The organism is Cellulomonas olei (assembly GCF_039548315.1).
Taxonomy (GTDB): domain Bacteria; phylum Actinomycetota; class Actinomycetes; order Actinomycetales; family Cellulomonadaceae; genus Cellulomonas.
The window spans coordinates 56,671-110,432 of record NZ_JBCLVN010000007.1; the positions used below are offsets into that span (position 1 = coordinate 56,671).

Annotated in this window: 45 protein-coding genes, 3 tRNA genes and 1 pseudogene (1 of these 49 running past the window's edge); 21 read left to right on the forward strand and 28 right to left on the reverse strand. The window is 74.3% G+C overall.

Translation table 11 applies throughout. The features are described 5' to 3' along the window. Nucleotides 1-905 carry the 3' end of a LuxR C-terminal-related transcriptional regulator gene (locus AAHH18_RS03915; protein ID WP_343300651.1) on the forward strand. It extends 1,681 nt beyond the left edge of the window, so only the last 905 of its 2,586 coding nucleotides appear in the window; its start codon lies beyond the left edge, outside the window; it ends in the stop codon at nt 903-905. Between the two features lie 220 nt (nt 906-1,125). Here the strand turns inward: AAHH18_RS03915 and AAHH18_RS03920 are convergent, their stop codons facing one another. Continuing rightward, nucleotides 1,126-4,314 carry an Ig-like domain-containing protein gene (locus AAHH18_RS03920; protein WP_343300652.1) on the reverse strand — a complete coding sequence of 1,063 codons (3,189 nt, stop codon included), beginning with the start codon at nt 4,312-4,314 and terminating at the stop codon, nt 1,126-1,128. Between the two features lie 288 nt (nt 4,315-4,602). Between AAHH18_RS03920 and nhaA the strand changes: the two genes are divergently transcribed. Beyond that, the gene (nhaA, locus tag AAHH18_RS03925) at nt 4,603-6,516 is read left to right on the forward strand and encodes a Na+/H+ antiporter NhaA (protein ID WP_343300653.1); all 1,914 of its coding nucleotides are present in this window, start codon (nt 4,603-4,605) and stop codon (nt 6,514-6,516) included. An 87-nt stretch (nt 6,517-6,603) separates the two neighbouring features. On the opposite strand, the gene AAHH18_RS03930 is transcribed toward nhaA, so the two are convergent. Continuing rightward, the gene (locus AAHH18_RS03930) at nt 6,604-7,218 is read right to left on the reverse strand and encodes a TetR/AcrR family transcriptional regulator (RefSeq protein WP_343300654.1); all 615 of its coding nucleotides are present in this window, start codon (nt 7,216-7,218) and stop codon (nt 6,604-6,606) included. Nucleotides 7,219-7,355: 137 nt separating this feature from the next. On the opposite strand from AAHH18_RS03930, the gene AAHH18_RS03935 reads away from it, so the two are divergent. Next, nucleotides 7,356-8,861, forward strand: a complete 1,506-nt coding sequence (locus AAHH18_RS03935) for an MFS transporter (protein WP_343300655.1) — start codon at nt 7,356-7,358, stop codon at nt 8,859-8,861. 244 nt (nt 8,862-9,105) lie between these two features. Here the strand turns inward: AAHH18_RS03935 and AAHH18_RS03940 are convergent, their stop codons facing one another. Further along, nucleotides 9,106-9,714, reverse strand: a complete 609-nt coding sequence (locus AAHH18_RS03940) for a dihydrofolate reductase family protein (protein WP_343300656.1) — start codon at nt 9,712-9,714, stop codon at nt 9,106-9,108. Between the two features lie 276 nt (nt 9,715-9,990). Here AAHH18_RS03940 and AAHH18_RS03945 point away from each other — a divergent pair, with 276 nt between their 5' ends. Continuing rightward, nucleotides 9,991-10,566, forward strand: coding sequence for a hypothetical protein (locus tag AAHH18_RS03945; RefSeq protein ID WP_343300657.1), 576 nt, complete (start codon nt 9,991-9,993; stop codon nt 10,564-10,566). Nucleotides 10,567-10,606: 40 nt separating this feature from the next. On the opposite strand, the gene AAHH18_RS03950 is transcribed toward AAHH18_RS03945, so the two are convergent. Together AAHH18_RS03950 and AAHH18_RS03955 are read right to left on the reverse strand one after the other, a co-directional pair. Beyond that, a complete protein-coding gene (locus AAHH18_RS03950) occupies nt 10,607-10,795 on the reverse strand; it encodes a hypothetical protein (RefSeq protein ID WP_343300658.1) in 189 nt (62 codons plus the stop codon). 251 nt (nt 10,796-11,046) lie between these two features. Beyond that, nucleotides 11,047-11,129: transfer RNA gene (locus AAHH18_RS03955), tRNA-Leu, on the reverse strand. Nucleotides 11,130-11,395: 266 nt separating this feature from the next. Between AAHH18_RS03955 and AAHH18_RS03960 the strand changes: the two genes are divergently transcribed. The 7 genes from AAHH18_RS03960 to pknB are packed head-to-tail and all read left to right on the forward strand — an operon-like array spanning nt 11,396 to nt 20,280. Then, nucleotides 11,396-12,109, forward strand: a complete 714-nt coding sequence (locus AAHH18_RS03960; protein ID WP_222170905.1) for an FhaA domain-containing protein — start codon at nt 11,396-11,398, stop codon at nt 12,107-12,109. Between the two features lie 21 nt (nt 12,110-12,130). After that, nucleotides 12,131-12,643: an FHA domain-containing protein FhaB/FipA gene (locus tag AAHH18_RS03965; RefSeq protein WP_283318716.1), complete on the forward strand. Its 513-nt coding sequence runs from the start codon at nt 12,131-12,133 to the stop codon at nt 12,641-12,643. Between the two features lie 6 nt (nt 12,644-12,649). Then, nucleotides 12,650-13,972, forward strand: coding sequence for a Stp1/IreP family PP2C-type Ser/Thr phosphatase (locus AAHH18_RS03970; RefSeq protein WP_283318717.1), 1,323 nt, complete (start codon nt 12,650-12,652; stop codon nt 13,970-13,972). Continuing rightward, nucleotides 13,972-15,459: an FtsW/RodA/SpoVE family cell cycle protein gene (locus AAHH18_RS03975; protein ID WP_343300659.1), complete on the forward strand. Its 1,488-nt coding sequence runs from the start codon at nt 13,972-13,974 to the stop codon at nt 15,457-15,459. Before AAHH18_RS03970 ends, AAHH18_RS03975 begins: the two co-directional genes overlap by 1 nt. After that, nucleotides 15,456-16,913 carry a peptidoglycan D,D-transpeptidase FtsI family protein gene (locus AAHH18_RS03980; protein WP_343300660.1) on the forward strand — a complete coding sequence of 486 codons (1,458 nt, stop codon included), beginning with the start codon at nt 15,456-15,458 and terminating at the stop codon, nt 16,911-16,913. Before AAHH18_RS03975 ends, AAHH18_RS03980 begins: the two co-directional genes overlap by 4 nt. Next, nucleotides 16,910-18,310, forward strand: a complete 1,401-nt coding sequence (locus AAHH18_RS03985; RefSeq protein WP_343300661.1) for a serine/threonine-protein kinase — start codon at nt 16,910-16,912, stop codon at nt 18,308-18,310. The genes AAHH18_RS03980 and AAHH18_RS03985 overlap by 4 nt, the downstream gene beginning before the upstream one ends. After that, nucleotides 18,310-20,280: a Stk1 family PASTA domain-containing Ser/Thr kinase gene (pknB, locus tag AAHH18_RS03990; RefSeq protein ID WP_283318721.1), complete on the forward strand. Its 1,971-nt coding sequence runs from the start codon at nt 18,310-18,312 to the stop codon at nt 20,278-20,280. Before AAHH18_RS03985 ends, pknB begins: the two co-directional genes overlap by 1 nt. A 67-nt stretch (nt 20,281-20,347) precedes the next feature. On the opposite strand, the gene AAHH18_RS03995 is transcribed toward pknB, so the two are convergent. Genes AAHH18_RS03995 through AAHH18_RS04010 form a run of 4 tightly spaced genes read right to left on the reverse strand, consistent with a single transcriptional unit; the run spans nt 20,348 to nt 22,949 of the window. Beyond that, nucleotides 20,348-20,971, reverse strand: a complete 624-nt coding sequence (locus AAHH18_RS03995) for an aminodeoxychorismate/anthranilate synthase component II (RefSeq protein WP_343300663.1) — start codon at nt 20,969-20,971, stop codon at nt 20,348-20,350. A 3-nt stretch (nt 20,972-20,974) separates the two neighbouring features. Continuing rightward, nucleotides 20,975-21,133: a hypothetical protein gene (locus AAHH18_RS04000; RefSeq protein WP_343300664.1), complete on the reverse strand. Its 159-nt coding sequence runs from the start codon at nt 21,131-21,133 to the stop codon at nt 20,975-20,977. After that, entirely contained in the window at nt 21,133-22,008 is an 876-nt protein-coding gene (locus AAHH18_RS04005; RefSeq protein WP_343300665.1) for a class E sortase, read from the reverse strand. Before AAHH18_RS04005 ends, AAHH18_RS04000 begins: the two co-directional genes overlap by 1 nt. Further along, nucleotides 22,005-22,949 carry a DUF881 domain-containing protein gene (locus AAHH18_RS04010; protein ID WP_283318725.1) on the reverse strand — a complete coding sequence of 315 codons (945 nt, stop codon included), beginning with the start codon at nt 22,947-22,949 and terminating at the stop codon, nt 22,005-22,007. Before AAHH18_RS04010 ends, AAHH18_RS04005 begins: the two co-directional genes overlap by 4 nt. A 120-nt stretch (nt 22,950-23,069) precedes the next feature. Here AAHH18_RS04010 and AAHH18_RS04015 point away from each other — a divergent pair, with 120 nt between their 5' ends. Continuing rightward, the gene (locus AAHH18_RS04015; RefSeq protein WP_222170895.1) at nt 23,070-23,318 is read left to right on the forward strand and encodes a cell division protein CrgA; all 249 of its coding nucleotides are present in this window, start codon (nt 23,070-23,072) and stop codon (nt 23,316-23,318) included. Nucleotides 23,319-23,532: 214 nt separating this feature from the next. Here the strand turns inward: AAHH18_RS04015 and AAHH18_RS04020 are convergent, their stop codons facing one another. Both AAHH18_RS04020 and AAHH18_RS04025 read right to left on the reverse strand, forming a co-directional pair. Next, the gene (locus AAHH18_RS04020) at nt 23,533-24,252 is read right to left on the reverse strand and encodes a rhomboid family intramembrane serine protease (protein WP_343300666.1); all 720 of its coding nucleotides are present in this window, start codon (nt 24,250-24,252) and stop codon (nt 23,533-23,535) included. Between the two features lie 139 nt (nt 24,253-24,391). Then, nucleotides 24,392-24,934: a peptidylprolyl isomerase gene (locus AAHH18_RS04025; protein WP_283318727.1), complete on the reverse strand. Its 543-nt coding sequence runs from the start codon at nt 24,932-24,934 to the stop codon at nt 24,392-24,394. A 148-nt stretch (nt 24,935-25,082) separates the two neighbouring features. Here AAHH18_RS04025 and AAHH18_RS04030 point away from each other — a divergent pair, with 148 nt between their 5' ends. Beyond that, a complete protein-coding gene (locus tag AAHH18_RS04030; RefSeq protein WP_343300667.1) occupies nt 25,083-25,994 on the forward strand; it encodes a hypothetical protein in 912 nt (303 codons plus the stop codon). A 133-nt stretch (nt 25,995-26,127) separates the two neighbouring features. On the opposite strand, the gene AAHH18_RS04035 is transcribed toward AAHH18_RS04030, so the two are convergent. The 12 genes from AAHH18_RS04035 to dnaA all read right to left on the reverse strand — a co-directional run bounded on the left by AAHH18_RS04035 (nt 26,128) and on the right by dnaA (nt 39,095). Next, nucleotides 26,128-26,667 (reverse strand): hypothetical protein, encoded by a 540-nt coding sequence (locus tag AAHH18_RS04035; protein ID WP_343300668.1) that lies wholly within the window; start codon nt 26,665-26,667, stop codon nt 26,128-26,130. A gap of 94 nt (nt 26,668-26,761) precedes the next feature. Next, nucleotides 26,762-26,837: transfer RNA gene (locus AAHH18_RS04040), tRNA-Ala, on the reverse strand. A gap of 50 nt (nt 26,838-26,887) precedes the next feature. Next, the gene (locus AAHH18_RS04045) at nt 26,888-27,007 is read right to left on the reverse strand and encodes a DLW-39 family protein (protein ID WP_222170890.1); all 120 of its coding nucleotides are present in this window, start codon (nt 27,005-27,007) and stop codon (nt 26,888-26,890) included. Between the two features lie 23 nt (nt 27,008-27,030). Next, nucleotides 27,031-27,104: transfer RNA gene (locus AAHH18_RS04050), tRNA-Ile, on the reverse strand. A gap of 62 nt (nt 27,105-27,166) precedes the next feature. Beyond that, on the reverse strand, nt 27,167-27,868 hold the full coding sequence (locus AAHH18_RS04055) for a DUF3566 domain-containing protein (protein WP_343300669.1): 702 nt from the start codon (nt 27,866-27,868) through the stop codon (nt 27,167-27,169). Continuing rightward, nucleotides 27,865-30,477: a DNA gyrase subunit A gene (gene gyrA, locus AAHH18_RS04060; protein ID WP_343300670.1), complete on the reverse strand. Its 2,613-nt coding sequence runs from the start codon at nt 30,475-30,477 to the stop codon at nt 27,865-27,867. The genes AAHH18_RS04055 and gyrA overlap by 4 nt, the downstream gene beginning before the upstream one ends. A 65-nt stretch (nt 30,478-30,542) precedes the next feature. Beyond that, nucleotides 30,543-32,600 (reverse strand): DNA topoisomerase (ATP-hydrolyzing) subunit B, encoded by a 2,058-nt coding sequence (gyrB, locus tag AAHH18_RS04065; RefSeq protein ID WP_459349077.1) that lies wholly within the window; start codon nt 32,598-32,600, stop codon nt 30,543-30,545. Nucleotides 32,601-32,808: 208 nt separating this feature from the next. Further along, nucleotides 32,809-33,441, reverse strand: a complete 633-nt coding sequence (locus AAHH18_RS04070) for a DciA family protein (protein WP_343300671.1) — start codon at nt 33,439-33,441, stop codon at nt 32,809-32,811. Continuing rightward, nucleotides 33,428-34,681, reverse strand: a complete 1,254-nt coding sequence (recF, locus tag AAHH18_RS04075) for a DNA replication/repair protein RecF (RefSeq protein ID WP_283318734.1) — start codon at nt 34,679-34,681, stop codon at nt 33,428-33,430. Before recF ends, AAHH18_RS04070 begins: the two co-directional genes overlap by 14 nt. A gap of 10 nt (nt 34,682-34,691) precedes the next feature. Further along, complete coding sequence (gene gnd / locus AAHH18_RS04080) at nt 34,692-35,624, reverse strand: phosphogluconate dehydrogenase (NAD(+)-dependent, decarboxylating) (protein WP_283318735.1); 933 nt, start codon at nt 35,622-35,624, stop codon at nt 34,692-34,694. Between the two features lie 159 nt (nt 35,625-35,783). Next, entirely contained in the window at nt 35,784-36,914 is a 1,131-nt protein-coding gene (gene dnaN, locus AAHH18_RS04085) for a DNA polymerase III subunit beta (protein WP_283318736.1), read from the reverse strand. 756 nt (nt 36,915-37,670) lie between these two features. Continuing rightward, a complete protein-coding gene (gene dnaA / locus AAHH18_RS04090) occupies nt 37,671-39,095 on the reverse strand; it encodes a chromosomal replication initiator protein DnaA (RefSeq protein WP_459349078.1) in 1,425 nt (474 codons plus the stop codon). A gap of 514 nt (nt 39,096-39,609) precedes the next feature. Here dnaA and rpmH point away from each other — a divergent pair. From rpmH to AAHH18_RS04130, 8 genes are all read left to right on the forward strand, one after another. Continuing rightward, on the forward strand, nt 39,610-39,747 hold the full coding sequence (gene rpmH, locus AAHH18_RS04095; RefSeq protein ID WP_010849920.1) for a 50S ribosomal protein L34: 138 nt from the start codon (nt 39,610-39,612) through the stop codon (nt 39,745-39,747). Between the two features lie 16 nt (nt 39,748-39,763). Beyond that, nucleotides 39,764-40,132 carry a ribonuclease P protein component gene (rnpA, locus tag AAHH18_RS04100; RefSeq protein WP_343300673.1) on the forward strand — a complete coding sequence of 123 codons (369 nt, stop codon included), beginning with the start codon at nt 39,764-39,766 and terminating at the stop codon, nt 40,130-40,132. Next, nucleotides 40,129-40,476, forward strand: coding sequence for a membrane protein insertion efficiency factor YidD (yidD, locus tag AAHH18_RS04105; protein WP_283318739.1), 348 nt, complete (start codon nt 40,129-40,131; stop codon nt 40,474-40,476). The genes rnpA and yidD overlap by 4 nt, the downstream gene beginning before the upstream one ends. Nucleotides 40,477-40,495: 19 nt before the next feature. Further along, nucleotides 40,496-41,737, forward strand: a complete 1,242-nt coding sequence (yidC, locus tag AAHH18_RS04110) for a membrane protein insertase YidC (protein ID WP_343300674.1) — start codon at nt 40,496-40,498, stop codon at nt 41,735-41,737. A 45-nt stretch (nt 41,738-41,782) separates the two neighbouring features. After that, nucleotides 41,783-42,295, forward strand: a complete 513-nt coding sequence (locus AAHH18_RS04115) for a Jag family protein (protein ID WP_343300675.1) — start codon at nt 41,783-41,785, stop codon at nt 42,293-42,295. Between the two features lie 2,999 nt (nt 42,296-45,294). Next, nucleotides 45,295-46,035, forward strand: coding sequence for a 16S rRNA (guanine(527)-N(7))-methyltransferase RsmG (gene rsmG / locus AAHH18_RS04120; protein ID WP_343300676.1), 741 nt, complete (start codon nt 45,295-45,297; stop codon nt 46,033-46,035). A 95-nt stretch (nt 46,036-46,130) separates the two neighbouring features. Further along, nucleotides 46,131-47,018, forward strand: coding sequence for a ParA family protein (locus AAHH18_RS04125; RefSeq protein ID WP_459349079.1), 888 nt, complete (start codon nt 46,131-46,133; stop codon nt 47,016-47,018). Then, nucleotides 47,015-48,181, forward strand: a complete 1,167-nt coding sequence (locus AAHH18_RS04130; RefSeq protein ID WP_343300678.1) for a ParB/RepB/Spo0J family partition protein — start codon at nt 47,015-47,017, stop codon at nt 48,179-48,181. Before AAHH18_RS04125 ends, AAHH18_RS04130 begins: the two co-directional genes overlap by 4 nt. Before the next feature lie 36 nt (nt 48,182-48,217). Here AAHH18_RS04130 and AAHH18_RS04135 read toward each other — a convergent pair whose 3' ends face one another. The 5 genes and pseudogenes from AAHH18_RS04135 to AAHH18_RS04155 form a co-directional block, all read right to left on the reverse strand. Further along, a complete protein-coding gene (locus AAHH18_RS04135) occupies nt 48,218-49,183 on the reverse strand; it encodes a D-alanine--D-alanine ligase family protein (RefSeq protein WP_343300679.1) in 966 nt (321 codons plus the stop codon). A gap of 157 nt (nt 49,184-49,340) precedes the next feature. Next, on the reverse strand, nt 49,341-50,681 hold the full coding sequence (locus AAHH18_RS04140) for an aminotransferase-like domain-containing protein (protein WP_343300680.1): 1,341 nt from the start codon (nt 50,679-50,681) through the stop codon (nt 49,341-49,343). A gap of 97 nt (nt 50,682-50,778) precedes the next feature. Continuing rightward, nucleotides 50,779-51,120: a thioredoxin gene (trxA, locus tag AAHH18_RS04145; RefSeq protein WP_283318746.1), complete on the reverse strand. Its 342-nt coding sequence runs from the start codon at nt 51,118-51,120 to the stop codon at nt 50,779-50,781. Between the two features lie 5 nt (nt 51,121-51,125). Then, nucleotides 51,126-52,187: a thioredoxin-disulfide reductase gene (gene trxB, locus AAHH18_RS04150; RefSeq protein WP_343300681.1), complete on the reverse strand. Its 1,062-nt coding sequence runs from the start codon at nt 52,185-52,187 to the stop codon at nt 51,126-51,128. 85 nt (nt 52,188-52,272) lie between these two features. Beyond that, a pseudogene (locus AAHH18_RS04155) lies at nt 52,273-53,762 on the reverse strand (hypothetical protein); the annotation flags it as partial.

The following is a 53,762-nucleotide window of genomic DNA, read 5'->3' on the forward strand; positions in this document are numbered from 1 at the left end:
TCGCGGAGGCCGTCGCCGCCCTGGAGGAGTCCGACGCGGCGCGCGCCCAGCAGCACCTCGACGTGCTGGCGCCGCACCTCGCGACCATCGAGCACTGGCCGCTCATCGCCCAGGTCCAGTCCATGGCGGACCTGCTGCGCGACGGCCCCGAGACGGCCCTGGCGCGCTTCGACGCCGCCGTGCGCACCCACGGCAGCCGGCAACCCGCCCACCGCGCGAGCGCCGCGGGGCTCGAGGCGACCCGCGCCGCCCTGCTCGTCGCGGCGGGGCGGCCGCTCGCCGCGCTGGAGGCCCTGCCGCGCACCCCGTCCGACCCGGCGCGGCTGGTGGCGCTCGCCCGCGCCCGGCTGCACGCGGGACGCCCGGAGGAGGCGCTGCAGGCCCTGTCGGCGAAGGAGACCGCCGGCCCGGGCGGCGTGCGGGTCGACCTCGACGCCTCGCTGCTCGCCGCGCTCGCCCTGGCCGCGTCGGGGCGGGCGGACGAGGCCGGCACCGACCTGGCACGCGCCGCCGCCCTCGTCGCCGTGCACCACGTCCGGCTGCCGTTCGCCCTGCTGTCCGCCCACGACCGCGGCACGCTCCGGCACCTGGCCGAGCGCCACGACCAGCAGGGCCTCGTCGACGTGCTGCGCGACGCCGCCGACACGACCGTGGCACCGCCCAGCCCCGCGCCGGCCCTCACCGCGCGCGAGGCCGTCGTCCTGCACGCGCTCACCCGCACCGGATCGGCCACCGAGATCGCCGAGGCGCTGGTGGTCAGCCCGAACACCGTGAAGTCCCAGCTCCGGTCGCTCTACCGCAAGCTCGGCGTCACCTCCCGCCCGGAGGCCCTCGACGCGGCCCGCCGCCTCGGCCTGCTGGCCGCCCAGGACGCCGTCGGCACCCAGGACGCCCCGACAGGCTGACGCACCCGTACGCAGTCCGGGCCGCGCACGCCCCCCACCCCCACCCGGGCGAATGGATCCGAACCGCCGGACACGCCCGGCGCGCCCGTGCGAACGGATCCGAACGGCCCCGCCGTCCTGAGCCGACGGCGCTCCCGGCGCGACGAGGCCCCGGCGCGCCCTCACAGCGCGCCGGGACCTCGTGCCCGGCCGGGTGCGGGGGAGCGCACCCGGACGAGGATCAGCGGGTGGTGTGCTCCGCCCGCCGGCGCCAGCCGACCAGCGCGGCACCACCGGCGAGGAGCAGCAGCGCCACCCCCGCACCGACGGCGGCCTCCGTGCCGGTGACGGCCAGCGGCTGCGACGCCGGCGGCGCCGGGTCACCGGCGGCCGCGGCGACGTAGGTGATGCGCACCTGCGCCTGCGTGACGTTCCCCTCGACGTCCGTGACCTCGTAGCCCACGGCCGTCGGGTCGCCGGTGAAGCCGGCCTCCGGCGTGAACGTGACGGCCCCGGTCTCGGGGTCGACCGTCCAGGTGCCCTCGCCGGGCACGACGAGCCGCGTCACGCGGGAGCCGTCGGCCGGGTCGAGCAGGCGCACCGTCGTCGGGTCGAGGCTGCCGCGGTCGTTGCCGAGCACGTCGACCGTCACGGCGGTGCCCGCCGGGTTGTCCTCGTCCGCGTCGTCCGCGGCCTGCGGCAGGAACGTCACGGCCACCCGGGCGGTCGCCACGTCGCCGGCCACGGTCGCGACCTCGTACGTGATCGGCGTCGGGTTGCCGTCGAACCCGGGCTCCGCCGTGAACGTGATGCGGCCCGTGGTGCGGTCGACCGTCCAGCGCCCCTCACCGGGGACGTCCAGGCGGGTCACGCGGCTGCCGTCCGGCCCGACGACCCGCACGCTGGCCGGGTCGAGGTCGCCGGTGTCGTTGCCGACCACGTCGACCGTCACGGGCTTGCCGAGCTCGTTGCCCGTGCGGGTGTCGTCCGCGGCGGCCGGACGGTAGGTGACGGTGACGCCCGCGGTGACGGTGTCGCCCGTCGGGTCGGTCACCCGGTACCGCACCGGCGTGGGGTCGCCGAGGAACCCGCGCTCCGGCGTGAACGTGACGGCGCCGGTGGTGCCGTCGACCGTCCACGTGCCCTGGCCGGGGACGACGAGCTCCGTCACCGGGTCGCCGTCCGCGCCGACCAGCCGGACGGACGCCGGGTCGAGGTCGCCCGCGTCGTTGCCGAGCACGTCGACGCGGACCGGCTCGCCCAGCGTGTTGCCGCGGGAGAGGTCGTCCGCCGCGTCCGGCACGTAGCCGACGGTGACCGTCGCCGCGACGGTGTCGCCGGTGGTGTCCGTGACCTCGTACGTGACGGGGGCCGGGTCCACGAGGAACCCGTCCTCGGGGGCGAACGTCACCGCACCGGTCGCGGCGTCGACGGTCCAGACGCCCTCGCCCGGCACCTCGAGGCGCTGGACGCGGTCACCGGACGGGCCGACGAGCCGCACGCTCGCGGGGTCCAGGTCGCCGGTGTCGTTGTCGAGCACGTCCACCGTGACGACGTCGCCGATGGCGTTCCCGAGGTCGGCGTCGTCCGCCGCGGCGGGCACGTACCCGACCACGACGGTCGCGGTGGCCGTGAGGCCGTCCTCGTCGGCGACGCGGTAGACCACCGGTGTCGGGTCGACGAGGAACCCGTCCTCGGGCTCGAACGCCACCGCGCCGGTGGCCGGGTCGACGGTCCAGACGCCCTCGCCCGGCACCTCGAGCGACGTGACCCACGAGCCCGACGGGCCGCGCAGGACGACGCTCGTCGGGTCGAGGTCGGACGTCACGCCGGAGTCGTTGCCGAGCACGTCCACGACGACGCGGTCGCCGATGGTGTTGCCGGTGTCGGAGTCGTCGGCGGCCGTCGGCGGCGCGACCAGGGCGACCGTCGACGTGGCGGAGTTGTCGGACTCGTCGCCGCGGTCCTCGACGGAGGCGACGTTGGTGAGGACCTCGCCCGGGTCGCCGGCGGCGGTCTGCGTGTAGACGACGGTCAGGGTCTCCCCGACGTCGAGGCCGCGGGCACCGTCGGCGGGCTCGCCGAGCAGGGCGAACGGCCGGGAGCACTCCAGGGCCGCCGGGACCGGGTCGCCGGCCGCCGCGTCGCACGTGACGGGCCCGCGCTCGAGCGAGCCGTTCGTGCCGCCGCTGGTGGACACGGACGCCAGGGTCGCCGCCCCGGTCCCCGGCAGGACGTCCCGCAGGGTGACGACGTCACCGCGGGTCATCGCCGCGGGTCCCTGGTTCGTCACCGTGACGGTCCACGTGAGGTCGTCGCCGGCCTGCGCGGACGCGGAGGTGACGGGGTCGCCGCCCTCGACCGCGACGGTCTTCGTGACCGCGAGGTCGTAGTCGCACGCGACCCAGTCGAGCGTGATCGAGCCGTTCGCGCCCGCGCCCGTCCCCGTCGCCCGGCCCACGGCCGTCGCGGAGACGTCGGTCGCGGTCGCGGCGACGAAGCTCGACCCGCCACCGCCGCCACCACCGGCGACGGTGTCGACCTGCGCGCCCGTGCCGTCGGCGTCCGAGTTCTGGATCGTCGTCGAGGCGCCGCCGCCACCGCCGGCGAGGCCGCCACCGCCACCGCCGCCGGCGTCGTAGTTCGGGTCGAACGCCCCGGCGCCACCGGTGCGACCCGCACCCGGCAGGCCGTCGAGCGTCGGGTCGGTGCTGTGCACGCCGCCCGCCCCGGGGGTCGCGCCGCCCCCGGCGCCGCCGCCGACGCCGATGCGGTCGCCGCCCGCCGCCAGGCCCTCGTAGCCGTCCGTCCCGGCGGACCCGGCCCCGACGTCGCCCGGCCCCGCGGGCAGGCCGGCGTCACCGCCGAAGCCGTCCGTCGACTGCGAGTGGCCGCCACCGGAGCCGCCGCCACCGCCGGCCAGCACCGCGAGCTCGCCGCCGAGCAGCAGCTCGCTGAAGCCGCCGCCCCCGGCACCGCCGTGCTGGCCGCCGACCGCACCGCCCGCGCCGCCGCCGTTCGCGCCGCCGGCGCCGCCCGCGTTGCCCGAGTTCTGGGCGCCGCCGCCGCCGACTCCCCCGGAGAACGCCGTGCCGGGCACCACGGCGAACGTCGCCGCGATCCGCGCGGCGCCACCGTTGGCCCCGACGCCGTTCGCGCCCGCGGCCGACCGACCGCCCGCACCGCCGACGACGGTGACGTCCACCGAGCAGACGCCGTCCGGGACGACGCCCGACACGGTGCCGACGCCGAACACGCTGGTGGTGGCCTCCGGGGCGGGGTCGGCCAGGGCGGCCGGTGCGAGCGCGACCGGCGCGACGCCACCCGCGAGCACCGCCAGCGACGTCAGGCCGGCCAGGGCGGCGCGGCGGCCCGGACCGGGCCGTCGTCGCGCCGTCGCCCGGTGACCGGGCAGGGTTCCGTGCTGCACTTCTCCTCCAGGCTGCTTCGAGGCGGCCACGGCGCTGCGGCAGCCTGTGACCGGGCGGAGAGCACGCTGAGCCCCCCGCTCCCGCGGAAGCCTGTGGGACGAAGGTCCCGGTCGGCGGGCGGGGCCGGGGACTTCACACCGCACTTCACCCCGGGCCGGCCGGGCCCGGGCACCGCGGCGGGGGTCTTGCCCGAGGGGGCCCCGGGCGACCATGCTCCGAGGCACATGTCCAGCGCCCCGCCCGGTCCGCCGCAGGACCCCGCGGGCGCACGGGAGACGGGGGTCCCCATGTCGCTGCCGCTCGTGATCGACCGCTCGCCGGACCCGGAGGCGCCGCCGAGCACGCCGGCCCCGCCGTCGATCGCCGCGTGGGTGCGGTCCGTGGGGTCCGGCCGGCTCGGAGCGGTGGTGCTGCTGCTCGGCACGGCGCTGGCGATCGTCTGGGCGAACGCGTCGCACGCGACGTACGAGGCGTTCTGGGACACCCACCTCACCGTGGGGGTCGCGGACCTCAACCTGGACTTCACGCTGCACGCGCTGGTGAACGACGCGCTGATGGCGCTGTTCTTCTTCACCGTCGGGCTGGAGGTGCGGCGGGAGTTCGCGATCGGGGAGCTGACGAGCTGGTCGCGGGCCGTCGTGCCGGTGGTCGCGGCGCTGTGCGGGCTGGCCCTGCCGGCTCTGCTCTTCGTCCTGGTCACCCGCGGCACGGGCTTCGAGCACGCGTGGGGGGTCGTGATCTCCACGGACACGGCGTTCCTGGTCGGCGGGCTCGCGCTGCTGGGGCCGCGGTCGGCCGCCCGGCTGCGGGTGTTCCTGCTGGCCCTCGCCGTGGTGGACGACATCGCGGCGCTGACGATCATCGCGCTCGTCTACACGGAGGACTTCCGCCCGATGCCGCTGCTGGTCGCGGCGGTGGGGCTGGTGGGCATCTGGTTCACGCGGTACGTGCCGAGCGGGCGGGGGCCGATCTACGCCACGCTCGCGATCGTCGTCTGGTTCGCGTTCCTCGCCTCCGGCGTGCACCCGACGCTCGCGGGCGTCGCCGTCGCGCTGCTCGTGCCGGTGTACCGCCCGAGCCGCCGGGACGTCGACCACGCGCTCGAGCTCGCCCGCACGTTCCGCCAGTCCCCCAGCACGCAGTACGCGCGCGCCGCCGCGAACAGCCTCCGCGAGTCGATCTCCGTCAACGAGCGGCTGCAGTCGGCGTACACGCCGTACGTCTCGTTCGTGATCCTGCCGCTGTTCGCGCTGGCGAACGCGGGCGTCGTCGTGAACGGGGACGTCCTGGCCGGCGCGGTCCGCTCGCCCGTGACCTGGGGCGTGGTGATCGCGCTCGTGCTGGGCAAGCCGCTGGGCGTCTGGGGCTCGACCGCCGCGATGCGTCGCCTGCACCTGGGCGAGCTGGGCCCGGGGCTGACCTCGGGGCGGCTCGCCGGCGGGGCGGCGCTCTGCGGCATCGGGTTCACGCTCTCGCTGTTCATCGTCGACCTCGCCATCGACGACCCCGCCGTCGCCAACGAGGCTCGCGTCGGCGTCCTGCTCGCGTCGGCCCTGGCCGCGGGCCTGGCCGCCGTGATCTTCCGGGCCGCGGAGCGCGGCGGGACGGGCGAGGACACCCGCAACGTCCTGCAGCGTCCGGTCGACCCGGAGCGCGACCACATCTACGGGCCCGTCGACGCGCCGATGACCCTGGTCGAGTACGGCGACTTCCAGTGCGGGTTCTGCCTCAAGACGGCGGGCACCATCCAGGAGGTCGTCGCCGAGCTCGGCGGACGGCTGCGGTACGTCTGGCGCCACGCCCCGCTGCTCAGCTACCACCCCAACGCCGTCGCGGCGGCCGAGGCCTCGGAGGCGGCCGCGCTGCAGGGCAAGTTCTTCGAGTTCGAGCGGGCGCTGTTCACCGACCAGGAGCACCAGCGCCCGGCGGACATCCTGCGCCGCGCCGCCGACCTGGGGCTGGACGTCCAGCGGTTCGAGCGCGACCTCACCTCCCCGGAGGTCGCCGCGCGCGTGCGCGACGACATGCTCGACGCGGAGGCGATGGACATCACGGCCGTGCCGACGCTGTTCGTCAACGGTCGCCGGCACACCGCGCCGCACGACGCCCGCTCGCTCATCGCGGCGCTGACCGCGGCGGAGGCCGACGCGGCGGCGACCCGGGCGCCGGCCGACGCCGGAGGGGCGCCGGAGCGCGCCTGACACCCGCGGCCCGGCGGTGCGCGCCACCGGCGCACCGGACCGTCGCGCGGCCCTCCCCCGCCACGGCGGGCCGCGCGGGCCGTCACCTCACGCCGGGTCGGCGCCCCACCCCGACACGAGGCGCGCGATGATCGCGTCGAGGGCCGCGCGCGGCTCGGTCGCGTCGGTGGCCAGGTCAGGGATCTGCAGGACGTAGCGGGCCAGCGCCCGCAGGGCCGGGTCGTCGGGGGCGGCACCGGCCTCGGCCGCGAGCGCCGCGGTCAGGGCCTCCTCGCACGCCTCCCACTGCCGGCGCGCGTAGGTGCGCAGCTGCGGGGTGCGGAGGATCAGCCCGAGGACCTGCTGCTCCTCGGGCGAGGGGTCGGGCTCGAACACCCCGCGGCCGCGGAAGAACCGCCCGAGCGCCTCGAGTGCCGCGCGGACGCTGCCGGTGCCCCGTACCGCGGCCGCGAGCGACGACGTGCGCTCGTCCTCGCCGGCGGTGTCGTCGAAGACGAGCGCCTCCTTGCCGTCCGGGAAGTGGTTGAACAGCGTCGTGACGGCGGTGTCGGCCTCCTCGGCGATCTGCGCGACCGTCACGTCGTCGTAGCCCCGCTCGACGAACAGGCGCCGGGCGGCGGCCACGAGCGCCTGCCGCGTCTCCGCCTTCTTGCGCTCGCGGCGTCCGGCGGCGGCGGGCAGGCCGGTGCGGGGGTCCGTCATGGCCCCATCGTACACGTGATGCTAGTCACTAGTTGTTGGTAGTGACTCCAAACGTGTAGTGACTACACTCAACCTCGGCCGCACGACGCGCCGACGCACTCCGCGCCGCGGTGCCGGCCCCGGGACAGGAGAACGTCATGGCGGAGAGCACACCGGCCACCCAGGTGGCCACCACCGAGGGCGGGAGCCCTGCCGGTGCCGACGGAACGGCGACGCCCCTGTCGCGCCCGCGGCTGTGGGCCGTCCTCGGGCTGGTCCTGCTGGCCGACGCGCTGGACATGATCGACTCGACGGTGACGAACATCGCCGCCCCGTCGATCGTGGCCGACATCGGCGGCGGCGACGGCCTCATCAAGTGGCTCGGCGCGTCCTACGCGCTGGCCCTCGGCGTGCTGCTGGTGATCGGCGGGCGCCTCGGGGACAAGTACGGCCAGCGCCGGCTGTTCCTCCTCGGCATGACGGGCTTCGTGCTCGCCTCCGGCGCCGCCGGCCTCGCCACCGGCCCCGGCGTCATGGTCGCGGCCCGCCTCCTGCAGGGGGCGTTCGGCGCGCTGCTCATCCCGCAGGGCATGGCGATCATGACGCGCGCCTTCCCGCGCGACATGATGCGCACCGCGTTCGGCCTGTTCGGCCCGCTGCTCGGCATCGCCGCGATCGGCGGCCCCGTCCTCGCCGGGTTCCTCATCGACGCCGACGTCGCCGGCACCGGGTGGCGCGCGGTCTTCCTCATCAACATCGTGCTCGGCGTGGTCGGGGTCCCGCTCGCGGTGCGGCTGCTGCCCCGCGACGGCGACACCTCCGCGGAGCGCGCGGCGGTCAGCATCGACGGCCAGGGCTCGGCGTACCTCGCGCTGTCGATGTTCGGCCTGCTCTACGGGCTGATCGAGGGCTCCCAGACCGACTGGGCGCCGGTGTCGCTGGTCGCCCTGGCGGTCGGCGTGATCGCGTTCGTGCTGTTCGTGCGGCGCCAGCGCACGGCCGCCGACCCGCTGCTGCGCCCCTCGCTGTTCGCCAACCGGGGCTTCACCACCGGCCTGATCATGGGCCTGGCGTTCTTCGCGGCGACCAGCGGCCTGATGTACGTGCTGTCGCTGTTCCTCCAGGGCGGGCTGCACCAGAGCCCGGGCCGGGCGGCGCTGTCCCTCATGCCGCTGACCGTCGGCATCATGGTCGCCGCCTTCGCGTGCATGGGCCTCATGGCGCGGCTCGGGCGCACGCTCGTGTTCGCCGGGCTGACCATCACGCTGGTCGGTCTCGGCTGGTTCCTGCTGCTCGTGCTGGCGCAGGGGCTGTCGATCGGCACCTGGGCCATGGTCGCGCCGGTGTTCGTCATGGGCGTCGGGCTGGGCACCTGCTTCGGCACCATCTACGACATCGCGCTCGGCGACGTCTCCGCCGAGGAGGCCGGCAGCGCCAGCGGGTCCCTGACCGCCGTGCAACAGCTCGCGAACGGCATCGGGTCCGCGCTCATCACCACCGTGTACCTGCACGCGCTCGGGGGCGGGTCCGGCGGGGACGCGTCCGGCGGCACCGTGCACGCCGTGACCGTCGCGCTGCTCATCGCGCTGGTGATCACCGCGGTCTGCCTGCCCGTCGCCCGGCTGCTGCCCCGGCGCGCGCAGGCGGAGCCCGACCACGGCTGACCGGCACCACCCCCGGAGGAGTCCGCGTGTCCACACGTCGCGCGACCGTCGGCCCGATCGCACGGCGGCGAGCACCCGGCGCGCGATCAGCACGCCCACACCGAACCACGCCGACGACACGACGAGCTCCCGGACCACGAGCAGCGGGACGCCGCTCGCGGCGCGGATCGCCTCGACGGCCGCGGTGAACGGCAGGAGTCCCCCGCACCATCCCCGCGGCCGGGGCACGACCGCGACGGCCGCGTCAGCGGGCGGCGCGCCGGTAGCGGATGTGCGTCGCGAGCGGCGAGGGCAGTACCTCGACGGGCTCGAACCCGAAGGACCCCACCCCGTCGAACAGCCGCTCGCCGTCCCCGAGCAGGACGGGGACCACGTCGAGGACCAGCTCGTCGACCACGTCCGCCGCGAGCGCCTGGCGGACCGTCGACGCCCCTCCGGCGATGTCGACACCGCGGCCGTCGGCGGCGGCCAGCGCCTGGGCGTACGCGGCGTCGAACCCCTCGGTCACGAAGTGGAACGTCGTGCCGCCCGCCATCGCGATCGACTCGCGAGGATGGTGCGTGAGGACGAAGACCGGCGCGTGGTACGGCGGCTCCTCGCCCCACCACCCGTCCCAGGGCTCGTCCCACTCCCCCCGGACCGGCCCGAACATGTTCCGACCCATCACGTAGGCGCCGCGGGGACGCATCAGCCACGCCTCGGCGGCACGGTCGGCGTCGGTCGCCCGCGGGTCCCCCAGGTGCCAGGTGTGCAGCTCCTGCCCACGCACGCCGAGCCCGTCGGTGAGGCTCTGGTGGGGGCCCGCGACGTAGCCGTCGAGCGAGATGGACAAGTGGCACGTGGTGTCGGTCATGGTCGTCTCCTCCGTCCGCTCTCCCCCGCTCACGATGGCACAGCGCCGCACCCCGCGGCGGGCGGCCGGCCCGTCGGACGCTCCCACGGCTCACCCGGCCCCATGGAGCTGCCACGGGGCGTGTCACCTGCCCGCGCGGCGAGCGGGGCGCCGTTGCTAGCGTCCGACGGACGGCGACATCGGCGCGACTCCGTCGGTCCTCGACGAATGCAGGCCGTGCGCAGGATCTGCCACATCCGTGGGCGACGTGGCCCTCGGAGGGACCAGGGGTGAGTGATGACGCACGGACTCGCAGCCGCAGCCGCCGAGCCGAGCACCCACGACACCTCGCGGACCTCCGCGGAGAGCCGGGTCCGGCGCAGTGTCGCCGCCGTCGCCGTGCTGGCGTGGGCCGTCGGTGGGTGTACGCCGGCCGCGCAGGAGCCTCGACTCGACGGCGGATCGGCCTCTCCCTCTCCGAGCGGGTCGCCGGTCGAGAGTCCGGAGCTCCTCGCGGCGCTCGGGTCGGGCGAGGTCGGGCACGACGCCTACCTGGCGGGCTTCCAGCGGTTCGCCGCGTGCCTCAGCGGGGAGGGCTACGAGGTCGTCGTGCACGACGACAGCGGGCCGGTCGTCGACTACTCCATCCCGGAGGCCGCCGTCGTCTCGGGTGTCGACGAGGAGTGCTACGCCCGGGAGTTCGGCCCTCTGGATGTGGCGTGGCAGATCGCGCAGAGCGACACGTCCGAGTGGGCACGCGTGGCGCGCGGATGCCTGGAGGACCGGGGCATCGAGGCGGCCGGCACGGTGTCCGAGATGGAGCAGCAGCTGACGGACGCCGGCGTCAGCGTCGACGAGTGCGTCGTCGGCTGACCGCGGTCGGACGTCCTCGACGTGTCGACGGTGCCGTCAGTCAGGCCGATGTCACGAGGAGCGCGAGGCCGCCGAGAAGCGCGATCACGAAGTAGCCGAGAGCGAAGAACCCCGCCCTGCGGGAGATCGACTTCCCGTCGCGCATCAGCGGCGGGAAGAATCGGGCGCCGAGCATCGCGAACAGCACAACGAATGCGCTGACGCAGAGGACGAGCGCAAGAGCACGCACGGATCCCCCTCCTGTCCACCGACGGCGCACGTGACGGCGGCCGACGCAGCGGCACCCGCACCGACAGAGACTGCGGCAGCTCCCAGCACGGCGCCAGCGGAGAGCCCGACCGCACGACGCACGCGTGCCCCGAGCACCCGGACTCGCGACTCCAGCACACCAGCGTGCTCACGAAACCGCAGGTCAGAAACCAGAAGCAGAGAACCCCCGGCCGGATCACTCCGACCAGGGGTCACCAGAACAGCTCTGCGTGCGCGAGGGGGGATTTGAACCCCCACGCCCTTTCGGACACTGGCACCTGAAGCCAGCGCGTCTGCCGTTCCGCCACTCGCGCGCCGCAGAAGATTAGCACGACTCGCGGGCCGCCCGGACAACCCCGAGGGCGCCCCGGGGTGCGCCCGACACCGCCCGCCCCGCGCCCCCGCCCGAGCCCCGCACACGGCACCCGCCGGCGCCCACCACGACCCTTTCACCAGGTCCGCGCCGCCCCGCCGTCCCCAGGCAGGGTCCGGGGATCGGTCCCACGGCTACCATTCAGGCAGAATGTCGGGCGCCGTCCGGTGACCGGCGGCACACGCGTGCGGTGAGGAGGTGGTGGGCGTGGGCATCCTCGACCGTTTCGAGCACGGGGTGGAGCGCGTCGTGAACACCGCGTTCGCCAAGGCCTTCCGCAGCGAGGTGAAGCCCGTCGAGCTGGCGAGCGCGCTGCGCCGCGAGGTCGACGACCGGGCCGCCGTGGTGGGCCGCGACCGGACGGTGGTGCCGAACGAGTTCACCATCGAGCTGTCGCCGGGCGACTACGACCAGGTCGAGGCGTGGGGCGCGGAGGCCCTGGCGGACGAGCTGGCGGCGAACGTCACGGAGCACGCGACGGGTCAGCGGTACGCGTTCGTCGGGCCGGTGACGGTGGCGTTCCACGAGTACGAGGACCTGGAGACGGGCCGGTTCCGCGTGAAGTCGGCGACGGTGCGCGGTGCGGCCGCCCCGGCGACGACCGCCGCGCCGAGCCCCCGGCACCCGCTCATCGACATCGACGGCCAGCGGTACCTGCTGACGGGGCCGGTGACGGTGATCGGCCGCGGCTCCGAGGCGGACATCGTGGTGGACGACCCGGGGGTCTCCCGCCGGCACCTCGAGATCCGGGTGTCGCCGCAGGGCGTCGTCGCCTCGGACCTCGGGTCGACCAACGGGCTGTTCGTCGAGGGCCACCAGGTCCCGGCCGCGACACTCCTGGACGGGAACACGCTGACGATCGGCCGGACCCGCATCATGTTCTGGACGGGCGACGGCGACGGACAGGACCTGGACGAGTGAGCGGCTCCACGATCGGCACGCATGAGTGAGCTGACGGTCACCCTGCTGCGGCTGGGCTACCTCGTCCTCCTGTGGGCGTTCGTGCTGTCCGCCATCGGGGTGCTGCGCCGCGACCTGTACGGCACGCGGATCGTCAACCGCCGACGCCCGGGCCGCCCGGCCGCCGCCACGCCGGGCGCCACCCCCGCGGCCCCGGCCCCCGCGGCGCCGCCCGCCCCGGACCGCGGCCGCGGTCGGCGTGCCGGTCCGACGCGGCTCGTCGTGACCGAGGGTCCGCTGCGCGGGACGACGCTGCCGCTCGGTGCGTCCGCGGTGCTGATCGGCCGCGCCCCGTCCTGCACGCTCGTGCTCGACGACGACTACTCCTCCTCCCGGCACGCCCGCGTCTTCCCCGAGGGCGACCAGTGGCTCGTGGAGGACATGGGGTCCACCAACGGCACGTTCCTCGACGACCAGCGGGTCTCGGGAGCCGTGCCGTTCCGCCCCGGCGCGCAGCTGCGCATCGGCCAGAGCGTCCTCGAGCTGCAGGGGTAGCGGGTCGTGACCATCGCGCTGCGCTACGCCGCCCGGTCCGACGTGGGGCTGGTCCGGTCGAACAACCAGGACTCCGCCTACGCGGGGCCGCACCTGCTGGTCGTCGCGGACGGCATGGGCGGGCACGCGGGCGGCGACGTGGCCTCGTCGGTGGCGATCGCGGCGCTGGCGCCCCTGGACGGGGAGTCCCACGGCCCCGACGACGCGCTGGACGAGCTGGAGCGCGCGCTGGAGGAGGCCCGCGAGGAGATCATCAGCCGCTCGGAGGCCAACCCGGAGCTCGCGGGGATGGGTACGACGGTCACGGCCATCCTGCGGGCCGGCAACAAGCTCGCGATGGTGCACCTCGGCGACTCGCGCGGCTACCTGCTGCGCGACGGGGTGCTGACGCAGGTCACGACCGACCACACGTTCGTCCAGCACCTGGTCAACACCGGCAAGATCACGCCGGAGGAGGCCGAGCACCACCCGCAGCGGTCGGTCGTCATGCGGGTGCTCGGGGACTTCGACGTCGACATCGCGCCGGACCTGTCCGTGCGGGAGGCGCGGGCGGGCGACCGCTGGCTGCTGTGCTCCGACGGGCTGTCGGGCTTCGTCAGCGGGGACACGATCGCCCAGACGCTGCACGACATCGCGGACGTCGACACCTGCGCCGAGCGGCTCGTGCAGCTCGCGCTGCGGGCCGGCGGCGGCGACAACGTCACCGTGGTGGTCGCGGACGTGCTGGAGCTCGACCAGGTCCGCGACGGCGCGGGCCCCCGGACGAACGCCGTGGTGGTCGGCTCGGCCGCGGTGACCCGCAACCGCCCGACGTCCGCGCAGGACGGGCCGGCCGCCCGCGCCGCGGAGCTGTCCCGGCAGGCGGCGGCGAGCACCCCCGGCGGCGGCGTCCCGGCGGTCGAGGACGACGAGGACGACCAGGACGAGCGCCGCGCCCGCCGCCGGCGCCGCATCCGCGGGACCGTCGTGACCCTGCTCGCGGTGCTGCTGCTCGCCGCCGGCGCCACCGGGTTCTACCGCTGGACGCAGACGCAGTACTACGTCGGCGTCGACGGCGAGGTCGTGGCGATCTACCGCGGCATCCCGCAGTCCATCGGGCCGCTGACGCTGTCCGACGTGGTGGAGCGGACCGAGCTGGCGGTCGACGACCTGCCCGGCTTCGTGCGCGACCGCGTGGAGCAGACCATCCACACCGCCTCGCTCGCGGACGCCCGCACCCGCGTGGACGCCCTCGCGGAGGACGCTGCCGCCGAGCAGCCGGACCCGGAGCCGACGCGCACCCCGCGCCCGACGTCGTCCGCCCGCCCGACCGGCACGGCGGCCCCCTGATGGCGACCGTGGAGGCGCACCGCGTGCGCGCCGGTCGCGGGACGGAGCTCGGGCTGATCGCGGTGGCCCTGGTCATCGCGGTCTCCGCGTACGCCCTGGTCGGCCTGGGCGCGACGGACGAGCTGCCCGCCGACGTGCTCGGGTACGGGGCGGGCATGGCCGGACTGGCGCTGCTCGTGCACGTGGTGCTGCGCTGGCGCGCCCCCTACGCGGACCCCGTGATCCTGCCGGTCGTCATCGCGCTGAACGGCATCGGCCTGGCGATGATCTACCGGATCGACCTCGCGCGGGAGGCGCGCGGCGGCACGGAGATGTTCGCCGGCAAGCAGCTCGCGTGGTCGGCGATCTCCGTGGTGCTGGCGTGCGCGCTGCTCGTCGTGCTGCGCGACCACCGGACGCTGCGCCGGTACACGTACACGGCGATGGTGGCGGCGCTCGTGCTGCTGGTGCTGCCGCTGGTCCCCGGGCTCGGGGTCGAGATCAACGGCGCGCGCATCTGGATCCGGGCGCTCGGGTTCTCGCTGCAGCCCGCCGAGCTCGCGAAGATCGCCCTGGCCGTGTTCTTCGCCGGCTACCTCGTCACCCACCGCGACACCCTGGCGCTCGCCGGGCCGAGGGTGCTCGGCCTGCAGCTGCCCCGGCTGCGGGACCTGGGCCCGATCGCCGTGGTGTGGGCCGCGTCGATCGCCCTGCTGGTGTTCCAGCGGGACCTCGGGACGTCGCTGCTGCTGTTCGGCCTGTTCGTGGCGATGCTCTACGTCGCCACCGAGCGGCTGTCCTGGATCATCATCGGCCTGCTCATGTTCGGCGGCGGTGTGGCGCTGGCCGCGTCGTCGTTCGGGCACGTGGCGGCGCGCTTCCACATCTGGCTGCACGCGCTCGACCAGGACGTCTTCGACCGCGCCCCCGGCGGCTCCGGGCAGCTCGTGCGCGGGCTGTTCGGCCTGGCCAGCGGCGGGCTGTTCGGCACCGGCTGGGGGCAGGGCCGCCCGGACCTCGTGCCGTTCGCCGAGTCGGACTTCATCGTCGCGTCGCTCGGCGAGGAGCTGGGCCTCACCGGGCTCATGGCGATCCTCGTGATGTACCTGGTGCTGAGCCAGCGCGGCCTGCGCACGGCCATCGGGGTCCGCGACGGGTTCGGCAAGCTGCTCGCCGCCGGCCTCGCGTTCGTCATCGCGTTCCAGTGCTTCGTGGTGGTCGGCGGCATCACGCGGATCATCCCGCTGACCGGCCTGACCACGCCGTTCCTCGCGTACGGAGGGTCGTCGCTGCTCGCGAACTGGCTGATCGCCGCGCTGCTGCTGCGCATCTCCGACGACGCGCGACGCCCCGCGCCCGAGGTGTCCGGCCCGCTGCTGTCGACCCCCGCCGGCGGCATCCCGCTGGACGACGAGGCCGTGGCCCCCGTGCGGGTGGCGGGCGCGAGCCCCACCGACGACCAGCCGACCGAGCGGCTGCGCCGCACGAGCGGGGGTGGTGACGCGTGAACGCCCCGCTGCGCCGCCTCGCCACGGTGGTCCTCGTGATGTTCCTCGCGCTGCTCGCCGGCACGTCCTGGGTGCAGTTCGGCCAGGCGTCGGCGCTGAACAACGACCCCCGCAACGTCCGCACGCTGTACCGGGAGTACGGCCGGCCCCGCGGGCCGATCATCGTGGCCGGGCAGACCATCGCGGAGTCGAAGCCCGTCGACGACCCGTTCGGCTACCAGCGCTCGTACCTGCAGCCCGAGCTGTACTCGACGGTGACCGGCTTCTACTCGGTGGTCAACGGCGGCACGCAGCTCGAGCGCGCCATGAACGACGTGCTGACCGGGCAGGCCGACTCCCTGTTCTGGACCCGCGTGCAGGACCTCGTGACCGGCCGCCAGCCGCAGGGCTCGTCCATCGAGCTGACGCTGGACCCCGCCGCGCAGCAGGCCGCGTTCGACGCGCTCGGCGGCCAGCAGGGCGCGGTCGTCGCGGTCGAGCCGTCGACCGGCCGGATCCTCGCGATGGTCTCGACCCCCGGGTTCGACCCGAACGCCCTGGCCACGCACGACACGACGGCCGCGAACGCCGCGTACCAGCAGCTCGCGGCCGCCGAGGGCGACCCGCTGCTCAACACGACGATCCGCGAGAACTACCCGCCCGGGTCGACGTTCAAGCTCATCACCGCCGCCGCCGCGCTGGAGTCGGGCGACTACTCCCCCGAGTCGGTGCTCGCCGCACCCGACGAGCTGACGCTGCCCGGGACGCGGACCCAGCTCCCGAACTTCGGCGGGTCGTCCTGCGGCGCGAACGAGCAGACGACGCTCGCGAACGCCCTGCGGATCTCGTGCAACACCGCGTTCGCGCAGCTCGGGGCCGACCTCGGCGACGACGCGCTGCGCGAGCAGGCGGACCGCTTCGGGTTCGACTCGGACGACCTCACGGTGCCGATGCCGGTGTCGGCGTCGACGTTCCCGGCGGACCCGGACGCGGCGCAGACCGCGCTGTCGGCGATCGGCCAGGAGTCGGTGCGCTCGACGCCGCTGCAGATGGCGATGGTCTCCGCGGCCATCGCGAACGGCGGCACCCTCATGACGCCGTACCTGGTGCAGACCGTCCGCACGGCCGACCTCGACGTCGTCAGCGAGACCGAGCCGTCCGAGCTGTCCGACGCCGTCTCCGGCGCCACCGCGAGCGCGCTCACCGACATGATGGTCGGCGTCGTGGACTCCGGCTCCGGCACCGCCGCGCAGATCCCCGGCGTGCGGGTGGCCGGCAAGACCGGCACGGCGCAGACCGGCCGCGAGGGCGAGGCGCCGCACGCCTGGTTCACCGGCTTCGCGCCCGCGGACGACCCGCAGGTCGCGGTCGCCGTCATCGTCGAGCACGGCGGCGACGCCGGCTCCGAGGCGACCGGCGGCCGCGTGGCCGCGCCGATCGCGCGCGCCGTCATGCAGGCGGTGATCGGGCAGTGAGGCCCGCACCCGGCGTCGTCCTGGGCGGCCGCTACCGGCTGACCCGGCAGATCGCCGTCGGCGGCATGGGCGAGGTGTGGGCCGCGCACGACGAGTCCCTGCAGCGCGACGTCGCCATCAAGGTGCTGCGCGAGGAGTTCGCGGGCGACACCGGGTTCCTCGAGCGGTTCCGCACCGAGGCGCGCAACGCCGGGAGCCTGTCGCACGAGGGCATCGCCGCGCTGTTCGACTACGGGGAGCAGGACGGCTCCGCGTTCCTCGCGATGGAGCTCATCATCGGCGAGCCGATGAGCGACCTGCTGGAGCGCGAGCCGGTGCTGCCGCCGCGCCGGCTGCTGCCGATCCTGGCGCAGACCGCCCGCGCCCTGCACGCCGCCCACGAGGCCGGGGTCGTGCACCGCGACGTCAAGCCCGGCAACATCCTGCTGACGCCCACCGGCAAGGTGAAGATCACCGACTTCGGCGTCTCGCTGTCGCACAACCAGGTGCCGATGACGGCGACCGGCATGGTCATGGGCACGGCGCAGTACCTGTCCCCCGAGCAGGCCGTCGGCGGCCCCGCGACCGCGGCCTCGGACATGTACGCGCTCGGCATCGTGGCCTACGAGGCGCTCGTCGGGCACCGGCCGTTCACCGGCCCGACCGCCGTCGACATCGCGGTCGCCCACGTCAACACGCCCGTCCCGCCGCTGCCCGCGACGGTGGACCGGCAGATCGCGGCGCTCGTCATGCGTCTGCTCTCGAAGGACCCGTCGCAGCGTCCCGCGAGCGCCGAGGAGCTCGCGCGGATGTTCGACGCGCTCGTCCCGCACACGCCGGCCGGCGGCAGCCCGCCCGTGTCGATCGTGCCCGGCCGGTCGCGGTCGACCGCGGCCGCGACGTCCGGCGGCTCCGGTCCGGCCCGCGACGCGGCCGCGCGACCCGCTGCCGCCGACACCCGGCGCGGGCGGGCCACCGGCTCCCGGCCGACCGCCGAGGGCGCGACCCGGGTCCGGGGCTCCGTGAACCCGACGGCCGCCGCGACCCCCGCGCCGCCGCCGGCGTTCGACCCCCGCACCGGTCGGCCGGTCGACCGCCCCACCTACCAGGTGGGCGGCGCGGCCCGGCCCGGCGGCGCGCACGCCCAGCCCACCACCCGCGCGCACGTGCGCGTCACCGAGCGGCCCGCGTGGCGGCGGCTGCAGGTGCGGTGGCCCCTGCTCGTGCTGGCCGTGCTGGTCGTGGCGCTGCTCGGCGCCGCGCTGGCCGACAGCCTGACGGGCGGAGACACCGGGTCGACCGGCCGCCAGGACGCCCCCGGGTACGCCCGGGCGGCAGCCGAGGGTGGGATGATCTCCGAGCACGTGCCCGGCGCAACCGCACCGGACGCGCGAACGACGACAGCGAAGGACGCCTAGTGGTGGACGACGGATCCCGGATCCTCGCCGGACGGTACGAGGTCGGCGAGCTCATCGGCCGCGGCGGCATGGCCGAGGTGCACATCGGGCACGACGCGCGGCTCGGCCGCACCGTCGCGATCAAGATCCTGCGCTCCGACCTCGCGCGCGACCCGTCCTTCCAGGCACGGTTCCGCCGGGAGGCGCAGGCCGCGGCCGGGCTCAACCACCCGTCCATCGTCGCGGTGTACGACACCGGCGAGGACGTCTACACCGAGCCCACCGGCGCCGTCGCGCACGTGCCGTTCATCGTCATGGAGTACGTCGAGGGCCACACCGTCCGCGACATCCTCCGCGACGGCCAGGCCGTGCCGATCGAGGAGGCCATCGAGATCACCGCCGGCGTGCTGTCGGCGCTCGAGTACTCCCACCACGCCGGCATCGTGCACCGGGACATCAAGCCCGCGAACGTCATGCTGACGCCCACGGGTGCGGTCAAGGTGATGGACTTCGGCATCGCCCGGGCCGTCGCCGACTCCGCGGCCACCATGACCCAGACGCAGGCCGTCATCGGCACGGCGCAGTACCTGTCCCCCGAGCAGGCCCGCGGCGAGACCGTCGACGCCCGCTCCGACCTGTACTCCGCCGGCTGCCTGCTGTTCGAGCTGCTGACCGGCCGCCCGCCGTTCGTCGGCGACTCCCCCGTCGCGGTCGCGTACCAGCACGTGCGGGAGATCGCCCCGGCGCCGTCGTCCGTCGCGTCCGACGTGCCCGAGGTGCTGGACCGGATCTGCGCGAAGGCCCTCGCCAAGGAGCGGGACGCCCGCTACTCCTCCGCGGCCGAGTTCCGCGCCGACCTCGAGGCCGCCGCCCGCGGGGGCGTCGTGACCGCTCCCCCGGTCGTCCCGGCCGCCCTCGGCGCCGGCGCCGCGACCCAGGTGCTCGGCGCCGACGCCGCCACGACCCAGCTCATGCCCGGCGACGCACCCGCGTGGGCGCCGACGAGCCCGGGGACGGCCGTGCTGCCGCCCGCGGACCCGGAGGACGAGGAGCCGGAGAAGAAGTCGAAGCGCTGGCTGTGGATCACGCTCAGCGTGATCGCCGCGCTCGCCGTCGCCGGCCTGGTGTACCTGCTCATGCAGGACCGCACGCCGCCGGTCGAGCCGGTCACGGTCCCGACCGTCGCCGGCATGTCCGAGGACGACGCGGTCGCTGCGATCCAGGACGCCGGGCTCAACCCGGTGCGGACCGCCGAGGCGAGCACCGAGGTCGAGGCGGGCACCGTCATCAGCAGCGACCCCGCGGGCGGCGAGGAGGTCGAGGAGGGCTCCGACGTCACGTACGTCGTCTCCACCGGCCCGAGCTCCGTCGAGGTCCCGGACGTCGCCGGCCTCACCCAGGAGCAGGCGCGGCAGCAGATCGAGGAGCGTGGCCTCGTCGTCGGCAGCGTGGAGGAGGAGAACAGCCCCGACCAGGCCGGCGACCGCGCCCTGCGCACCGACCCCGCCAAGGGCCAGTCGGTCGCGGAGGGCTCCACCGTCGCGCTGTTCATCGCCTCCGGAAACGTCGAGCTGCCCGACCTGCGCGGCCAGAAGCAGGAGGACGCCGTCGCGGCGCTGAACGGCCTGAAGCTCGGGTCGAACATCCAGCAGCAGGAGACGGCCGACGCCGAGCCGGGCACCGTCATCGCGCAGGACCGGTCCGGCATCATCCCGCAGCAGACCGTCATCACGCTGACCGTGGCGGCGGCGCCCACCACGGTCCAGATCCCGTCCGACGTCGTCGGCAAGTCCGAGGAGGACGCCACCGCGCAGCTCCGCGGGCTCGGGCTCGAGGTGCAGTCGCAGGAGGCCAGCGGGCAGTTCCAGAACGCGGAGCCCGGCGAGGTCGTCTCGACGTCCCCGTCGCCCGGGAGCACCGTGCAGATCGGGTCGACGGTGACGCTGAACGTCTACGCGGGGCCGTCCGGCGACAGCACCGACGCACCCTGAGACGCCGCTCGTCCCTGACGGAGGCCGGTACCCGCGCGGGTGCCGGCCTCCGTCGTCCCCGCCGGCGCTACGGCCGGACGAGCGGGTGCAGGTCCGCGGAGCGCTCGACGGCGTCGTCCGCCCCGGTCAGCGTCAGCCAGTTCGCCAGCAGCCGGTGGCCGCCCTCGGTCAGCACGGACTCCGGGTGGAACTGCACGCCGTGCAGCGGCAGCTCGCGGTGCTGCAGGCCCATGATGATGCCGTTCGCCCGGGCGGTGACCACGAGCTCGTCGGACGCGGTCCCGTCGACGACGGCCAGCGAGTGGTAGCGGGTCGCGGTGAACGGCGTCGGCAGGCCCTCGAACACGCCCTGCCCGTCGTGCGCGACCTGGCTGGTCTTGCCGTGCATCAGCTCGGGCGCGTGCGTGACCGTGCCGCCGAAGACCTCCCCGAGCGCCTGGTGGCCGAGGCAGACGCCCAGCATGGGGGTGCCCGACGCCGCGCAGTCGCGGATGACCTGCATCGAGGCGCCGGCCTCGGACGGCGTGCCGGGCCCGGGCGAGACGAGCACGCCGTCGAACCCGGTGCGCTCCTCGAGGGGCGGCACGGCGTCGTTCCGCACGACCACCGTCTCGGCCCCGAGCTGGTCGAGGTAGCCGACGATCGTGTAGACGAACGAGTCGTAGTTGTCGACGACGAGGATCCGGCTCATCGGTCACTCCCCCACGGTGGTGTCGTTGAACGGCATGTACGGGGCGAGCCACGGGAACACCCAGACGAAGCACGCCGCCAGCACGCCGGCCGCGAGGACCAGCAGCACCAGCACACGCACCACCGCCGGTCCGGGCAGGTGCCGCCACAGCCAGCCGTACATCAGGTGCCCTCCACGAGCTCGGCGGGCACGCCCTCGTCGAGGGGTGCCCAGTAGTCCATCACACCGTGCACGATGTAGCGCTCGCGCGCGGAGAACATGGGGTGGCAGGTCGTCAGGGTGATGGACCGCTCGGTCGGCGCGACGCCCGGCTGGTTCGGGACGGGCTCGATGACCTGCGTCTCGTGCGGCAGCACGATCTGCGAGTCGGTGACCCGGTAGACGTACCAGGCCTCCTCGGTCCACACGACGATCGGGTCGCCCGCCTGCAGCTCCTCGATCCGGTTGAACGGCTTGCCGTACGTGGTGCGGTGCGCGGCGAGCGCGAAGTTGCCGACGCCGCCCGGCATCGCGGTGCCGTCGTAGTGCCCGACGCCGAGCGGGTTCAGCACGTTCTCGCGGTCGGTGCCCTGCGTGATGGTGCGGGTCGGCTCGCCGTCCCACCGCGGCACGCGCATGGACGCGAACGTCGTGAGGTACGGCGGCTGCTCCATGACCGGAGGGTCGTCGTACCGCGGCGTGACGATCGCCGGGCCGTCGTCGAGGTCGGCGAGCGGCTCGTCCCAGCCCTGCTCGGCCACCACGGCCGCCTGCTCCCGGTCGGCGACCACGTCGGTCCACCACAGCTGCCACGCGAGGAACGCGAGCAGCAGCACGCCGGCGGTGATGAGCAGCTCGCCGAGCACGCCCACGGCGCCGAGCACGACGCCGGCGCCCCGGCGGGGCGGTCCCGCGGTCCCCGCCGACCCGCGGGACGCCCGGCGGCGCGTCCCCGGCCCGGGCGTCGTCCGCGTCGTGCCCGGGGCGCCGCCCTCACCGGGCCGGTCGGGTTCGCCGCGCTCGCCGAGGGGCGGCCACGTGGCCTCCGTCCCGCTCATCCCCCGGTGTCCTCCCGCCGGCTCTGCGCGCCGGTCGCGGTGCTGCTGCCCGCGACGAGCCCGGGCAGCACCTCCGTGCCCGGCGGCACGCTGGCGTACCTCATGTCGACGGACCCATCGTAGGCGGGCACCTGGACGCCGCCGTCCGGCTCGGTCACGGCCCAGCCGAGTCCCACGGCGTCCACCCACGTCCGGTACGCGCGCACGGCCGGGTCGGCGTCGAGCGCGGCGAGCAGCTCCTCCGGGTCGCCGACCGCGGTGACGACGTACGGCGGCGAGTACCGGCGGCCCTGGAGCGAGAGCACGTTGCCGATGCACTGGAACGCGCTGGTCGAGATCACGCGCTGGTCCATGAGCGCCATCGCCTCGGCGCCGCCCGCCCAGAGCGCGTTGATGACGGCCTGCAGGTCCTGCTGGTGGACCACCAGGTCGTCCGGCCCGGTGCCGGCGGGGCGCGGACCGTCCGCCGGCGCGTCGTCCAGGCTCACCGTGATGCCGGTCCCGGTGACCGCGACCTTGCCGGAGGCGACGTCGAACGCCGCGCCGGCCGACTGCCACTCGAGGCCCACGGTGTCGGTCTGCTCCTGCGTGAGCGCGTCGACCTGGGCGCGCAGCGCCGCGACCTCGTCGGCGAGCCGCTCCCGTCGGGCGTCCTCGTTGGCCTGCAGCCCCTGGAGGTCCTGCGGCTGGCGGGTGTCCGTCCCGGCCGAGAGCCGGGCGTTGGCCGTGAAGAGGGCGCCGGCGAGCGCCATGACCAGCGCGACGGACGCGGTGCCCCGCAGCGCCCGCCCGCGCCGCTGCCGGGTGAGGCGGTGCTGGGCGCGCTCGCGCGCGGCGTGCAGGCGCGCGGAGACCTCGTCGTCGCGGGCACCGGAGGGCGACGCCGCGGCGTCCGCGGCGTGGGCGCCGTGGGCCCGGCGCTCGGGGTGCTCGTCAGGCACGCTTCTCCCCCTCGGTGTCGCCACTACGCTAGGCCACGACGGCGCCCCGCAGGTGTGCGTCCACAGCGGGTCGTGCGCGGATCGGGCGCACGTCCGACGGTCGAGGTCAGGAGCATCCCCGTGCCCAAGTCGAGGACGCGGCAGAAGTCGCACTACACCGCGCCGCCCGAGAAGTCCGCCGGACCCGGCGTCAACCCGCCGTGGTTCGTGCCGGTGCTGGGCGGGCTGCTGCTGCTCGGCCTGCTCTGGATCGTCGTCACGTACCTCACGGGGTTCGACTACCCGGTCCCCGGCATCCGGTCGTGGAACCTGGCGATCGGCTTCGCGTTCGCGCTCGGTGGCCTCGGGATGGCCACCCGCTGGAAGTAGCGGCGGTCCAGCCCGGCGCAGGCCCGGACGACGACGTCCGGAGCCTCACCGGGGGTGTGCCCGCCGGTCGTGCGCGGCGTCGACCACAGCGCCGTCCCCAGCGGCGGACCCGTTGTCCCCAGGCGCGCGACCGCGATGTCCCCAGGGGTGCACAACCCTGTGGATAACTACACGGGTGTAGTTCCACAGCTGTGAGCAACGCTGGGGACGGGCATCAGACCGCCCCGTAGCTCACCACGACGGCCGCTGCCAGCAGCACCGCCACCCCCGCGCACGCACCGACCGCCACCGGCAGCCGGCGCTCGCGCGGCGCGTACGCGAACGCCGTCCCGAGCGCGGCACCCACCACGAGGCCGCCGAGGTGCGCCTGCCAGGCCACGCCCGGGAGCACGAAGCCGAGCACCGCGTTGATCACCAGGACGCCGACGATGCCGCCCGCGCTGCGTCCCGTGCGACGCAGCACCACGAGGACCGCGCCGAACAGGCCGAACACCGCCCCCGACGCCCCCACGAGCCAGGTGAACCAGCTCAGCGAGTCCGGCGACGCGAGCAGCAGGAACATGACCGACCCGCCGACGGCGCTCAGCAGGTACAGCGCGAGGAACCGCCACCGCCCGAGCATCGCCTCGAGGAACGGCCCGACGGACCACAGCGCCACCATGTTGAACACGATGTGCAGGATCTGGTTCTGGGAGTGCAGGAACGCCGCCGTGAGGAACCGCCACGGCTCCGTCTCCCCCAGCACCGGCGCGAACGCCAGGCGCTGCGTCCAGCCCGGCACGGTCAGCTGGAGGACGTACGACAGGACGCACAGCGCGATGAGCGTGTACGTCACCACGGGGGTGCGGCCGGTGACGGCTCCCCCGAAGGCGGTGCGTGCGGGACGGGTCTGACGCGCCGCGTCCCGCACGCAGTCGACGCACTGGATGCCCACCGCAGCCGGTCGCTGGCACTCCGGGCACGTCGGCCTGCCGCACCGCTGGCACCGCACGTAGGCGATGCGGTCGGGGTGCCGCGGGCAGACCGGCGGGGGAGCGGGAGCGGGGACCGGCTGCGGCTGGGTCATCAGGGCGTCAGGGCTCGATGGTCACCGACTGGATCACGACGTCCTCGACCGGCCGGTCGCCCGGGCGGGTGCGGGTGGTCGCGATCGCGTCGACGACGGCGCGGGACTCGTCGTCCGCCACCTTGCCGAAGATCGTGTGCTTGCCGTTGAGGTGCGGCGTCGCGGTCACGGTGATGAAGAACTGCGAGCCGTTCGTGCCGCCGACCTGGCCGGTGACCGGGTCGCGGCGCAGGCCCGCGTTCGCCATGGCCAGCAGGTACGGCTCGGAGAACCGCAGCTCGGGGTGGATCTCGTCGTCGAACGTGTACCCCGGGCCGCCGGTGCCGCGCCCGAGCGGGTCGCCGCCCTGGATCATGAAGCCGTCGATGACACGGTGGAAGACGACGCCGTCGTACAGCGGCGTGCCGGTGCGGGGCTCGCCGGTCGCGGGGTCGGTCCACTCCTTCTCACCGGTGGCGAGGCCGCGGAAGTTCTCCACGGTCCGCGGGGCGTGGTTCGGGAAGAGCTCCAGGCGGATGTCGCCACGGTTCGTGTGCAGGGTCGCGTGCATGCCCGTCATCCTGTCACGCCGGGCCGTGGGGCGACCCCGTGAGGGTCCCGTGTTCACGGGCGACGAACACAGCCCTGCCACCTGCGCGAAGAGCCCGACGGTGGCAGAGTGGGACGTCAACGGACCACCCCTGAGGGAGAGTGTGGACATGGCCTTCCTGACTCGACGGAGCAAGCTCGAGACCGTCACCGACCACCTGACCTCCGAGCGCCTCAAGGACCAGGCCGCCGACGTGGGCGCCGCCCTCGCGGACGCCGGGAGCAAGGCCGCCGACGGCGCCGGCAAGCTGGCCGCAACCGCGAAGGTGCAGGCAGCCGAGGCAGCGGTCGCCGCGAAGGGCGCCGCCGGGCACGCCGTCGAGTGGACCCAGCCGCGCGTCGAGGCCGCGATCGAGTGGCTGATCCCGCGGATCGACCACCTGTACAAGGAGAGCGTCAAGGCCGCGGCCCCGCGCGTCGAGAAGGCCGCGGTGAAGACCGGCCCGGTCATCGACACCGCGCACGACAAGCTCGTCGACGAGCTGCTGCCCAAGCTCGTCGCGGCCGTGAACGAGGCCGCCGAGCGCGCCGGTTCCGCGGTCGAGCACGTCGCCGACAAGGGCGCGGACGCCTCCAAGGCCCGTGCCGCCGCCGCGGCCGCGGCCGTCGCCGCCGCGGCGAAGCAGTCCCAGAAGAAGAAGCACACGGGCGCCAAGCGGTTCTTCCTGGTCGCGGCCCTGGCCGGTGCGGGCGCCGCGGCGTTCGCCTGGACCCGCTCGCGGACGACCACGGACCCGTGGGCCGAGCCGTGGGAGCCGGAGGCCCCGGCGGCCGACCAGCTCCGGGCCCGTGCCGGTGACGCCGCCGAGGCCGTCGGCGAGGCGGCCGGCGAGGCCGTCGCCCGGGGCCGCGAGGCGACCAAGAAGGCCGCCGAGAAGGTCGCCGAGGTCCGCGACGACGTCGAGGAGCGCGTCGCCGACGCGACCGAGAAGGTCAGCGAGGCGACCAAGAAGGCGACGCAGCGCCGTGCGGCGCCGAAGAAGCCCGACGCCGCGGCGGAGGCCGAGAAGCCGGAGGCCTGAGCCTCCCGGCGCGCGCCGCAGCACGACCCGGACGGCCCGGCACCGCGCAGGTGCCGGGCCGTCGCGCGTCCGGGACCGGGCTCCCCGGTGCGCGCGGACGCGCGGCGGCCCGGGTCCGGGTGCGGAGGGGACGTCAGGGCAGGTCGGTCGCCGGGGCCGGCGCCTGCGGGGCGACGGGCGGCGTGACGGGCTCGGCCGGCCGCTCCGCCGCCGCGTTCCGCGCCGCGCGCCGGCGGTCGATCGGGGCGTGCGCCCAGGCCCGCGCACCGCCCGCGACGACCCCGCCGAGCAGCGCGTAGACGACGGCGGTCGCCGGCGCGGTGGCAAGGGTGAGGAGGCCGCCGGTCACGGCCCCGGCGCCCGCGAACCAGGCAGCCGCCCGCGGTGCGGTCGTCCCCGCCGGCACCTGCCGCCCCACGACGACGCCGACCGGGAACCCGACGACGAGCGTCACCAGCGCGTGCACGAGCCACACGAACGCCATGAGACCGGCGGCGCCGTCGTCGTGCGACCCCACGGCCACTGCCACGGTGGCGAGGACCGCGAGCGCGGCGACGACCGCCTGGCACCGCAGCTGGACGTCCCACGCGTCCCGCGCCGCACGGCCTGTGCGCCCGGAGCCCGGCGGGCCGGGGTAGGTGGCGCCCGGGACGGTCGGGTGGGGATCGGTCATGGCGGCCACCGTAGCCCGCGCGCGTGCGGCGACGGGGCGCATCGACCTGCCAGGGGGAGCCGCGCGTGGGACGTCCCGCGGGACCGCGACCGGGTGGTGGAGCCAAGGGGACTCGAACCCCTAACCCCCTGCTTGCAAAGCAGGTGCGCTACCAATTGCGCCATGGCCCCGTGAGCGACCGGCGTGCGGCCGCGCCGGGAGGTGCTGCGTGGGCGAGCCCCTACTCGACCGGGTCGGTGACCTCGGCCCACAGGTCCCGGTCGTCGCGCTCGGCGGCGTACCGCGTCCAGGCGACGTATCCCGCGACGGCCACGGCCGTCAGGAGAAGGAGCTTCTTCACGGGTTCCCCCCAGGGCTCGGGAGTGGGCCTAAGAGGACTTGAACCTCTGACCTCTTCCTTATCAGGGAAGCGCTCTAACCGTCTGAGCTATAGGCCCGTGGCACGGCTGGCGTGCCGGACGAGACTACCCCAGCAGGGGCTGCCCGCCCAAACCGCGGGTCACTCGTCCGTCATCGTGACGTGCACGCCACCGACCAGCGCGGCGGTGATGTTGTACAGGAACGCCCCGATGGTGGACAGCGCGGTGATGAGGAAGACGTCGACGACCGCGACGAGCGTCGCCACCGAGATGACCCGGTCGAACTCGACGTACTGCATGAGGTCGAAGTCGGAGTCCGCGAGGATCTCGACGATCAGGCCGTTGAGCTTGGCGAACACCTCGAGCCCGTCGAGCGTCAGCCACACCACCGCGGCCGCGACGACGATCATGATGCCGATCGCGACGGACATGAGGAACGACAGCTTCATGACCGACCACGGGTCCACCCGGGAGATCGCGAGCCGGACGCGCCGCGGACCGGAGCCGCTCAGCGACGGGCGCGGGGCGGCCGCGGCGTCGGCGTCACGCGCGGGGCGCGCCGCCGGCTTCGTGGCGGTCGCGGTGCCGGAGGCCGTGCCGCCGGCGGGGGAGGCGGACGTCGCCGCCGGCCCGGAGGGCGCACCGGCGGGCTTGCCCGAGGTCGCGGGCTTGCCGCTCGCGGGCCTGGCCGGGGCGGACGCCGAGCCGCGGGGCGCGGTGGGCGTGGCCTGCGTGGACCCGGCGCCGCGCGGCGAGGTCTCGGTGGCCGTGCGGCCGCCCGACGGCTTCTCGGACGCGTCCCCGGCCTTGCGCGGCGGGATCGACGGAGGCGTGTCGCTCACGCATCCTCCTCGGAGGTCTCGTCAGCCACCGGGGCTTCCGGAGCTGTGGTGGCGCTGGTGTCCTCGAGGGCAGCGGATGCCACGTCCGGCTCGCCCGTCGACCCCACGGTACCCGCCTCGTCGCCGAGGTGACGCTCGATGTTGCGCGCGACGGCGATGATCCGGTCGCCGTTGTCGGGCTTCGCGAAGATGACGCCCTGCGTCGTGCGGCCGGTCGCGTTCACCTCGGAGGTGGCGGAGCGCACGATCTTGCCGCGCTCCATGATGACCAGCACCTCGTCGTCCGCGTCGGTGACGAGGGCGCCGACCAGGTCCCCGTTCGCCTCCGGCAGGTTCGCGACCTTGATGCCGAGGCCGCCGCGGCCCTGCACGCGGTAGTTCTCCACGGTCAGCGCGGTGCGCTTGGCGATGCCGCCCTGGGTCACCGTGAACAGGAACGCCTCCTCGCGGACGACGTCCATGGCCAGCAGCTCGTCGTCCGCGCGGAACTTCATGCCCGTGACGCCGGACGTCGCCCGTCCCATGGGCCGCAGCGCCTCGTCGGTGGCCGTGAACCGCAGCGACTGGCCCTTGCGGGAGACGAGGATCAGGTCGTTCACCGAGTCGACGATGCGGGCCGAGACCAGCTCGTCCGGCAGGCCGTTCTCGTCCTCGCGGAGGTTGATCGCGATGACGCCGCCGGACCGGTTGGAGTCGTACTCGGTCAGGCGGGTCTTCTTGACCAGGCCCCGCTTGGTGGCGAGCACCAGGTACTCCGCCTGGTCGTAGTCGCGCAGGTCCAGGACCTGGGCGATCTTCTCGCCCGGCTGGAACGCCAGCAGGTTCGCGACGTGCTGGCCCTTGGCGTCGCGGCCGCCCTCGGGCAGCTCGTACGCCTTCGCGCGGTACACCCGGCCGAGGTTGGTGAAGAACAGCAGCCAGTGGTGCGTCGTGGTGACGAAGAAGTGGTCGACGATGTCGTCCTCGCGCAGCTGCGCGCCGCGGACGCCCTTGCCGCCGCGCCGCTGCGCCCGGTAGCTGTCCGACCGGGTGCGCTTCGCGTAGCCGCCGCGGGTGATGGTGACGACCATCTCCTCCTCGGCGATGAGGTCCTCGACCGACACCTCGCCGTCGAACGGCAGGATCGTGGTGCGGCGCTCGTCGCCGTACTTGTCGACGATCTCGTCCATCTCGTCGCGGACGATCCCACGCTGCCGCTCCGGGGACTCGAGGATCGCGCGGTAGCCCAGGATCTCCTGCTCGAGCTTGGCGTAGTCGTCGAGGATCTTCTGCCGCTCGAGCGCGGCGAGCCGGCGCAGCTGGAGGGTGAGGATCGCGTTCGCCTGGACCTCGTCGATGTCCAGCAGGGCCATCAGGCCGGTGCGGGCCTCGTCGGCGTCGGGGGAGCGGCGGATGAGCGCGATGACCTCGTCCAGCGCGTCGAGCGCCTTGAGGTAGCCGCGGTAGATGTGGATCTGCTCCTCGGCCTTGCGCAGCCGGAAGCTGGTCCGCCGGACGATGACGTCGAGCTGGTGGGTGGTCCAGTGCCGGATGAACGCGTCGAGGCTGAGCGTGCGGGGCACGCCGTCGACCAGCGCGAGCATGTTCGCGCCGAACGTGTCCTGCAGCTGGGTGTGCTTGTACAGGTTGTTCAGCACGACCTTGGCGACCGCGTCGCGCTTGAGCACGATGACCAGGCGCTGGCCGGTGCGGCCCGAGGTCTCGTCGCGGATGTCGGCGATGCCCTGGACGCGGTTCTCGCGGACCAGGTCGGCGATCTTCTTCGCGAGGGTGTCCGGGTTGACCTGGTACGGCAGCTCGGTGACGACCAGGCAGATGCGGCCCTGGATCTCCTCGACCTCGACGACCGCGCGCATCGTGATGGAGCCGCGGCCCGTGCGGTACGCCTCCTCGATGCCCTTGTGGCCGAGGATCGTCGCGCCGGTCGGGAAGTCCGGCCCCTTGATGCGCGTGAGGAGGGCCGCGAGCAGCTCCTCCTTGGACGCCTCGGGGTTGTCGAGGTGCCAGCGCACGCCCTCCGCGACCTCGCGCAGGTTGTGCGGCGGGATGTTGGTCGCCATGCCGACCGCGATGCCCGCGGAGCCGTTGACCAGCAGGTTCGGGAACCGCGAGGGCAGGATCGACGGCTCCTGGGTGCGGCCGTCGTAGTTGTCCTGGAAGTCGACGGTGTCCTCGTCGATGTCCCGGACCATCTCCATGGCGAGCGGGGCCATCTTGCACTCGGTGTACCGCGGGGCGGCGGCCGGGTCGTCACCGGGGGAGCCGAAGTTGCCCTGGCCGGCGACCAGCGGGTACCGCAGCGACCAGTCCTGCACCAGGCGGACGAGGGCGTCGTAGATCGCCGTGTCGCCGTGCGGGTGGTACTTGCCCATGACGTCGCCGACGACGCGCGAGCACTTCGAGAACTGGCGGTCCGGGCGGTAGCCGCCGTCGTACATGGCGTACAGGACGCGGCGGTGCACCGGCTTGAGGCCGTCGCGGACGTCCGGGAGCGCGCGGCCCACGATGACGGCCATCGCGTAGTCCAGGTAGGACCGCTGCATCTCGAGCTGCAGGTCCACCTGGTCGATGCGGCCGTGCTCGATGTTGTCGCCGGTCAGCTCTGTCACAGGTCAGGGTCCTTCGGTGGGACGGGGCCCGGCACGCACGCAGCCGGCCGGGCGGGTCGGGCAGGTCAGATGTCGAGGAACCGCACGTCGCGCGCGTTGCGCTGGATGAACGAGCGGCGGGACTCGACGTCCTCGCCCATGAGCACGGAGAAGATCTCGTCCGCCGCGGCCGCCTCGTCGAGGGTGACCTGCAGCAGGGTGCGGTGCTCGGGGGACATGGTGGTCTCCCAGAGCTCCGAGTAGTCCATCTCGCCCAGACCCTTGTAGCGCTGGATCCCGTTGTCCTTGGGGATCCGCTTGCCGTTCGCCTGGCCGTCGGCGAGCACGGCGTCCCGCTCCCGGTCGGAGTACACGTAGTCGTGCGGGGCGTTCGACCACTTGATGCGGAACAGCGGGGGCTGCGCCATGTACACGTGGCCCTTGAGGATCAGCTCGGGCATGTACCGGTACAGCAGCGTCAGCAGCAGCGTGCGGATGTGCTGGCCGTCGACGTCGGCGTCGGCCATGAGCACGATCTTGTGGTACCGCAGCTTCGACAGGTCGAAGTCCTCGCCGATGCCGGTGCCGAACGCCGTGATGAGCGCCTGGACCTCGGCGTTGCCGAGCGCCCGGTCGAGGCGGGCCCGCTCGACGTTGAGGATCTTGCCGCGCAGCGGGAGGATCGCCTGGGTCTGCGGGTTGCGCCCGCGGACCGCCGAGCCGCCGGCGGAGTCGCCCTCGACGATGAAGATCTCGCACTCGGCCGGGTTGTTGGACTGGCAGTCCTTGAGCTTGCCGGGCATCGAGTTCGACTCGAGCAGGCCCTTGCGGCGGGTGGCCTCGCGCGCCTTGCGGGCGGCGATGCGTGCCTGGCTGGCCTGGATGGCCTTGCGGATGACGTCCCGCGCCTCGGTCGGGTGCGAGTCCAGCCAGTCGCCGAGCTGCTCGTTGACGACGCGCTGCACGAACGTCTTGGCCTCGGTGTTGCCGAGCTTGGTCTTGGTCTGGCCCTCGAACTGCGGCTCGCCGAGCTTGACCGAGATGACCGCCGTGAGGCCCTCGCGGATGTCGTCGCCCGTGAGGTTGTCGTCCTTGTCCTTGAGGATGCCCTTGTCGCGCGCGTAGCGGTTGACCAGCGAGGTCATCGCCGCGCGGAAGCCCTCCTCGTGCGTGCCGCCCTCGGTGGTCGAGATCGTGTTGGCGTACGTGTGCACCGACTCGGAGTACGCGCTCGTCCACTGCAGCGCGATCTCGACCGAGATCTTGCGCTCGGTGTCCTCGGCCTCGAAGTCGATGACCTCGGGGTGCACCAGGTCGACCTTCTTCGCGGAGTTCAGGTGCTTGACGTAGTCGACCAGGCCGCCGTCGTACTTGTAGACCACCGTGCGGGCGGCGGCCGGGGCCGCGTCGTCGCTCCCCGCGACCTCGTCCTCGGTGTCGGCGTGCTGCGGGCGCTCGTCCGTGAGCGTGATCCGCAGGCCCTTGTTGAGGAACGCCATCTGCTGGAACCGCGAGCGCAGCGTCTCGAAGTCGTAGTCGACGGTCTCGAAGATGCCGGGGTCGGCCCAGAACGTCTGCGACGTGCCGGTCTCCTGCGTGGGCTCGCCGCGGCGGAGCTCCCCGGCCGGCTTGCCGCCGTCCTCGAAGTCCTGCTCCCACGTGTAGCCGTCGCGCTTGACGACGGTCTCGACCCGCGTCGACAGGGCGTTGACGACGGAGATGCCGACGCCGTGCAGACCGCCGGAGACCGCGTAGCCGCCGCCGCCGAACTTGCCGCCCGCGTGCAGGATGGTCATGACGACCTCGACCGTCGGGCGGCCCTCGGTCGGGTGGATCGCGACGGGGATGCCACGGCCGTTGTCGACCACGCGCACCCCGCCGTCGGCGAGCAGCGTGACCTCGATGTGGTCGCAGTAGCCGGCGAGCGCCTCGTCGACCGAGTTGTCGACGACCTCGTAGACGAGGTGGTGCAGGCCGCGCTCACCGGTGGAGCCGATGTACATGCCGGGACGCTTGCGGACGGCCTCGAGGCCCTCGAGCACCGTGATCGCGGAGGCGTCGTAGGCGGGAGTCCCGTCCACCGCCCTCGCCGGTGCGTTCGGGTCGTCGACGGCAGGTCCGGTGGAGGGGCTCTGGTCAGCCACGGGCGGTGGTGCTCCTCAGTTCTCACACGCGGCGGAGGCGCCCCTCTGCCCGACGGGAGAGCGGATCACTCCACGACGACGGAGATCGTGCGTCCTGGACCGGCGCAGACGCGCCAGGATGTCACTCCACAGTGTACCCGGCCCCGCGCCGGAACCCCCGTCGAACCGCGGGCCTGTGGATGCGTTTCCGCGGGCCCGTCCCGCGGGCTCAGCCCCAGGTGTCCCGCGCGCCGCGCCCGCGCACCGAGCGCCTGCCGCGGCCGAAGCCCGGACCGGCCGGTCCCAGCACCCTGACCTCCTGGACCACGCCCTCGCCGACGTCCTCCGACAGCCGCCGGACCAGCTGCGGCGCGAGCAGCTTGAGCTGCTGGGCCCACGCCGAGGAGTCCGTCCGCACCACCAGCACCCCCTCGGTGAACGTCTCCGGCGTGCAGTGGTCGGCGATCTGGTCGCCCACGACGTCCCGCCAGCGGCCGATCACCCCGCCGACGGACACCTCCTGCACCCAGCCGCGGTCGCGGAACAGCGAGGCCATCGTGCTGGACACCATCTGCGGGTCGCGGGGGTGCAGGCCAGGGCCCCCGCGCTCGGCCGGCGACAGGGGCGAGCGGCCGCGCGCCTGCTCGCCGGGGCGGTACCCCTTCGAGCGGGCGACCGCACGGAACCGCGCGAGGGAGGTGCGGGCCATCTGGGCGGGCGGTGTGACGTCGAGCTGCTCGCACACGGGGACGGCGGGGTCGAGCGCGGGGGAGCCGGTCGACCCGTCGGGCGCGTCACCGGCGGCCGGCCCTCCGGCCGGGTCCTCGGGGTCGGTCCCGCCCGGGACGTCAGGCGACGACACGGGCGACCTCCGACGCCAGCACGTCGAACCGCGCGCCCGCCAGGCGGTCCGGGACGTCGCCCGGCACCGCCGCCGTGACGAACACCTGCCGCGCCCCGGCGACCATCTCCGCCAGGCGCGCCCGCCTCCGGGCGTCGAGCTCGGCGAACACGTCGTCGAGCATGAGCACCGGCTCGCCGTCCGGCCCGCTGTCCGCGACCCAGAGCGCCGCCGGGTCGTCGTCCGTCCCCGCGCGCGGGCCGTGCGTGAGCAGGTCGTACGACGCGAGCCGCAGCGCCAGGGCGAACGACCAGGACTCGCCGTGGCTGGCGTAGCCCTTCGCCGGGAGGTCGCCCAGCACGAGCGTCAGGTCGTCGCGGTGCGGGCCGACCAGGCAGACGCCGCGCTCCAGCTCCTTCGGGCGGACGCGCGCCAGGGCCTCGAGCATCTGCGCCTCGACCTCGGCGTGACCCGCGCCGGCGTGCGGCCCGGCGCCGGGTGCCCGGGGAGCGGGGTCGGCGTCCTCCCCGGCCCCGAGGGTCGACGCGAGCGACGACCGGTAGTCCACGCGGGCCGCCCCCTGGCCCTCGCTCACGCGCTCGTACGCGTCGCCCACGTACGGGTCGAGGGCCGTCACCACCGCCTGCCGGGCCACGACCACCCGGGCCCCGAGCTCCGCGAGCTTCGCGTCCCAGACGTCCAGCGTGCTCAGGTCGAGGTTCGCGCGGGAGCCGCGGTAGCCGGCCGCCGACTTCAGCAGCGCGGTGCGCTGCCGCACCACGCGGTCGTACTCGGAGAACACACCCGCGAGCCGCGGCGTGACCTGCACCGCCAGCTCGTCCACGAAGCGCCGGCGGCCGTCCGGGTCCCCCTTCACCAGCGCGAGGTCCTCCGGCGCGAACAGCACCGACCGCAGCGCGCCGACCACGTCGCGGGCCCGCGACGGCGCGCCGTTGAGCTTCACGCGGTTGGACCGGCCCGACCCGAGCTGGATGTCGATCACCAGCGCCCGCTCGGACCCGTCGTCCTGCGCGCGGACGATGCGCGAGCGCACCACGGCCGCCGGCGCGCCCGCCCGCACGAGCGGGGCGTCGGTCGGCACGCGGTGGCTCGAGAACGTCGAGACGTACCCGATCGCCTCGACGAGGTTCGTCTTGCCCTGCCCGTTCGGCCCGACGAGCGCGGTGATCCCCGGCTCGAAGGTCAGGTCGACCTGGTGGTACGACCGGAAGTCCGTCAGGGACAGGTGCGAGACGTACATCGACGCGGCGTCAGCCCTCCGAGCGCACGCCCGACGGGGCGTCGCCGGAGATCGGGGCGCCCGCGGCGCGGACGGCGTGCCCGCCGAACTGCTGGCGCAGCGCGGCGACGGCCTTCATGGCCGGCGACTCCTCCTGGCGGGACTGGAACCGGGCGAACAGCGCGGCCGTGATGACCGGGAGCGGGACCGCGGCCTCGATCGCCTCGTCGACCGTCCACCGGCCCTCGCCCGAGTCCGCGACCCAGTCGTCGATCGCCTCGAAGTCCTGGTCCTCCTCGAGCGCCTTGACCAGCAGCTCCAGCAGCCAGGACCGCACGACGGTGCCGCGCTGCCAGGCCTTCATGGTGCCGGCCACGTCCGTGACGATGTCCTTGGCCGCCAGCAGCTCGTAGCCCTCGGCGTACGCCTGCATGAGGCCGTACTCGATGCCGTTGTGCACCATCTTCGCGTAGTGCCCGGCACCGACCGCGCCCGCGTGCACGAAGCCCTCCTCGCGGGGGCCCTCGGGACGCAGCGCGTCGAACACCGGCATCACGCGCGCGACCTGCTCGGCGTCGCCGCCGACCATGAGGCCGTAGCCGTTGGCGAGCCCCCACACGCCGCCCGAGACGCCGACGTCCACGAAGTGGATCCCCCGCTCGCCGAGCTGCGCGGCGTGCCCCTTGTCGTCGCCGAAGTACGAGTTGCCGCCGTCGATGACGAGGTCGCCGGCGCCGAGCAGGCCCGCGAGCTCCTCGATCACGCCGTGCGTGACCTCACCGGCCGGGACCATGACCCAGACGACGCGGTCGCCCTCGGGCAGGGCGGCGACCAGGTCGGCCAGCGACGCGACGTCGGAGACCTCCGGGTTCCGGTCGTACCCCGTGACCTCGATCCCTGCGCGCCGCATCCGGTCGCGCATGTTCGCGCCCATCCTGCCCAGACCCACCAGGCCGATCCGCATCGCTCCACCTCTCGTCGCCCGCACGTCCCCCGCCCCTGCGGGCAGGTCCAGGACGTGGTGTTCGTCCGCCATTGTCCTGCGGCGTCCCGGTGTTGACGACCGATGCCGGGTGCCTCGCCGGTCACACCGGCCGGTGGCCGGCCTGTGGCCGGCCCGGCGTCAGGAGGCGAAGCGGATGGGGACCAGCAGGTAGCGGTAGTCCTTGAGGTCCTCGCCCTCGAGCGACTCCTGGCCCGTGAACTCCACCGGCTTGTTGGGGTGCGTGAACGACAGCCTCACGAACGACGTGGTGAGCGCGCCGAGCCCGTCGAGCAGGAACTGCGGGTTGAACGCCACGGCGATGTCCTCGCCGACGAGCGTCGCCTCGAGCGCCTCGGACGCCTGCGCGTCGTCGCCCTGGCCGGCGTCGAGGACGACCTGGCCCTCGGTGAACGTCAGGCGGATCGGCGTGTTGCGCTCGGCCACGAGGGCGACGCGCTTCGCCGCGTCCGCCAGCAGCTGGGTGTTGACCACGGCGTGGATGGGCGACTCGTCCGGGAACAGCCGGCGCACGGCCGGGTAGTCGCCGTCGACGAGCAGCGACGTCGTGTGGCGGCCGCCGGCCTCGAACCCGATGAGGTCGACGCCCTGGCCGGTGGCGAGGCCGACGGTCACCGAGCCGGAGGCGCCGAGCGACTTCGCGGCGTCGGACAGCGTGCGGGCGCGGACGAGGGCGACCTCCGAGGCGTCCGGGAAGGCGGGCTTCCACGTCATCTCACGCAGCGCCAGGCGGTAGCGGTCGGTCGCCAGGAGCGTGACCTTCTCGCCCTCGATCTCCACGCGCACGCCGGTGAGCAGGGGGAGGGTGTCGTCACGGCTGGCCGCGACGGTCACCTGGGCGACCGCGCGGGTGAGCTCGTCGCCGTCCACCGTGCCGCTGAGCGGGGGCATGGCGGGCAGCTGCGGGTAGTCCTCGACGGGCATCGTCAGCAGGGTGAAGCGGCTGGCGCCGCAGGTGACGGAGACCTTCGTGCCGTCGAGCGACACGTCCACCGGCTTGGCGGGCAGGGCGCGGGAGATCTCGGCGAGCAGGCGCCCCGACACCAGGACGGTGCCCGGCTCGCTGACGTCGGCCGGGATCTCGGAGCGCGCGGACACCTCGTAGTCGAAGCTCGCGAGACGGAGCGTGCCGTCGGTGTCCGCCTCGATGCGGACGCCGGCCAGGACGGGGACCGGGGGACGGGTGGGCAGGCTGCGGGCGATCCACGTGACGGCTTCTGCGAGGACGTCGCGTTCGACGCGGAACTTCATGCCCCACCCTCTCGGTCGGGGGATCGGAGGATCCCTGCTGGTGCTGCTCGGTGCTCGGCGACCCCCGCGGGGCGCGTCGAGGGCGCTCAGGGGTCCCCCGAACACTACGCGAGTGACCAGGCCTCCGGTACCGACGAACGGGGGCTGTGGATGAGCGTCGCGGGCCTCTGGCGTTCGTCAGGACGGCACCGGAGGGCGGTCGTGGCGTGCGCGGGCGGGTGCCGGACGACGGCGGGCTCGTCCGGGAGCCTCCTGACGACGGATCCGGCCGTCCCGACGTCGTCCCCAGGGGAGGACGCAGGAGCCCGTGAGCGGTCCGGGGCCGGTGCAGGGGCGGACGGTCCGCGGAGCGCCCGGCAGAGCACTGACGGGTTGTGGATCTTCTTCCTGGGTAACGGTCGTCGTCGTCTTCGCTTCTGTGGAACCTGGGGACCGACGACGTCGTCCCAGGTCAGACGGCCGATCGGCATGTGCACGAACGCTGTGGACCCCCTGGGGAACGACGCAGCCGGACGGGGACGGAGCCCGCGGCGTCCTTCTGCGTCCCCAGAACCCGTAGGACGCGTCCACACGAACTGAGGGGGTCATCCACCGGTATCCACAGACTCGTCCACAGGTGTGAGTAATCGTCCCACCGCTCCTTCGTGCTCTGGTTGAGGCTGAGACACGGGACTTCCGGCCCGGGACGCGCAGGACCCCCGCGCGGGCGTCCGGGCGGGGGTCCAGGTGAGGGTCGTGGGGGACGGCGGCGACGGCTCAGCCGCGGCTCTCCTGCTTGATGCGGTTGGTCAGCTCGGTGACCTGGTTGAAGATCGAGCGGCGCTCCGCCATGAGCTCCCGGATCTTCCGGTTCGCGTGCATGACGGTCGTGTGGTCGCGGCCGCCGAACGCCTGGCCGATCTTCGGCAGCGACAGGTCCGTGAGCTCCCGGCACAGGTACATGGCGATCTGCCGGGCCGTGACCAGCACCCGGGAGCGCGACGAGCCGCACAGGTCCTCGATCGTCAGGCCGAAGTACGCCGCGGTCTGGCCGATGACCGCCGTCGCCGTGATGTCGGCCTGGTCCTCGTCGGTGATGAGGTCCTTCAGCACGATCTCCGCCAGCGAGAGGTCCACCTGCTGCCGGTTGAGGTTCGCGAACGCCGTCACCCGGATGAGGGCGCCCTCGAGCTCGCGGATGTTCGTGGAGATCTTCGACGCGATGTACTCCAGCACGTCGTCGGGCGCCTGCAGCTTGTCGTTCGCGGACTTCTTGCGCAGGATCGCGATCCGCGTCTCGAGGTCCGGCGGCTGCACGTCCGTGATGAGGCCCCACTCGAACCGCGACCGCATGCGGTCCTCGAAGCCGTTGAGCTGCTTCGGCGGCAGGTCGGAGGTGATCACGACCTGCTTGTTCGCGTTGTGCAGGGTGTTGAACGTGTGGAAGAACTCCTCCATCGTCTGTTCCTTGCCCTGCAGGAACTGGATGTCGTCGATGAGCAGGACGTCCACCTCGCGGTAGCGGCGCTGGAACGCGCCGGCCTTGCCCTCGCCGATGGAGTTGATGAAGTCGTTCGTGAACTCCTCGGAGTTCACGTAGCGCACGCGGACCGACGGGTACAGGTTGCGCGCGTAGTGGCCGATCGCGTGCAGCAGGTGCGTCTTGCCGAGCCCGGAGTCGCCGTAGATGAACAGCGGGTTGTACGCCTTCGCGGGTGCCTCGGCGACGGCCACCGCCGCGGCGTGCGCGAAGCGGTTGGACGAGCCGATGACGAAGGTCTCGAACAGGTACTTCGGGTTGAGCCGCGCCGGCTCGACGCTCGGGGTGGGGCCGGCGGGCTCGCGACGGAACGGCTCGGGGCGGGCCGGCTCCGGCACGCTGACCTCGGCAGCCGTGGCCGGACCGGGGCCGGGGTCGCCGTCCTGGTCCGCCGGCCGTGCCGGGGGCGGGCTGGCGGTGAGCGCCTCGCCGCCGCCGTCCAGCGACGGGTCGACCGTGATGGCGAAACGGGCCTCGCGGCCGAGCGCCGCGGCCAGCGCCTCCGTGACCTCCTGGCGGACGCGCGTCTCCAGGTAGTCCTTGGTGAGGTCGTTGCCGACCGCCAGCAGCATCGTGCCGTCGAGCAGGCCGAGCGGCTTCGCCAGCCGCACGAACGCAAGCTGACGGGGGGTGATGTCGGGGCTCACCTCGAGCTGCGCCATGGCGGCCGACCAGACCTGGCCCAGCTGATCGTCCTGTCCTGACACCTGTACCTCGTCGCTGCCGTCGTGAGTCGCGTGGTCGAGTGTCGCACGCCCCGTCCGTGCGTCCACAGACTTGTCCACACCTGTGGGTCACGCGGGTTCACGCCGGATCCCGGCCGTCGCGGCGGCTGGAGGCCCCCTCAGGTGCGGCGTTGTCCACAGGACCGGACGACTCTGTCCACGGGGTGGGGACCGGTCGCTGCGGGACGCATCGAGCGTCGATGCTAGTGGCCGTCGCAGCCCGGCGGGAGGGGGTGGGCCCGACGGGGTGGGCGCCGCGGCCCGCACCCGGGTCCGTCGCGGTTTGACCCCCGTGCGCGGGCGTCGTAACGTTGACCAGCCTTCCTGATGGCTCCTGCTGGCGTGCCCCGACGTCGGCCGCGTCGACGACGTGGGTACCGGAGCAGTCGAGCACGGGCACACAGACCTGGCCGGACGTCCGGCCGATGCACCGAAGTACTTGGAGACCATCGTGAGCAAGCGGACCTTCCAGCCGAACAACCGGCGTCGCGCCAAGACCCACGGCTTCCGTCTGCGCATGCGGACCCGTGCCGGCCGCGCGATCCTCGCCGCCCGCCGGCGCAAGGGTCGCGCCGAGCTGTCGGCCTGACACCACCGCCGACGCGGTGCTGCCCGCCGCGCACCGGATGCGACGGTCCGCCGACTTCGCGCGGGCCGTCCGCACCGGAGCACGTGCCGGGCGGAACACGCTCGTGGTGCACCTCGTGACGCGAACCGACCCCGGACCTGGTCCGGCGGTCGGTTTCGTCGTGTCCAAGGGGGTGGGGAACGCCGTGACCCGGAACCGGGTCAAGCGGCGCCTCCGTGCGCTCACGGCGGAGCGGCTCGACGGGCTGCCCGCCGACGTCGACGTCGTGGTCCGGGCGCTCGCTCCCGCCGCCGCGGCCGACTACGCGTCGCTCGGGCACGACCTCGACGGTGCCGTCCGCAGCGCGTCCCGACGGCTGACCGGGCGTGCGGGGGACCGGCGATGACCTCGTCCGCCCCGCCCGTGCCCGGGTCCGCCCGTCCCGCGTCCCGTGCGCTCGCCCGCGCGGCGCGAGCCGTGGTGCGTGCGCCGCGGCGCCTGCTCGTGCTGCTGATCCGCGTCTACCAGCGGTTCCTGTCGCCGCTCACCCCGCCGACCTGCCGGTTCTACCCGTCGTGCTCCGCGTACGCCGTGATCGCCCTCGAGCGGCACGGCGTCCTCAAGGGCACGCGGCTGGCGGTCTGGCGGATCCTGCGCTGCAACCCGTGGAACCCGGGCGGCGTCGACGACGTTCCACCGGCGGGGTCGCACCGTCGACACCCGCACGGCGCGGTCGCCTCCGCGCACTGATCACCTGGAGAGTTCCCCGATGAGCTGGTTCGACGGCCTGCTGTACCCGATCATGGTCGTGGTCGCCTGGATCATGGTCCAGTTCCACTCGTTCTTCGACTGGATCGGGCTCGACCCGGCGGGCGGGACGGCGTGGGCGCTGTCGATCGTCGGCCTCGTGATCGTGATGCGGATCATCCTGATCCCGCTGTTCTTCAAGCAGATCAAGGCGTCCCGCGGCATGCAGATGCTCGCGCCGGACATGAAGAAGATCCAGGCGAAGTACAAGGGCAAGACCGACCCGGCGTCCCGCGAGGCCATGAGCCGCGAGACGATGGAGCTGTACCGCAAGCACGGCACCAACCCGTTCTCGTCCTGCCTGCCGATCCTGGCCCAGTCGCCGATCTTCTTCGCGCTGTTCCGCGTGCTGAACTCGCTGCCGCAGCTCGCCGCCGGGGACTACCCGCGCGCCAACCTGGGCCCGCTGAACCAGCAGCTGGCGGCCCAGGCCGAGAGCGCGACGATCCTCGGCGCTCCGCTGTCGGCGACCTTCATGAACGCGACGCAGTTCGGCGACGCGGCCACGAACGTGCGGATCGTCACCATCCTGCTGGTGGTCGCGATGTCGCTGACCACGTTCACCACGCAGCGCCAGCTCACGATGAAGAACATGCCGCCGGCCGCCCTCGAGGGCCCGATGGCGCAGCAGCAGAAGCTGCTCATGTACGTCTTCCCGCTGATCTTCGCCTTCTCGGGCGTGAACTTCCCGATCGGTGTGCTGATCTACTGGACCACCACGAACCTGTGGTCGATGGGCCAGCAGTTCTACACGATCCGTCGCATGCCGGCGCCGGGCTCGCAGGCCGAGGCCGCGCTCAAGGCGCGCCAGGCCAAGCGGGCGGCCTCCAAGGGCATGTCGATCGAGGAGGACGGCGACGTCCTGACGATCGAGGAGCGCCCGGTCAGCGGTCAGCGCCAGCAGCCCGTCCGCAAGGACCGCGCGAAGAAGCGGCCCCCGGCCGGAGGCACCGCGCCTCGCCCGACGGTGACGCCGTCGGCCGGTGCGGGCACCACGTCCGGCGGCAGCCCGGCGCGGCCGGCCGGTGCGAAGGCCTCGGGTTCGGGCACGGCCGGCGGCGCCGGCACCGCGCCTGCGGCGAAGAAGAAGCGCACGGGCTCCGGCGGGTCCGGTAGCAAGGGCGGCACGGCCGCGGGTGGCAAGGGCTCGCCGTCGACCGGCGCGTCCGGGTCCGCACGCCCCGACGGCTCGACCGACGACTGAGACCTCGCGCCCCCGGCGCGCCCCTGTCCCCAGCAAGGAGCTGACATGACGACACCCACCGACGCCCCCGACGAGGCCGGCGCGGGCTCGCGCCTCGAGGAGGAGGGCGAGATCGCCGCCGACTACCTCGAGGAGCTGCTGGACATCGCCGACCTCGACGGCGACATCGACATCGACGTCGACCACGGTCGTGCGGCGGTGGAGATCGTGGCCGAGGAGGGCGGCGAGCGCGCACTGCGCCGCCTCGTGGGCCAGGACGGCGAGGTGCTGGACGCGCTGCAGGAGCTGACGCGACTCGCGGTGCAGGCGAAGACGGGCGACCGGAGCCGGCTCATGCTCGACATCGCCGGCTACCGTGCGGCGCGCAAGGCCGAGCTCGTCACCGTCGCCGAGCGGGCCATCGCGGAGGCGCGGGAGAGCGGCGCCCCGGTGTCGCTCGAGCCGATGAACCCGTTCGAGCGCAAGGTCGTGCACGACGCGGTCGCCGCCGCGGGCCTCACGTCCGACTCGGAGGGCGTCGAGCCGGCGCGGTACGTGGTGGTCAAGCCCGCGGAGTGAGCGCGATCGGACCCGGCGCGGCAGCGGTCGGAGTTCGTCAGGAGGCGATGAGAGGCCGGTCCCGTTCGGGACCGGCCTCTCGTGCGTCCTCGCGGCACGCTCTCAGAGGCTCTGGACGAAGCGCTGACTCGGGGCTTCGGGTGGCGGCATGTGTGTGCGCGGCGGGTTTCGGTCATGTCCAGCGGTCCGGCTCCTGAGCCCGGTCGGGGCGCGTGGTCGGGTGCGGGGGCGCCGTCCGGCGCGTGGGTGTTGCTCGGAGGCGGGCGCTGGGGCGCCGGCGGGATCGGTGGGGGCGGGCGGCCGGTGGAACGCAGACCTGTTGCACTGTTCGGGCAGGTCGTCGGTCGAGGCAGCTGTGCGGGAGCCGCGGAGCCGGTCGGGGTGCCTGTGTGGAGATCGGCTGCTGGGATCGAGGTCGACGGGCGGAGACCGCTGGCGCTGGCACACAGACCGGTGCGACTCCGCCTTGTCAGAGCCGACCTCGCGTGCTCGGGGGACGCCGCGGGTGATTCGCCGCTCGGCGGGGATGCGTCCCGCCGGGGAGACGTCGACCGCTCCGTGGGCTGCACCTGCAGTCCGATCCTGCTTGCCACGGTGGCGGGCTTGTGACAGAGGGCGAGCTTGACGGCTCTCTCGCAGAGTGGCCCGCTGTTCCACGTGAAACCGGCGTGCGCGCCTCACGGAGCGCCGTCCGCGGAATGGCTCAGGCTCTCGAACCGCAGTGGGTGCCCGGGCGGGCTGTCGCAACGAGGCATCAATTGAGAGAGCGTGTCGGGTGCCCGGCCGGATAGCCATGTCGCGGATCGGTGCCCTCTGGGTCGCCACCGCGGGTCGCGGTCGTTCCACGTGAAACACGAGCTCTGCGACGGCTCGCCCATGCCGACGCCGACGTGGCGCCTCTGACCGCGCCGTTCCACGTGAAACTGGACCCGAGCGAACGTGGCGGAGTGTGATGCCGCGATGGCGTGAAGTCGCTCGGACGGCAGGAGCGGAAGGTCCTTGCGAGACGCACGCGACGGGGCGCCAACCACGAAGCGATGACGGCGGCGGCATGGGGGCCGAGGCATCAGGGGGCGGAGCCACGCGAACGGGCGAGGGTTCGTGAGGCGCGAGGGCCCACAACCTCGAGCGTCCACCGCGGTGCCGGCCTGCCGCCCAGCGACGGCGGACGTACTGAGGACGGACTCGACGTCTGCGCCGGAGGACCCCCGCGACCAGGGGCACCCGACGACCAGGAGATGCCCCACGAACCGGTGGGCAGGTCGAGGCCGTGGTGTCGGATGAGCCGGTGGTGCCGGGAGATGCGGTGGTACGTCACGAGCCGGTGGCTCGGCACGAGCCGGTGGTGCTGAGCGAGGCGGTGGTGCGGCCTGAACCGGTGGTGCCGGACCACGTAGTGGTGCCGCACGGGCCCGAGCGGCCGCACGGTTGGGCCCTGAGCGAGGCGCGAGTGCAGAGCCGCACCTGCCCGGCTGCGGGGGAAGAGAGCGTGCACCCGGGCGAGGAGCAAACCGGAGCTCGGATGCCGCGCGGGCCGGACCTGCCACATGGCCCGGGGACACCCCGCGAACCGGGGACACCCCACGGACCGATGGCGCCCCACGGACCGATCGCGTTCCACGAACCGGTGGCGTTCTCCAACCGGTGGCGCCCCCACGAACCGGTGGCGTTCCACGAACCGGAGGCGTCCCCACGAACCGGAGGCGTCCCCACGACGGAGGGGCGCCATGCGGTAGAGGCCGAACCGGGTGCGCGCGCCCATGCCGCCGGCCCGGACCGGCCCGCGGAGGTGGCGGAGCGGTCCGCCCATCGAGAGGAGCCGGATCGTGGTCTGCGCGCACGCCGCGAAGGTGGGTTGGCCGGTGCCGGGTGCGAGCGGGGTGCCGCTGCGGCGGGGCGCGACGCCGAAGCCAGCTTGTGGCCGGGCCCGCGACCCACCGTCGGAGACTGTTCCACGTGAAACGGTCCCGCGACCCACGGTCGGAGACTGTTCCACGTGAAACGGTCCCGCGACCCACGGTCGGAGACTGTTCCACGTGAAACGGCGCGCAGCATCCAGGCTCGCAACCGTCGCCCCCGAGCGGCTTGCCATCCAGACCTCGGTGTGGTCGCGCAGCTGTCGTGGTGGCCCACGCGTTCCACGTGAACCCGCCGTTGTAGGCCGGTCGTGGACCCTGCGCAGCCGACCCACGAAGGGGGCGGGGTTGTCTGTGCGAGCTCTCACGCGCGTGAACGCGCTCTCGTCGCGGTGGCGACCGGCCTCAGACGCGTCCGGCAGTCGACGCGACGAGCGCGGGCCCGCGGTCAGGACTCGCCCGCCGGCAGGTTCGGCGACCGGGAGACCGGGAGGACTGGCGACTGGAGGACCCGTGACCAAGGGGACCGGTGACCGGGAGGACCCGTGACCGGGAGGACCCGTGACCGGGAGGACCCGCGACCGGGAGGACCCGCGACCGGGAGAGTCCGCGACCGGGAGAGTCCGCGACCGGGAGAACCCACGGTCGAGAGGACCGGCCACGGGGAGAACCTGCGGCTACGAGAACCCGTGGCCGAAGCCGCCAGCAGCCGCGTCACCGCGCGGCCTCGGCGACCCCGATCAGGCGCTGGCCGCCCTGCGTGAGCGGTGACGGACGGGCAGGGTTGTTCCCGCACGGACCGGACGTGGCTGACGGCTGACACCGCCCGGCCCGGACCTGGACCCCCGAAGCCCCCCGGGGCCCGCGGCCGCCGACGGGGCAGGACTCGTGCCGATGGTCGCGAGGGTTGCGCGGCACACGAGCCACGCGGGGCGCCCGAACGAGGCGCGGCTCGGCCTGGTTCCACGTGGAACATCGCCACGCGCGGCCGGCCGACCCCGCGCGGCGCGGTACGGTAGAACGTCCCTGCGCGCCGAGTCGTCAGCACCCGCGCAACCCACCGCGAGACCGTCCCTGGGGAGTCCTGTGCGGCCTGAGTCGGCACCTGCGCCCGACGAGCGAACCGAGCGCGTCGACGCGTCGGTGAGCCGGACGGCCGAGCCGGACGAGCAGCGCGACCCCCTCGACGGCGATCCCCGCCTGCCTGTGCTGTTCGGCGGCGGCTGGCCGGCCGTCGAGCGGTTCCACTCGATGCTCCAGGACGACGGCGTCCTGCGCGGGCTGGTCGGGCCTCGGGAGGTCTCGCGCCTCTGGGAGCGTCACCTGGTCAACTCGGCGGCGGTCGTCGCCTTCCTCCCGGAGCGCGGCCGCATCGTGGACGTCGGCAGCGGAGCCGGCCTGCCGGGCGTGGTGGTCGCGGCGATGCGACCGGGCGCCGAGGTGGTCCTGCTCGAGCCCATGGAGCGCCGGGTCGAGTGGCTGACGGAGGTCGTCGAGCGGCTCGGCCTGGGCAACGTCCAGGTGCTGCGGGGTCGGGCGGAGGATGTCGGCGCGCTCGAGGCGGACGCCGTCACCGCCCGCGCGGTGGCGGCGCTGGAGAAGCTCTACGGGTGGACCCTGCCGCTCCTGCGGGTGGGTGGGCGCCTCGTCGCGCTCAAGGGCGGCCGGGCGCAGGCCGAGGTGGACGCCGCGGCGGAGATCGGACGCAGGCTCGGGGGAGGAGTGCCCGAGGTCCTGGTCGCTCCGACGCTGCCGGGTCTGGACCCGACGACCGTGGTCGTCGTCGAGAAGGCGGGTCCGGGCGAGCCTGCCGGCCGTGTTTCACGTGGAACAGAGAGCAAGTCGCGGCAGTCGCGCCGCGCGGCGAAGGGACAGCGCCGGTGACGACCGAACCCGGACCGTGGCGGGACGACGCGGAGGAGCGGCGCCGAGCGGCGCTGATCGAGAGCCTCCCGCCGGCTGACGAGGACACCCCGCTGATGGCCGAGCTCCGACAGGACGCCCGCCGCCGCATCGAGCTCCGCGGCCGGGTGTTCAGCAAGCCGGACCGGACGCGTGTCATCACCATCGCCAACCAGAAGGGTGGCGTCGGCAAGACCACGACCACGGTCAACCTCGCCGCGGCCCTCGCCCAGGGCGGCCTCCACGTGCTGGTCATCGACAACGACCCGCAGGGGAACGCGTCGACGGCGCTCGGCGTCGACCACCACGCCGGCGTGACCTCGGTGTACGACGTGCTCGTCGACGGGGCGCCCCTCGAGACTGCGGTCCACCCCAGCCCCGACGTGTCCCGCCTCTGGTGCGTACCGGCAACCATCGACCTGTCGGGTGCCGAGATCGAGCTCGTCTCCATGGTGGCCCGTGAGACCCGGCTGCGCTCGGCGCTGTCGACCTACCTGCGGCAGCGCGAGGAGCGAGGCGAGCCGCGCATCGACTACGTGCTCGTCGACTGCCCGCCGAGCCTCGGCCTGCTCACGGTGAACGCCTTCGTCGTGGCGGACGAGGTGCTGATCCCCATCCAGTGCGAGTACTACGCGCTGGAGGGCCTGAGCCAGCTTCTGAAGTCCATCGAGCTGATCCAGGCGCACCTGAACCCGGGGCTCCACGTCTCGACCATCCTGCTCACCATGTACGACAGCCGGACGAACCTCGCCCAGCAGGTGGCGCAGGAGGTCCGTGAGCACTTCCCGCAGCAGACGCTGCGGACCACCGTCCCGCGATCGGTGCGCGTCTCCGAGGCGCCCTCCTACGGGCAGACGGTCCTGACATACGATCCGGGCTCGAGCGGTGCGCTCGCCTACCTGGAGGCAGCACGAGAGCTCGCCGAGCGCGGGAGCACCGCGGCCGGGACGAAGGAGGACGCGTGAGCGAGAAGCGACGGGGGCTCGGGCGCGGCCTGGGTGCCCTGATCCCGACCGGCCAGGAGACGCGCAGCACGGACGGCGGGAGCAGGCCGGTCGACGTCTTCTTCCCCGACCGGTCCGGCGAGCGGCCCGTTCACGAGGGTGACAACGCTCTGACCAGCGACGATACGACCTCGGACGCGGCCGCAGCCTCGGGTGCGCCGGCTCAGGCGGACCCGCGGACGGGGGCCGAGCAGGGGTCGAGTGCATCCTCGGACGGGGCGGACGTCGCCACCGCCGCGGGCGGTCCGGACCCGGCGGCCCCCGCGCCGCAGGACGCATCCGCCGACACCGGCGGGCTGCTCCCGGTCCCGGGCGCGACCTTCGCGGAGCTGCCCGTCGGCGCCATCAGCCCCAACCCGAAGCAGCCCCGCACGGTCTTCGACGAGGACGCCCTCGAGGAGCTCGTCGGGTCCATCCGGGAGATCGGCGTGCTGCAGCCGGTCGTCGTGCGCCCTGTCGGCGACGGCTACGAGCTCATCATGGGGGAGCGGCGCTGGCGCGCGACCCAGGCGGCCGGACTCGACACCATCCCGGCGATCGTGCGCCGGACGGACGACGAGGACCTGCTGCGCGACGCGCTGCTCGAGAACCTGCACCGCTCGCAGCTCAACCCGCTCGAGGAGGCCGCGGCCTACCAGCAGCTCCTGGACGACTTCGGGTGCACGCACGACGAGCTGGCGCAGCGCATCCACCGGTCGCGTCCGCAGATCTCCAACACCCTGCGCCTGCTGCGGCTGCCCCCGCTGGTCCAGCGGCGCGTGGCCGCGGGCGTGCTGTCCGCCGGCCACGCGCGGGCGCTGCTCGGGCTGGGGGACGGCGCGGCCATCGAGCGACTCGCGCAGCGCATCGTCGCCGAGGGGCTCTCCGTCCGTGCCGTCGAGGAGATCGTCGCGCTGGGCGGCGACGGCGCGGGCCGCCGTCAGCGGCAGCAGCCGCGTGCGGGCATCCGGAACGAGGCCCTCGACGACCTGGCCGGACGGCTCTCCGACCGCTTCGAGACGCGCGTCAAGGTGGACCTCGGGAAGCGGCGCGGCCGGCTCACCGTCGAGTTCGCGTCGGTGCAGGATCTGAACCGCATCCTCGCGAGCCTGGCACCCGACGACCCGGGCATCTTCCGCGGTTGAGCCGCGCCGTGCGGGCCCGGAGCCCGCACGGGCGGCTCAGGCGTCGTCCCGGAGCCCCGCCTCGACGAGCCGGCGGTACAGCGTCGGCAGGTGGTGCCCGCCGGCTTCGGCGGCCTGCGGGAAGAGGGACGTCTCCGTCATTCCGGGCGCGACGTTCACCTCGAGGAACCAGGGCTGGCCGTCGGCGTCGACGATGAGGTCCGTCCGGGACAGGTGACGGAGCCCGAGGGCCTGGTGCGCCGACACGGCGACGTCCGCGGCCCGGCGGGCGTGCTCCTCGCTGAGGCGCGCCGGCGCGAAGTACTCGGTCCGCCCGGGGTTGTACCGCGCGTCGTAGTCGTAGGGCCCGTCCGTGACGACCTCGACGGCCGGCAGCGCGACGGGCTCGCCGTCCAGCTCGACGACGCTCACCGCGACCTCGGTGCCCTCCACGGCCCGCTCGATCAGCGCCGTGTCGCCGTACGCGAAGCACGCGACCATGGCGCGGGGCAGGTCGTCGGCGGAGCGGACCAGCGTGACGCCCAGCGCGGAGCCCCCGCGGGAGGGCTTGACCACGAGCGGCAGCCCCAGCCGGGCGACGACCGCGTCCATGACGCGCCCGGCACCGAGCTCCCGGAACAGGCTCTGCGGGAGCGTCACGAACTGCGGCGTCGCGATGCCGGCACGGGTGACCGACGTCTTGGCGATCGGCTTGCTCCAGGCCACCCGGCTCGCGCGTGGCCCGGTCCCGAGGCTCCGGACGCCCAGCAGCTCCAGGACGTCCCGCACCGAACCGTCCTCGCCGCCGGCGCCGTGCAGCAGCGGCCACACGAGGTCGGGCCGCGTCTCGGTCAGGGCGGGGACCAGGTCGGCGTCCACGTCGTGCACCCACACCTCGACCCCGGCGGACCTCAGCGCCTCCGCGACGCGCCGTCCGGAGCGCAGCGAGACGTCGCGCTCGTGGGAGAGGCCGCCGGCCAGGACGACGACGCGCGGGGTGGTGGGGGCGGCTGCGTGCGGCACGGGGTCGGGTCCTCCGGGACGGGGTGGCCGCTGCGACGGCCTGGAGCGGGTGCGGGGCGGGCGGCGATCCGGTTGCCCACCCGCACCGACCGTACCGGCAACGGTGGGTCGGGATGCCGGCCTGGCGGCGGGAGAGCAACCGGGGTCTGGCCCCTGGTCAGGCGAGGTCGGGGCCCGGGGACTGCACGTCGTCGCCGCGGGGCCCGCCGCCCGTGCCGAACAGCGACACGAGCTCGCTCTCCGCCGACACGACGCCTGCGAGCCTCCGCACGCCCTCGCGGATGCGCTCCGGCGTGGGGAAGCAGAACGACAGCCGGACGTGGTCGGTGCCCTGCCCGTCGGCGTAGAACGCGGTGCCGGGCACGTACGCCACGCGGGCGGTGACGGCGCGCGGCAGCATCGCCTTCGCGTCGAGCCCGTCGGGGAGCCGCACCCAGGTGTAGAAGCCGCCGTCGGGGACCGTCCAGGTCGCGTCGGGCAGGTGCTCGGCCAGCGCGCCGATCATCGCGTCCCGCCGCTCGCGGTACAGCTCCCGGAACGCCTTGACCTGGCCCTTCCAGTCGCAGGTGGCCAGGTAGCCGCTGATCGCGAGCTGCGAGGCGTTCGACGGGCACAGGATCGCCGACTCGGAGGCGAGGACGAGCTTCTCGCGGACGGCGTGGGGGGCGACCGCCCAGCCCACCCGGTAGCCCGGCGCGAACGTCTTGGAGAACGAGCCGAGGTAGATCACCCCGTCCTCGCTGCTGGCGCGCATGGCGGGCAGCGGCTCGCCCTCGAACCCGAGCAGGCCGTACGGGTTGTCCTCGATGACGAGCACCCCGTACCGGTCGGCGATCTCGAGGATCCGGGGGCGGCGCTCGGCGGAGAGCGTCACGCCCGCGGGGTTGTGGAAGTTCGGGATCGTGTAGAGGAACTTGACGTGCCGCCCCTGCCGGGAGAGCTCGGCGAGGGTCGTCTCCAGCGCCTCCGGGACGATGCCGTGCGCGTCGAGCGGGACGTGGACGACGTCGGCCTCGTAGGCGCGGAACACCCCCAGAGCGCCGACGTAGGAGGGCGCCTCCGCGACGACGACGTCGCCGGGGTCGATGAACAGCCGCGTCACGAGGTCGAGCGCCTGCTGCGACCCGGTCGTGACGACGACGTCGTCCGGGTGCGCCTCGATGCCCTCGAGCCGCATGACCTCGAGGATCTGCTCGCGCAGCGTCTCGTCACCCTGGCCGGACCCGTACTGCAGGGCGGTCGTGCCGCGCGTGGCGACGACGCGCTGCGCGAGCTCGCCGATGACGTCCAGCGGGAGGACGTCCAGGCAGGGCATGCCACCGGCGAGCGACACCACCTCGGGACGGTTCGCGACGGCGAACAGCGCGCGGATCTCCGAGGCGCGCATGCCGTGCGTCCGCTCGGCGTAGGAGCCGAGCCAGCGGTCGAGCCGCGTGCCGGCGGCCGGGGTCGGGTGGGGGCCCGACGCCGTGCCGTCGGGCCGCTCAAGAGCGGTCATCGTCCGAGTGTGCCACGCCACTCGCGCCGCCCGGTGGCCCGTCCACAGCGGGCGCGCCGCGCACGCGCAGAACCTCCCCACCCGGAGGGGCCGGTCGTCACCCGGCGGCGACGTCCTCCAGCGCGGCGTCCAGCTCGGCGGCGTAGGCGCGCTTCTCGCGCGCTCCGACCAGCGTGCGGACCAGCTCACCCTGGTGGAAGACGTACAGGGTCGGGATCGACACCACGCCGTAGCGGGCGGCGAGGTCCTGCTCCGCCTCGGTGTCGACCGAGACGAACCGCAGCCGGCCCTCGTAGGTCCGCGCGAGCTCCTCCAGCACCGGCGTCACCATGCGGCAGGGCACGCACCAGTCCGCCCAGAAGTCGACGACGACCGGCAGGGGCGACCGCAGCACCTCCTGGTCGAAGGTGCCCGCGGTCACCGCGAGCGGGGCGGCCACGCCCGTCAGTGCCCCGCGGCTGCCGCGCCCGCGGCGGTGTCGGCGCCCTGGGCGGCGAGGGCCTCGCCGGCGTCGACGTCGGCGTGCTCGACGGCGGCGGGGATGCCGGTGGGGGAGGCGGGGTCGACGTCGCCGAGGGCGGCGAGGTAGTGCTGGGCGTCCAGGGCGGCGGCGCACCCGGACCCGGCGGCGGTGATGGCCTGCCGGTAGGTGTGGTCGACCGCGTCACCGGCGGCGAACACCCCGGGCAGGTTGGTGCGGGTGGAGCGGCCCTCGACGACGATGTACCCGTTCTCGTCCAGGTCGACCTGCCCGGCGAGCAGCTCGGTGCGCGGGACGTGCCCGATCGCGACGAACACCCCGGTGGCGCCGTGCTCGCGGGTCTGCCCGGTGACGGTGTCGCGCAGCGTCACGCCGGTGACCTTGTCCTGGCCGTGGATGGCCACGACCTCGGAGTTCCACGCGAAGGAGATCTTCGGGTCGTTCGTGGCGCGGTCGGCCATGATCTTGGAGGCCCGCAGCTGGTCGCGGCGGTGCACGATCGTCACCGACTTGCCGAACCGGGTCAGGAACGTGGCCTCCTCGACCGCGGAGTCCCCGCCACCGACCACGATGATGTCCTGGTCGCGGAAGAAGAACCCGTCGCAGGTCGCGCACCACGACACCCCGCGCCCGGACAGCCGCTTCTCGTCGTCCAGACCGAGCTCGCGGTAGGCCGACCCGGTCGCCAGGATCACCGCGCGGGCACGCACGGTCTCCCCGCCGCCGGTCACGACCGTCTTGACCGGCCCGGCCAGGTCGAGCTCGACCGCGTCGTCCCACAGCACCTCGGCGCCGAACCGCTCGGCCTGCTTCTGCAGGTTGTCCATGAGGTCGGGGCCCAGGATCCCGTCGGGGAACCCGGGGAAGTTCTCCACGTCGGTGGTGTTCATGAGCGCGCCGCCGGCGGTCACCGACCCCGCCACCACGTAGGGGGCCAGGCCCGCGCGCGCCGCGTAGATCGCGGCGGTGTACCCGGCAGGGCCGGAACCGACGATGACGATGTCGCGGACGGGGGTCTCGGTCACGGTGCTTCCTCGGGTCGGGGGACGAGCTGATGCCGGGAGAACAGATCGGCGGACCGGTCTGTTCCTGGCCCGGGAGGGCCTGCGGTCAGGAGACGGAGAGGGTCGAGATCTCGATCTTGTTCGCGCCGTCCGGTGCCTGCGCCAGCGCGGTGAACCACAGCACGATGCTCTGCGTCTCGGTCGGCTGGGCGAGGGTGAGGACGGTCTGCGGGGAGAGCGGGCCGGCCGCGAGGACGTCGCCCGCCGTCGGGTTGGCGCCGTCGGTGGACCGGACCTCGACGTTGCCGCCGGACCCGTTGACGTCGAGCGTGATCGCGCTGACCGTGGCGGGCTGCTGCAGCGTGATGACCAGGCCCACGGCTTCCTTGAAGCCCGCGAAGTCCGGGCGGTTGTAGGTGTGGGTGTACCAGGCCGTGGCCGGGTCCCCGTCGGTGAGCCGCCCCACGAGCTCCTCGTGCTCGCCGTCGTCGTCCGACGGGTCGATGGTGGTGACGGTGGCGATGACCGGCGGGTCCGTGGCGGGCGCCTCCTCGTCGTCGTCGGCGCCGTCGTCGTCGGCCGCGTCGTCCTGCGCGGGCGGTGCGGTGACCGTCGGGGTGGCGACCGGGACGGCGCCGGCGGAGTCGTCCCCGCCGCCGTCCCAGGGGCGCAGCACGTTGCCGATCGCGATCACGACGCCGACGACCACGCCGATGGCGACCAGCCCGAGCACCCAGCGCGTCGGGTCGAACCGCCGCTGGCCCGGTCCGCGGGCGGGCTCGTCGGCGGCGAACGGCAGGTCCCAGTCCGGGTGGCCTGCTCCCGGGCCGCCGGGGGCGTCCGCGGCGTCGAGGGGCTCCGGCTCGGGGGCACGGGCCGCGGGGGTGTCAGGCGCCGGCCGCGGGTCGGGGGTCACCGTCGCGAACGCCGAGGTGGCCCGGCGGACCGGGGTGGCGGGGGTGGCGGGGGTGGCGGTGGTCGCCGCCCCGGAGGTGCCGCCGGCGTCGGCCTTGCTCGCGGTGCCGGCAGCAGGTGCCGCCGACGCCGGGCGCGGCGAGGCGGCCGCCGCGGCTGCCGCGAGCCCGGCGACGGCTGCGTCCCCCGCGGCGGGGCGGTCGTCGCGCTGGTCGCCCTGCTCGCGGCCGGCCTCGCGGTCCCCGGGAGCAGTCGCGGTGCCGGTGCGCTCCGGGGTGGTGCTCGTGGGCCGGGTCGCGGTGGACGCCGCGTCGCGGTCGACGGACGCGGTGCCGCGACCGGCGGGCGGGATGGCCGGCGGCATCTCCGGCCCGGCCGCCGGCGCGGGCTCGGCCGCCGACCCCGAGCGGGCCGGCGGGACGGCCGGCGGGTTCGTCCCGGCAGCGTCCGACGGGACGTCGGAGGCGGGCCCGGACGCGCGCGAGCCGACGGGGACGGCGGGCGGCGGCGTCCCGGGGCGCCGGGTGCCCGGCCCCTGGGCCGCACCGAACGCGGAACGAACGGACTGGCGCGCCACGCCGGCGCCCGCCGACGCGGCCGCACCGGCCGACGCGTCGGCACCGGCGGCTCCGGCGGCTCCGGCCGCGCCCGCGCCGGCTCCGGCCGCACCAGCCGCGGCTC

Bases quoted from the DNA above. Each gene is read 5' to 3' on its own strand.
- nhaA (WP_343300653.1), top strand. From the start codon at position 4,603: ATGTCGCTGCCGCTCGTGATCGACCGCTCGCCGGACCCGGAGGCGCCG.
- AAHH18_RS03930 (WP_343300654.1), bottom strand. From the start codon at position 7,218: ATGACGGACCCCCGCACCGGCCTGCCCGCCGCCGCCGGACGCCGCGAG.
- AAHH18_RS03935 (WP_343300655.1), top strand. From the start codon at position 7,356: ATGGCGGAGAGCACACCGGCCACCCAGGTGGCCACCACCGAGGGCGGG.
- AAHH18_RS03940 (WP_343300656.1), bottom strand. From the start codon at position 9,714: ATGACCGACACCACGTGCCACTTGTCCATCTCGCTCGACGGCTACGTC.
- AAHH18_RS03945 (WP_343300657.1), top strand. From the start codon at position 9,991: ATGACGCACGGACTCGCAGCCGCAGCCGCCGAGCCGAGCACCCACGAC.
- AAHH18_RS03965 (WP_283318716.1), top strand. From the start codon at position 12,131: ATGAGTGAGCTGACGGTCACCCTGCTGCGGCTGGGCTACCTCGTCCTC.
- AAHH18_RS03975 (WP_343300659.1), top strand. From the start codon at position 13,972: ATGGCGACCGTGGAGGCGCACCGCGTGCGCGCCGGTCGCGGGACGGAG.
- AAHH18_RS03995 (WP_343300663.1), bottom strand. From the start codon at position 20,971: ATGAGCCGGATCCTCGTCGTCGACAACTACGACTCGTTCGTCTACACG.
- AAHH18_RS04000 (WP_343300664.1), bottom strand. From the start codon at position 21,133: ATGTACGGCTGGCTGTGGCGGCACCTGCCCGGACCGGCGGTGGTGCGT.
- AAHH18_RS04005 (WP_343300665.1), bottom strand. From the start codon at position 22,008: ATGAGCGGGACGGAGGCCACGTGGCCGCCCCTCGGCGAGCGCGGCGAA.
- AAHH18_RS04025 (WP_283318727.1), bottom strand. From the start codon at position 24,934: ATGCACGCGACCCTGCACACGAACCGTGGCGACATCCGCCTGGAGCTC.
- AAHH18_RS04030 (WP_343300667.1), top strand. From the start codon at position 25,083: ATGGCCTTCCTGACTCGACGGAGCAAGCTCGAGACCGTCACCGACCAC.
- AAHH18_RS04035 (WP_343300668.1), bottom strand. From the start codon at position 26,667: ATGACCGATCCCCACCCGACCGTCCCGGGCGCCACCTACCCCGGCCCG.
- recF (WP_283318734.1), bottom strand. From the start codon at position 34,681: ATGTACGTCTCGCACCTGTCCCTGACGGACTTCCGGTCGTACCACCAG.
- gnd (WP_283318735.1), bottom strand. From the start codon at position 35,624: ATGCGGATCGGCCTGGTGGGTCTGGGCAGGATGGGCGCGAACATGCGC.
- dnaN (WP_283318736.1), bottom strand. From the start codon at position 36,914: ATGAAGTTCCGCGTCGAACGCGACGTCCTCGCAGAAGCCGTCACGTGG.
- dnaA (WP_459349078.1), bottom strand. From the start codon at position 39,095: ATGGCGCAGCTCGAGGTGAGCCCCGACATCACCCCCCGTCAGCTTGCG.
- yidD (WP_283318739.1), top strand. From the start codon at position 40,129: ATGACCTCGTCCGCCCCGCCCGTGCCCGGGTCCGCCCGTCCCGCGTCC.
- yidC (WP_343300674.1), top strand. From the start codon at position 40,496: ATGAGCTGGTTCGACGGCCTGCTGTACCCGATCATGGTCGTGGTCGCC.
- AAHH18_RS04115 (WP_343300675.1), top strand. From the start codon at position 41,783: ATGACGACACCCACCGACGCCCCCGACGAGGCCGGCGCGGGCTCGCGC.
- AAHH18_RS04125 (WP_459349079.1), top strand. From the start codon at position 46,131: ATGGCCGAGCTCCGACAGGACGCCCGCCGCCGCATCGAGCTCCGCGGC.
- AAHH18_RS04140 (WP_343300680.1), bottom strand. From the start codon at position 50,681: ATGACCGCTCTTGAGCGGCCCGACGGCACGGCGTCGGGCCCCCACCCG.